Annotated in this window: 54 protein-coding genes and 8 tRNA genes (2 of these 62 only partly in view); 19 read left to right on the top strand and 43 right to left on the bottom strand. The window is 35.2% G+C overall.

All coding sequences use genetic code 11. The annotated features are described in order from the left end of the window. A protein-coding gene (locus AC5YC8_RS04940) for a bifunctional 3-(3-hydroxy-phenyl)propionate/3-hydroxycinnamic acid hydroxylase (RefSeq protein WP_496163911.1) crosses the window boundary here: on the top strand, positions 1-1,245 show its 3' portion. The gene continues 381 nt to the left of window position 1, outside the view; 1,245 of the gene's 1,626 nt are visible here — the last part of the coding sequence; the start codon falls outside the window, past its left edge; its stop codon occupies positions 1,243-1,245. Between the two features lie 44 nt (positions 1,246-1,289). On the opposite strand, the gene AC5YC8_RS04945 is transcribed toward AC5YC8_RS04940, so the two are convergent. From AC5YC8_RS04945 to AC5YC8_RS04985, 9 genes are all read right to left on the bottom strand, one after another. Further along, the gene (locus AC5YC8_RS04945) at positions 1,290-2,003 is read right to left on the bottom strand and encodes a hypothetical protein (RefSeq protein WP_496163765.1); all 714 of its coding nucleotides are present in this window, start codon (positions 2,001-2,003) and stop codon (positions 1,290-1,292) included. A 50-nt stretch (positions 2,004-2,053) separates the two neighbouring features. Then, entirely contained in the window at positions 2,054-2,944 is an 891-nt protein-coding gene (locus AC5YC8_RS04950; RefSeq protein WP_496163766.1) for a LysR substrate-binding domain-containing protein, read from the bottom strand. Between the two features lie 9 nt (positions 2,945-2,953). Then, positions 2,954-4,147 carry an MFS transporter gene (locus tag AC5YC8_RS04955; RefSeq protein WP_496163767.1) on the bottom strand — a complete coding sequence of 398 codons (1,194 nt, stop codon included), beginning with the start codon at positions 4,145-4,147 and terminating at the stop codon, positions 2,954-2,956. A 13-nt stretch (positions 4,148-4,160) separates the two neighbouring features. Then, the gene (locus AC5YC8_RS04960; RefSeq protein WP_496163768.1) at positions 4,161-4,733 is read right to left on the bottom strand and encodes a TetR/AcrR family transcriptional regulator; all 573 of its coding nucleotides are present in this window, start codon (positions 4,731-4,733) and stop codon (positions 4,161-4,163) included. A gap of 130 nt (positions 4,734-4,863) precedes the next feature. Next, positions 4,864-5,379: an acyl-CoA thioesterase gene (locus tag AC5YC8_RS04965; protein WP_496163769.1), complete on the bottom strand. Its 516-nt coding sequence runs from the start codon at positions 5,377-5,379 to the stop codon at positions 4,864-4,866. 307 nt (positions 5,380-5,686) lie between these two features. After that, the gene (locus AC5YC8_RS04970) at positions 5,687-5,872 is read right to left on the bottom strand and encodes a hypothetical protein (RefSeq protein WP_496116459.1); all 186 of its coding nucleotides are present in this window, start codon (positions 5,870-5,872) and stop codon (positions 5,687-5,689) included. A gap of 279 nt (positions 5,873-6,151) precedes the next feature. After that, positions 6,152-7,135, bottom strand: coding sequence for a patatin-like phospholipase family protein (locus AC5YC8_RS04975; RefSeq protein ID WP_496163770.1), 984 nt, complete (start codon positions 7,133-7,135; stop codon positions 6,152-6,154). A 165-nt stretch (positions 7,136-7,300) separates the two neighbouring features. Then, on the bottom strand, positions 7,301-8,776 hold the full coding sequence (locus AC5YC8_RS04980) for an alanine/glycine:cation symporter family protein (RefSeq protein ID WP_496163771.1): 1,476 nt from the start codon (positions 8,774-8,776) through the stop codon (positions 7,301-7,303). Positions 8,777-8,989: 213 nt separating this feature from the next. Beyond that, positions 8,990-10,297: a DcaP family trimeric outer membrane transporter gene (locus tag AC5YC8_RS04985; RefSeq protein ID WP_496163772.1), complete on the bottom strand. Its 1,308-nt coding sequence runs from the start codon at positions 10,295-10,297 to the stop codon at positions 8,990-8,992. Positions 10,298-10,957: 660 nt separating this feature from the next. On the opposite strand from AC5YC8_RS04985, the gene yccS reads away from it, so the two are divergent. The 4 genes from yccS to AC5YC8_RS05005 all read left to right on the top strand — a co-directional run bounded on the left by yccS (position 10,958) and on the right by AC5YC8_RS05005 (position 16,926). After that, the gene (gene yccS, locus AC5YC8_RS04990; protein WP_496116464.1) at positions 10,958-13,132 is read left to right on the top strand and encodes a YccS family putative transporter; all 2,175 of its coding nucleotides are present in this window, start codon (positions 10,958-10,960) and stop codon (positions 13,130-13,132) included. A gap of 84 nt (positions 13,133-13,216) precedes the next feature. After that, positions 13,217-13,777 (top strand): hypothetical protein, encoded by a 561-nt coding sequence (locus tag AC5YC8_RS04995; RefSeq protein ID WP_496163773.1) that lies wholly within the window; start codon positions 13,217-13,219, stop codon positions 13,775-13,777. A gap of 146 nt (positions 13,778-13,923) precedes the next feature. Beyond that, entirely contained in the window at positions 13,924-16,521 is a 2,598-nt protein-coding gene (locus tag AC5YC8_RS05000; protein WP_496163774.1) for a PepSY domain-containing protein, read from the top strand. Between the two features lie 264 nt (positions 16,522-16,785). Beyond that, entirely contained in the window at positions 16,786-16,926 is a 141-nt protein-coding gene (locus AC5YC8_RS05005) for a hypothetical protein (RefSeq protein WP_496163775.1), read from the top strand. Positions 16,927-17,026: 100 nt separating this feature from the next. Here AC5YC8_RS05005 and AC5YC8_RS05010 read toward each other — a convergent pair. The 10 genes from AC5YC8_RS05010 to AC5YC8_RS05055 all read right to left on the bottom strand — a co-directional run bounded on the left by AC5YC8_RS05010 (position 17,027) and on the right by AC5YC8_RS05055 (position 19,043). Next, positions 17,027-17,102, bottom strand: a tRNA-Val gene (locus AC5YC8_RS05010). A 98-nt stretch (positions 17,103-17,200) separates the two neighbouring features. Beyond that, positions 17,201-17,277, bottom strand: a tRNA-Asp gene (locus tag AC5YC8_RS05015). 43 nt (positions 17,278-17,320) lie between these two features. Then, positions 17,321-17,396: transfer RNA gene (locus AC5YC8_RS05020), tRNA-Val, on the bottom strand. 29 nt (positions 17,397-17,425) lie between these two features. Next, a tRNA-Asp gene (locus tag AC5YC8_RS05025) sits at positions 17,426-17,502 on the bottom strand. Positions 17,503-17,513: 11 nt separating this feature from the next. Continuing rightward, positions 17,514-17,589: transfer RNA gene (locus AC5YC8_RS05030), tRNA-Val, on the bottom strand. A gap of 22 nt (positions 17,590-17,611) precedes the next feature. Then, a tRNA-Asp gene (locus tag AC5YC8_RS05035) sits at positions 17,612-17,688 on the bottom strand. A gap of 51 nt (positions 17,689-17,739) precedes the next feature. After that, a tRNA-Asp gene (locus AC5YC8_RS05040) sits at positions 17,740-17,816 on the bottom strand. 30 nt (positions 17,817-17,846) lie between these two features. Further along, positions 17,847-17,922: transfer RNA gene (locus AC5YC8_RS05045), tRNA-Val, on the bottom strand. A gap of 234 nt (positions 17,923-18,156) precedes the next feature. After that, a complete protein-coding gene (elsL, locus tag AC5YC8_RS05050; RefSeq protein ID WP_496163776.1) occupies positions 18,157-18,663 on the bottom strand; it encodes a cell wall-recycling L,D-carboxypeptidase ElsL in 507 nt (168 codons plus the stop codon). After that, positions 18,660-19,043 carry a YbaN family protein gene (locus tag AC5YC8_RS05055; protein ID WP_496163777.1) on the bottom strand — a complete coding sequence of 128 codons (384 nt, stop codon included), beginning with the start codon at positions 19,041-19,043 and terminating at the stop codon, positions 18,660-18,662. Before AC5YC8_RS05055 ends, elsL begins: the two co-directional genes overlap by 4 nt. Before the next feature lie 89 nt (positions 19,044-19,132). Between AC5YC8_RS05055 and AC5YC8_RS05060 the strand changes: the two genes are divergently transcribed. The 3 genes from AC5YC8_RS05060 to dapE all read left to right on the top strand — a co-directional run bounded on the left by AC5YC8_RS05060 (position 19,133) and on the right by dapE (position 21,511). Further along, positions 19,133-20,002: a DUF1853 family protein gene (locus tag AC5YC8_RS05060; protein ID WP_496163778.1), complete on the top strand. Its 870-nt coding sequence runs from the start codon at positions 19,133-19,135 to the stop codon at positions 20,000-20,002. 106 nt (positions 20,003-20,108) lie between these two features. After that, the gene (locus tag AC5YC8_RS05065) at positions 20,109-20,258 is read left to right on the top strand and encodes an entericidin A/B family lipoprotein (protein WP_496116471.1); all 150 of its coding nucleotides are present in this window, start codon (positions 20,109-20,111) and stop codon (positions 20,256-20,258) included. A 116-nt stretch (positions 20,259-20,374) separates the two neighbouring features. After that, positions 20,375-21,511, top strand: a complete 1,137-nt coding sequence (dapE, locus tag AC5YC8_RS05070; RefSeq protein WP_496163912.1) for a succinyl-diaminopimelate desuccinylase — start codon at positions 20,375-20,377, stop codon at positions 21,509-21,511. 108 nt (positions 21,512-21,619) lie between these two features. Here dapE and AC5YC8_RS05075 read toward each other — a convergent pair whose 3' ends face one another. The 6 genes from AC5YC8_RS05075 to pilG all read right to left on the bottom strand — a co-directional run bounded on the left by AC5YC8_RS05075 (position 21,620) and on the right by pilG (position 30,466). Then, positions 21,620-22,084: a hypothetical protein gene (locus AC5YC8_RS05075; RefSeq protein ID WP_496163779.1), complete on the bottom strand. Its 465-nt coding sequence runs from the start codon at positions 22,082-22,084 to the stop codon at positions 21,620-21,622. Between the two features lie 4 nt (positions 22,085-22,088). Continuing rightward, the gene (locus AC5YC8_RS05080) at positions 22,089-26,867 is read right to left on the bottom strand and encodes a hybrid sensor histidine kinase/response regulator (protein ID WP_496163780.1); all 4,779 of its coding nucleotides are present in this window, start codon (positions 26,865-26,867) and stop codon (positions 22,089-22,091) included. 154 nt (positions 26,868-27,021) lie between these two features. Continuing rightward, positions 27,022-29,091: a methyl-accepting chemotaxis protein gene (locus AC5YC8_RS05085; protein ID WP_496163781.1), complete on the bottom strand. Its 2,070-nt coding sequence runs from the start codon at positions 29,089-29,091 to the stop codon at positions 27,022-27,024. 61 nt (positions 29,092-29,152) lie between these two features. Next, entirely contained in the window at positions 29,153-29,683 is a 531-nt protein-coding gene (locus AC5YC8_RS05090; RefSeq protein WP_496116477.1) for a chemotaxis protein CheW, read from the bottom strand. A gap of 3 nt (positions 29,684-29,686) precedes the next feature. After that, entirely contained in the window at positions 29,687-30,055 is a 369-nt protein-coding gene (locus tag AC5YC8_RS05095; protein WP_496116478.1) for a response regulator, read from the bottom strand. Positions 30,056-30,082: 27 nt separating this feature from the next. Continuing rightward, entirely contained in the window at positions 30,083-30,466 is a 384-nt protein-coding gene (pilG, locus tag AC5YC8_RS05100; RefSeq protein WP_154772849.1) for a twitching motility response regulator PilG, read from the bottom strand. A gap of 272 nt (positions 30,467-30,738) precedes the next feature. Here pilG and AC5YC8_RS05105 point away from each other — a divergent pair, with 272 nt between their 5' ends. From AC5YC8_RS05105 to AC5YC8_RS05120, 4 genes are all read left to right on the top strand, one after another. Further along, positions 30,739-31,383 carry a hypothetical protein gene (locus AC5YC8_RS05105; protein ID WP_496163913.1) on the top strand — a complete coding sequence of 215 codons (645 nt, stop codon included), beginning with the start codon at positions 30,739-30,741 and terminating at the stop codon, positions 31,381-31,383. A gap of 38 nt (positions 31,384-31,421) precedes the next feature. Further along, on the top strand, positions 31,422-32,540 hold the full coding sequence (locus tag AC5YC8_RS05110; protein WP_496163782.1) for an efflux RND transporter periplasmic adaptor subunit: 1,119 nt from the start codon (positions 31,422-31,424) through the stop codon (positions 32,538-32,540). A 19-nt stretch (positions 32,541-32,559) separates the two neighbouring features. Next, positions 32,560-35,664, top strand: a complete 3,105-nt coding sequence (locus tag AC5YC8_RS05115) for an efflux RND transporter permease subunit (protein WP_496163783.1) — start codon at positions 32,560-32,562, stop codon at positions 35,662-35,664. Positions 35,665-35,773: 109 nt separating this feature from the next. Continuing rightward, entirely contained in the window at positions 35,774-37,489 is a 1,716-nt protein-coding gene (locus AC5YC8_RS05120) for a proline--tRNA ligase (RefSeq protein ID WP_496163784.1), read from the top strand. Between the two features lie 134 nt (positions 37,490-37,623). Here the strand turns inward: AC5YC8_RS05120 and dcd are convergent, their stop codons facing one another. The 5 genes from dcd to AC5YC8_RS05145 all read right to left on the bottom strand — a co-directional run bounded on the left by dcd (position 37,624) and on the right by AC5YC8_RS05145 (position 41,459). Next, entirely contained in the window at positions 37,624-38,193 is a 570-nt protein-coding gene (gene dcd / locus AC5YC8_RS05125; RefSeq protein WP_152875746.1) for a dCTP deaminase, read from the bottom strand. A gap of 125 nt (positions 38,194-38,318) precedes the next feature. Next, positions 38,319-38,912, bottom strand: coding sequence for a LysE family translocator (locus AC5YC8_RS05130; RefSeq protein ID WP_496116484.1), 594 nt, complete (start codon positions 38,910-38,912; stop codon positions 38,319-38,321). Between the two features lie 330 nt (positions 38,913-39,242). Further along, positions 39,243-39,422, bottom strand: a complete 180-nt coding sequence (locus AC5YC8_RS05135) for a hypothetical protein (RefSeq protein WP_496116485.1) — start codon at positions 39,420-39,422, stop codon at positions 39,243-39,245. Positions 39,423-39,596: 174 nt separating this feature from the next. After that, the gene (gene apbC / locus AC5YC8_RS05140; protein WP_496116486.1) at positions 39,597-40,838 is read right to left on the bottom strand and encodes an iron-sulfur cluster carrier protein ApbC; all 1,242 of its coding nucleotides are present in this window, start codon (positions 40,836-40,838) and stop codon (positions 39,597-39,599) included. Between the two features lie 234 nt (positions 40,839-41,072). After that, complete coding sequence (locus AC5YC8_RS05145; RefSeq protein WP_496163785.1) at positions 41,073-41,459, bottom strand: hypothetical protein; 387 nt, start codon at positions 41,457-41,459, stop codon at positions 41,073-41,075. A 152-nt stretch (positions 41,460-41,611) separates the two neighbouring features. On the opposite strand from AC5YC8_RS05145, the gene AC5YC8_RS05150 reads away from it, so the two are divergent. Next, a complete protein-coding gene (locus tag AC5YC8_RS05150; protein WP_496116488.1) occupies positions 41,612-41,833 on the top strand; it encodes a DUF6500 family protein in 222 nt (73 codons plus the stop codon). Between the two features lie 28 nt (positions 41,834-41,861). Here AC5YC8_RS05150 and AC5YC8_RS05155 read toward each other — a convergent pair whose 3' ends face one another. Next, complete coding sequence (locus tag AC5YC8_RS05155; protein WP_496163786.1) at positions 41,862-42,659, bottom strand: hypothetical protein; 798 nt, start codon at positions 42,657-42,659, stop codon at positions 41,862-41,864. Positions 42,660-42,832: 173 nt separating this feature from the next. On the opposite strand from AC5YC8_RS05155, the gene metG reads away from it, so the two are divergent. Then, positions 42,833-44,893 carry a methionine--tRNA ligase gene (gene metG / locus AC5YC8_RS05160; RefSeq protein WP_496163787.1) on the top strand — a complete coding sequence of 687 codons (2,061 nt, stop codon included), beginning with the start codon at positions 42,833-42,835 and terminating at the stop codon, positions 44,891-44,893. A 68-nt stretch (positions 44,894-44,961) separates the two neighbouring features. On the opposite strand, the gene drt5 is transcribed toward metG, so the two are convergent. The 4 genes from drt5 to AC5YC8_RS05180 form a co-directional block, all read right to left on the bottom strand. Next, a complete protein-coding gene (gene drt5 / locus AC5YC8_RS05165; protein WP_496163788.1) occupies positions 44,962-46,449 on the bottom strand; it encodes an antiviral reverse transcriptase Drt5 in 1,488 nt (495 codons plus the stop codon). A gap of 306 nt (positions 46,450-46,755) precedes the next feature. Then, positions 46,756-47,406, bottom strand: coding sequence for a DUF799 domain-containing protein (locus AC5YC8_RS05170; protein WP_496163789.1), 651 nt, complete (start codon positions 47,404-47,406; stop codon positions 46,756-46,758). Then, positions 47,403-47,777: a DUF4810 domain-containing protein gene (locus tag AC5YC8_RS05175; RefSeq protein ID WP_496116496.1), complete on the bottom strand. Its 375-nt coding sequence runs from the start codon at positions 47,775-47,777 to the stop codon at positions 47,403-47,405. The genes AC5YC8_RS05170 and AC5YC8_RS05175 overlap by 4 nt, the downstream gene beginning before the upstream one ends. A 13-nt stretch (positions 47,778-47,790) precedes the next feature. Further along, positions 47,791-48,465 carry a CsgG/HfaB family protein gene (locus AC5YC8_RS05180; protein ID WP_496163790.1) on the bottom strand — a complete coding sequence of 225 codons (675 nt, stop codon included), beginning with the start codon at positions 48,463-48,465 and terminating at the stop codon, positions 47,791-47,793. A gap of 496 nt (positions 48,466-48,961) precedes the next feature. On the opposite strand from AC5YC8_RS05180, the gene AC5YC8_RS05185 reads away from it, so the two are divergent. Further along, positions 48,962-50,152, top strand: a complete 1,191-nt coding sequence (locus AC5YC8_RS05185; RefSeq protein WP_496163791.1) for an ammonium transporter — start codon at positions 48,962-48,964, stop codon at positions 50,150-50,152. A 47-nt stretch (positions 50,153-50,199) separates the two neighbouring features. Here the strand turns inward: AC5YC8_RS05185 and AC5YC8_RS05190 are convergent, their stop codons facing one another. Together AC5YC8_RS05190 and AC5YC8_RS05195 are read right to left on the bottom strand one after the other, a co-directional pair. Beyond that, positions 50,200-50,823 (bottom strand): LysE family translocator, encoded by a 624-nt coding sequence (locus AC5YC8_RS05190; protein ID WP_496116499.1) that lies wholly within the window; start codon positions 50,821-50,823, stop codon positions 50,200-50,202. Positions 50,824-51,099: 276 nt separating this feature from the next. Next, positions 51,100-51,282 carry an NF038215 family lipoprotein gene (locus AC5YC8_RS05195; RefSeq protein WP_496163792.1) on the bottom strand — a complete coding sequence of 61 codons (183 nt, stop codon included), beginning with the start codon at positions 51,280-51,282 and terminating at the stop codon, positions 51,100-51,102. A 157-nt stretch (positions 51,283-51,439) separates the two neighbouring features. On the opposite strand from AC5YC8_RS05195, the gene AC5YC8_RS05200 reads away from it, so the two are divergent. Then, a complete protein-coding gene (locus tag AC5YC8_RS05200; protein WP_496163793.1) occupies positions 51,440-52,309 on the top strand; it encodes a 1-aminocyclopropane-1-carboxylate deaminase/D-cysteine desulfhydrase in 870 nt (289 codons plus the stop codon). Positions 52,310-52,369: 60 nt separating this feature from the next. After that, on the top strand, positions 52,370-53,569 hold the full coding sequence (locus AC5YC8_RS05205) for a BaiN/RdsA family NAD(P)/FAD-dependent oxidoreductase (protein ID WP_496116502.1): 1,200 nt from the start codon (positions 52,370-52,372) through the stop codon (positions 53,567-53,569). 22 nt (positions 53,570-53,591) lie between these two features. On the opposite strand, the gene AC5YC8_RS05210 is transcribed toward AC5YC8_RS05205, so the two are convergent. Continuing rightward, on the bottom strand, positions 53,592-53,738 hold the full coding sequence (locus AC5YC8_RS05210) for a hypothetical protein (RefSeq protein WP_496116503.1): 147 nt from the start codon (positions 53,736-53,738) through the stop codon (positions 53,592-53,594). Between the two features lie 125 nt (positions 53,739-53,863). Then, positions 53,864-54,025 (bottom strand): hypothetical protein, encoded by a 162-nt coding sequence (locus tag AC5YC8_RS05215; protein ID WP_496116504.1) that lies wholly within the window; start codon positions 54,023-54,025, stop codon positions 53,864-53,866. Between the two features lie 198 nt (positions 54,026-54,223). Between AC5YC8_RS05215 and AC5YC8_RS05220 the strand changes: the two genes are divergently transcribed. Further along, a complete protein-coding gene (locus AC5YC8_RS05220) occupies positions 54,224-54,646 on the top strand; it encodes a hypothetical protein (RefSeq protein WP_496116598.1) in 423 nt (140 codons plus the stop codon). 156 nt (positions 54,647-54,802) lie between these two features. Here AC5YC8_RS05220 and AC5YC8_RS05225 read toward each other — a convergent pair whose 3' ends face one another. Beyond that, positions 54,803-55,564, bottom strand: a complete 762-nt coding sequence (locus AC5YC8_RS05225) for a ferredoxin--NADP reductase (RefSeq protein WP_496116505.1) — start codon at positions 55,562-55,564, stop codon at positions 54,803-54,805. Between the two features lie 84 nt (positions 55,565-55,648). Between AC5YC8_RS05225 and gigC the strand changes: the two genes are divergently transcribed. Then, positions 55,649-56,527, top strand: a complete 879-nt coding sequence (gene gigC, locus AC5YC8_RS05230) for a LysR family transcriptional regulator GigC (protein WP_496116506.1) — start codon at positions 55,649-55,651, stop codon at positions 56,525-56,527. A gap of 68 nt (positions 56,528-56,595) precedes the next feature. Here gigC and AC5YC8_RS05235 read toward each other — a convergent pair whose 3' ends face one another. From AC5YC8_RS05235 to upp, 3 genes are all read right to left on the bottom strand, one after another. Next, the gene (locus tag AC5YC8_RS05235) at positions 56,596-57,180 is read right to left on the bottom strand and encodes a cold shock domain-containing protein (RefSeq protein WP_496163794.1); all 585 of its coding nucleotides are present in this window, start codon (positions 57,178-57,180) and stop codon (positions 56,596-56,598) included. 105 nt (positions 57,181-57,285) lie between these two features. After that, positions 57,286-57,573, bottom strand: coding sequence for a cold shock domain-containing protein (locus AC5YC8_RS05240; protein ID WP_496116508.1), 288 nt, complete (start codon positions 57,571-57,573; stop codon positions 57,286-57,288). Positions 57,574-57,655: 82 nt separating this feature from the next. Further along, a protein-coding gene (gene upp / locus AC5YC8_RS05245; protein ID WP_496116509.1) for a uracil phosphoribosyltransferase crosses the window boundary here: on the bottom strand, positions 57,656-57,671 show its end. 620 nt of this gene lie beyond the right edge of the window; 16 of the gene's 636 nt are visible here — the last part of the coding sequence; the start codon falls outside the window, past its right edge — the gene reads right to left on this strand; the stop codon is at positions 57,656-57,658.

Raw genomic sequence — 57,671 nt, forward strand, 5'->3', positions numbered from 1 at the left:
CAATACGAAAAAACTGAAGTTTTATTTTCACGTAACTTAACTGAGTTCACTCAAGATGCTCAAGGCGTGACTTTAAACATTCAAACTAAAGATCAACAAGAAGAAATCATTCGTGCAAAATATTTAATTGCATGTGATGGCGGCAACTCGATTGTACGTCGTACTTTAGACATTGGTTTCGATGGTAAAACTGCACCAAACCAATGGATTGTTATTGATATTGAAAATGATCCTCTGGCAACACCACATATTTATTTGTGTTGTGACCCTGTTCGTCCATACGTTTCGGCTGCACTACCACACGGTATCCGTCGTTTCGAATTTATGGTGATGCCAGGTGAAACTCAAGAAGAGTTAAGCAAACCAGAAAACATTGCAAAATTGCTTTCTAAAGTATTGCCAGATTCTGATGGTATTGAAGTGATTCGACAACGTGTTTACACACACAACGCGCGTATTGCAGACAAATTCCGTGTAGATCGTATTTTACTTGCAGGCGATGCCGCACACATTATGCCTGTATGGCAAGGTCAAGGTTATAACAGTGGTATGCGTGATGCCTTTAACCTTGCTTGGAAAATGGCACTCGTTGTTCAAGGTAAAGCGAGCCCTGATTTATTAGACAGCTATCAGGTTGAACGTAAAGATCATGCTAAAGCCATGATTGATCTTTCAGTGATGGCAGGTCATGTACTTGCGCCACCTAAAAAATGGCATGGTGTTGTACGTGATGGCATTGCATACGCCTTGAACTACATTAAACCAATTAAACAGTATTTATTGGAAATGCGTTTTAAACCAATGCCTCAATACAACGATGGTGCTTTACTTCCTCAAGCGAAGAAAACATCTCCTGTAGGCAAAATGTTTATTCAACCTGAAGTTAAGTTAGAGTCTGGTCAAACAGTATTGCTTGATGAAGTGATTGGTAATGATTTTGCGATTGTAGCTTGGGGTGTAGATCCGAAATGGGGTCTTTCAGAAAGCACGATGAAACAATGGCAAAAACTGGGTGTGAAATTCATTCAAGTGATTCCTGCTGTTCAATTGGGCAATGATAAACGCCAAAAGTTTGAAAATGTGATTACGATTGGTGACATAGGTACAGATATTCGTACTTGGTTTGGTAAAACTGAAGAATCTGTGGTTATTTTACGCCCTGACCGTTTCGTTGCTGCGCTTGCGATTCCGCAAACACTGGAACGTACAAGCCAAGCTTTGTTCTCTAAAATGCATGTAAGCTAAGTTAGGCTTCATCATAAAAAACCACGCAAATGCGTGGTTTTTTTTTAATTAGTAGAAATCAGCTCAATATCTTTATATTCAACTAATTTATATTTTTCAGCATTTGAGTCTAATTTCAATAATGCTTTATCACCAATCATTTCAATTAAATACCATTTTTCTTTATTGTCTTTCATCTGAACAATAGAGAAAAATAAATCAGGTCTTTTTATTATCTTATCTTTCTCAAATTTTGAAATTAATGAAGGTATTGTAAAAAAACCTATCACGCAAATGATATACCCTATAGGAATATTATTTTTAATTTTCGAGGAAGTCTTTTCATTGTATAAAATATTTTGTTCAGCAAGGTTTTGGTGAATTTTAAAATTCAGAGCATAAAAAGTTGTCATCAATAAGACTAATAAATTTATAAGATGGTCTTTATACGTTCCAAAGAATTGAGCCAAATCAAAGTAAAAAAAATATAAGACTACGCTATAAACAAAAGCTAAAAGTAAGGTGAAAAAACTAGCCCCAAATGCGCTTGTATTAGGTATAAAAGAAGCAACTATTCCACCTAAAGTTACAGATACTAAAATTTGAACTGAAAAAACTATAATATAAATTGGTGATAAATTACCGACGACCCATGCTAAATTAAGTTCTTGAAAAACTAAAATTTTTATCCAGTATGCAAATGCTAAACAAATGAAATAAAGTACTGTAACAAACTCAAACAGAGTCAAATTAAAATTTTCTGATATTTTTATATTCATAAAAAAAGGAACAACAATTATGCTATTCCTTTAATTTACAACAACTTTCATTAAAAACCTAAATAAAACTGATCTTTTAGCACTTTTAAAATCAAATCAATCGCAGCATTTTTTTGCCCTTTCGGATAACTCGCATACAGCTCAATCATCGGCAAAGGCTCAATGGTATTTTTCACCACAATTTTATCGCCCAAAAGTGGAATCACATAAGCAGGCACCAAACTCCAACCAACCCCCATTCCAACTAAATTTACATTCAATAAAATATTCGTTGAATGCTGAACCACATTTACATTCAATTTAGACTTTTTGAAAAAGTCCTGAATAATTTTATGTAATTGAGGCGATGCACCTTCATCACTAATCACAAATTTTTGCTGGTTAAAACTCTTAATACTTACGCTTTTTTGTGCAGCAACAGGTGAATCTTTAGGAACAATTAAAGCCAAAGGCTCTCTAAATATTTCCACAAATTCTAAATCTTCGGAATCATCCACATAGCGAGTAAAGGCAATATCTAAATTCCCTTTTTTTAAGGCTTTAAACTGATCTGCATCGGTTTGACTATGAAAATGAATATTCAAATCAGGGAACTGAGCACGAATATTCGGCATAATATAAGGAAACACCTTCATTTCCGCTACGGGCACAAAGCCGATATTCAGCTGTAAATCATTCTTTTTCGCCACTTTACGTGCATCTTCAATGGCTTGCTCTGCATGTTCAAGTGAAAGTAAAGCTTGCTTTAAAAAAGCTTGCCCTTCTGCTGTTAGCTCCACTTTTCTATTAGTACGAACTAACAATTGCACACCAACTTCATGCTCTAAATCTTTAATTTGCTGACTTAATGAAGGTTGTACAGTACACATACGTTGTGCAGCTTTAGTAAAGTTCAACTCTTCTGCAACAGCAACAAAATATCGTAAGTGTCGTAATTCCATGTATATCTCCTATGCACTTTGTTTTTGACGGAGTGCAGGTGCAACGGTAGCTCTGTAAACCAATAACGTTAAAACAATAATCACGCTACAGAGTAAAAATGTATTTTGAAAACCCATCCAAGAAATGAAGATTCCCATAATGACTGAACCAACAGCCAAGCCAATATCAAATAAAGTGAAGAATGTAGAAATTGCATGTCCCATTCGCATTTTAGGAACACTTTGAATAGCAACTGTCTGTAAACATGGAAACAATGTCCCATAACCTATTCCAATAAATACCGCAGATAACCAAAGTGTCCATTGATTATTCACAAAACTGACAATAACCATGCCTATCGCAAAAAAAATGAATGACGGGTACATCACTGCACTTGGCCCTTTACGGTCAAACATCTTGCCTACAAATGGACGAACAACAATCATAGAAACTGCAAAAACAATGAAGAAAATACTCGCGTATTCAAAGAGATTTTTACTTTCACTGTAAGCTGTAATAAAGCTTAAAATACTTGAATAAGTTAAGGCTGTAAGTAAAGCCACTAATCCAACAGGAATAACTTTCGTTTCTACAATGTCATGCAAGTTAAGCTTTTGCTTTACTTGAATATCTTTAACTTCATAAGGCTGTTCAGGTATTTTTAGCATTAAACAAAAAATAAAACCTACCGCCATTAAAATGGACAACAATGCGAATAAGGTATTAAAACTTGCATATTGAATAACAGTTAAGGCAATTAATGGTCCAATCACAACACCAAGGTTGGTCGACATTACAAAATATCCCATACCCTCACCTTTACGGTGCTCAGGAATGAAGTCATTTGCAATAGGAACAGTAACTGTCGTTAATATACTGAACCAAAACCCATGTAAAAAACGCACAAGTAATAAAGACCACATACTATCAATCCAGATATAACTCAAAGCGAATAATACAAAGAGCAACTCCGAACCTCTAAATGTGAGTTTTTTCCCTAGTTTTTGGCTAATTAACCCTGAAAATGGTCGAATAGATATAGATGAAACAAGAAATAATGTAAGTGCTAAACCTGCTTGCTCAATTGTTCCACCCAAATCTTTCATAATATAAATGGGTAAAACAGCAAGTAATGCAAAATAATAGGTAAATAGAAATAGATTATTAAATACACATAAGATAAATGATTTATTCCACAACTGTTGCTGAGTAGTATCGTTCATTATTTTTATCCCATTACTCAGCAGCGTTTTTAATCAATATTGGACTTAACACAAAATCGACTAATTCTGAAATATAGACTTCATCTGGAATTTTATTAAAAAAGATAATTTGATAATGCAAAGGTGCATACAAACTATCGAGCATCAGTTCAAATGAATAATCCGCAATAATTTCATTACGCGCTATCGAATGTTGAAGCAGTTTCCTCACTTGTTCACGGCGTGGCAATAAATATTGTTGGAAAAACTTCCCGGCAGATTTTCGATGTTCTGCCATAACCACCAATAAGGCACGACCAACCCCTTGGCTTAATGCGTGGCTCAATTTAAGAAGTTGTTGCTGCAAATTAAATGTTAAAGACTGATCAAAATCTAAATCAAAAACTGATTCTGTTTTATAACCAAATGCTGAAAAAACTAAATCAGATTTGTGCTTCCACCAACGGTATATTGTTGATTTACCTACCCCTGCTCGGGCTGCAACATCTTCAATAGTCAGCTTTGTATATTCCATTTCTTCTAGCGCTTCAATAACAGCATTCAAAATTTCATGCTGTTTACGCGAACACTTTTCTTCCATGTGCATCACCACAAAACGATACGTATCGTTTTATTTTATAGTATTCAAACTATATGCCTCTATACAACTTAAGGTGTATACATATTTTCCCATAAAAAAAGACTCCTTTAAGGAGCCTTTTCTTACCACGTAAAACTTAACGTGCTTTTTTATAAATACTGCAAGAAGGATGATGACTTTCTTGAAGACGAGCAACCTTACGATGCTCTGCCGACTCAAAACGGCAACGTTTCCAATCATTATCTAAATTTAGTGCAGGAATTTGTTTTGGTTTTCCTACTTCATCTACAGCAACCATTGTGAAATAGCAGCTGTTTGTATGACGTACTGTACGCTTTTGAATATTTTGCGCTTCTACACGAATACCAATTTCCATAGAAGTACGACCAACATGATTGACACTTGCAAGGAATGTCACCATTTCACCCACATGAATAGGTTCTTTAAACGTTACTTTATCTACAGAAAGCGTAACAACATAACTACCCGAATAACGGCTTGCACATGCGTACGCTACCTGATCGAGTAATTTTAAAATTGTTCCACCATGAACATTACCTGAAAAGTTTGCCATGTCTGGTGTCATTAAAACTGACATTGTAAGCTCAGACTGATCTTCTAATATTGGGGCAATTTGATCTAATGGGGACATTACGTTCTCTAGACTCTTTTAAAGACAATAAGATATGTGAATAATATTATATCGCTTTTTTTAATCATTTTTCCGTTTGCTTATCTAAAAATGTCATCATTATTTTTTATAATGATTAGTACATCATTCACAAAAATGTATAATAATTTACTCGCCTATCGTTTTAATTTATTGTTTCCGTAATTTTTTTTATTGAATAAAACAAAAAAACATAATATTCAATAGTTTTTAAAATACAAAAAAGAAACATTTAGCAATGCATTCGGTAAATTATCCTATCTACCGAATTCATTGGATAAATTTAAAACTACTTGATTGCTCTAGGTACAAGTCTCAACATCTCCTGTGCAATGTTTCCATATTTAATTATATTTTTTCCATCCAAAATTGCTTCTATTTCAAATGAACCGTCAACATTTTTATTAATTACTGTAAACACAACATTTTCTATCGTTGCCATCATCACATCTGAACCAATACCAATTTTATTCATAAATCATCCTGTTATTGATTATCCAATATCTTTGAAATTAAAAATTATAAACATCCATTCAAACGATAAAATTATAATTAAATACAACCAAACGTTAAACATAAATTATTGAATTAATTGGTAGATTTTTAATAAAATTGCAACACTTATAGAAATTACATCTAACTTAAGATAAATAAAATAGATTTTTCAATATTTTATTTTCATATAAATTTTTCTTAAGTATTCTGTAATATAAAAAAAGACCTAATAAAAGTAGGTCTTTGAAATTCAGCCAATCTATTCTTCTGTAATAAAACGATCTGAATTCTTTACAACGGAATAATTATCTATAAGTTGTTTTAATTTAGGAATGATTTGATTAGTCGCATTTTGTCCTGCAAGCATCGTTTGTTCACGACCACTCACATCAAAAATATGCACTTTTTCACGCAAATCAGGTTGAATAATGATATCTGCTTCTTTTAATTCTTCATGTGCTAACTGCTTCTGCATAATATTAATATTCTGATTAAACAATCCCCAAACATTCGAGGTCTCTGTATGAACAGGTTGTGCCAATATATCTACAGCAATAATAATATCTGCACCTAACTCCTTTGCAATTTCAACAGGTACAGGGCTAACTAAACCACCATCTACATATTCATCATCGCCAATTTTTGTGGGTATAAACATACTAGGAATTGCAACCGAAGCCCTTACAGCTTGTCCTGTATTGCCATAATTAAAAACAACTTTTTTCCCTTCTTTAAGCTCCGTTGCAACAACATACATTGGCGTTTTTAAAGCTTGTAATGGCGTATTATTCACTTGCTCATTCATAAAATTTTCAACTTTTTGTCCTTCAAAAAAGCCTTTTCTATCAATAGTTACATCACGAACATCATTTGCTTTTAAATTTAATGCAACTTCTCTTAACTCTGCTGCATTCTTACCACTGGCATACAGTGAACCCACAATACTTCCTGCGCTTGTACCCACAATAAAATCTGGGTAAATATGATTTTTTTCCAAAACTTCAATAGCACCAATATGAGCATAACCTCTTGCTCCACCACTTCCTAAAACCAATGCAACAACTGGCTGTGTTGAATCTTTCTTATTCTTTCTAAAATCTATTCGATTAGATACTTCTCGAGCATCTTCCACAGTATTATTCGCCATTAATTTTGACTTATTATTTTGCTGAACTGAAGAAAGACTTTGACAGCCCGTAAGTAATACAACGGTACATGCAAATATAAGATTTAACTTCAACATCTTGCCTTTCATTTTTAAATTGATCGCTTATACCATACTATTAATTTATGGATAAATTTAAGATTTCTAATTTAACTTTGTTTCAATTTTTCTAAATCATTCACTACTTAATTATTTAATCAAAAAAAAAGCCTCTATAAAAGAGGCTGTTTAGACGTTAAAAAATTACCAAATATCTGAATTTACTTTGTCTTTAAATTGAGGATGTTCATCCAACTTAAACACAGGCTCTTTAATTCCTCTTTTCAACTGTGCTCTGTAGTCTTTCAACAACATCATAAAGAATGGCGTTAACAATACAATCGCTAATAAGTTAATGCATGCCATACTTCCCATAAATAAGTCAGCCATAGACCAAATTAATGGAACACTTGTAATCGCGCCAAAATAAACCATAACCAATACAAAAACACGGAAAATAAACATCAAATGCTTATTATTATTAATAAATTGGATGTTTCCTTCGGCATAAGCATAGTTACCAATGATAGAAGAAAATGCAAACATAAATAAAATGATTGCTAAGAAATCTCCACCCCACATACCAATCTGACTTTCCAATGCCATTTGAGTTAAAGTCACACCCTCAAAGCCAGCATCATGATACATACCCGAAACTAAAATAATAATTGCGGTACATGTACAAACGACAAAAGTATCTACAAACACACCCAACATCTGCACCAAACCTTGGTTTACAGGATGTTTTACATCAGATGCTGCCGCGGCATTAGGTGCAGACCCCATACCTGCTTCATTTGAGAATAATCCACGCTTAATCCCTTGCATCATTGCCATTGAGACCATAGCACCAAAGAAACCACCTGCTGCCGCATCAAACTCAAAAGCTTTGCTCAAAATTAAGTGAAAGACATCTGGTAAAATATTGTAGTTACTGACTGCAATATACAGTGCGACAGCCAAATACAATAAAGCCATTAATGGCACAACACTTTCGGCAACTTTTGCAATACGCTTAATACCGCCAAAAATAACCAATGCTGTTAAGAAAACAAGTGCTAAACCAACCCACGAAACTTCTAAATGTAGGTTACCCAATGATAAAACTGGGTTTGTTTTATTCCATCCCCAAGCATGCGAGGTTGCACCAATAATTGCATTGGCTTGTACTGCATTAAAAACAAAGCCATAAGTGAAAATTAAAGAAACGGCAAAAACAACACCCAACCACTTTTTCTTTAAACCCTGAGTAATATAATATGCAGGACCACCACGAAATTGTTGATTTTGTTTATCACGAATTTTAAACAACTGAGCCAGTGATGACTCTACAACAGCAGAACTCATACCAAGTAATGCTGTTACCCACATCCAAAATACTGCCCCAGGACCACCAATTGCGATAGCAATAGCAACGCCCGCAACATTTCCCACACCTACACGACTCGCCAGCCCTGTCACAAATGCCTGAAATGGTGTAATACCATGCGCATCATCGCCTTCTTTACGGCTGCTTTTCATTACCTTTAAACTATGAAATAGCATGCGTATCTGCACACCACCTGTAATCACTGTATAAAAGCCACCTACAGCTAAAAGAAAGATAACTAAAAAATCCCATAGTGGCGTATTTAGCGTATTCACCAAAGCCAATAAGCGTTCGTTCAAATGCTCATCCATATGCAGTCCTACAAGCTTAAAATTAAAATTATGATTAGAACCTGTTCATATTTATTAAAAATATATTCACGTCCTAAAATGTGGACGCATTATGCATTTTTATGAACAATTTTTTAATTATCTTTTACAATTTACTAATAAACTGCAGAATAAACAAACAAAAAAACAGGAGCAAATAGCTCCTGTTCTTCAATTTAAACTTAAATGCTTAAATTAGAAATTGTACTTAGCCATAAAGCCTACGCGATCATCATTGTATTTATCGCCTGCAAAGGTTTTACGATCACCTTTCACATATTCAACACCAAAATCAATTGGCTTAACAGGTGAATAAATAAAGTTGATCCAAGCTTGTGACAATGTTTTATTTTCAGTCGCATTTACAGCGGATTTAGCATAAGTAGTATCATCATCAGCAATGATTGCACCATAAGCCAAAGTTGTACGTAATTTTGGTGAAATTTGATAAGTGGCACCAATATTTGCAGCAATCGCTTCATTTTGATTAATTGAATTACCTTCAACTAAATATGATTTATTACTACCAATTAAATAATTAGTATTACCTTTAACATAAGACACATCAACACCAAGCTTTAAAGGTTCAATTGGTTTAAATGACACTCCACCAGCCACACCAAAACCAACTTTTTTATCATTCGCAGTATCATCTTTATACTGTTCAACAAATGCACGAGCAGATGCTTCACCACCAGTAAATCCTTGAACAACTTTAGCAGTCAATACAGGAACTGAATATTTCGTATTTGACGTAGTTGTATATGTTTCCTTTGCTGCATCGTAAGTCGCTGATGATATACCAGCACCTTTCCCTTGTTCAGCAGAGAAAATTAATTTTGTTTTAGGCGCAACATTAAAACCATAACGAACTTGTGGAAGACGTGCTGTCCCCGTACCAACGTTAGTTGAGAAATCAATCATTTCAGGTGAGTAACCACCTAAGAAGTTAGACGTTGTTTGACCTACTAACCAATTATTATACGTTAAGTATGCATGACGCACTCGTACAGCAGTACCTGTAGAATCTTCAGTTTTTCCAGCAAAGTCAATTTCAACTTTACCGCCTACATCTGCTCCTTCCACGTTTGTTTTAAAATCTAAACCTAAACGAGTTGTTTTAGCTGTAGAACGTAATTTATCTTTTGTAGCCCCTGTAGTAGAAGCTACACTACTAAAGTCACTATCTGCACCTTCAATGATATAGTTTGCATCTGCACGTACAAAACCATAAAGATTTACATTTGCACCAGCTTTAGACTTTAAACCAGCTAAACCTGATTGTGCTGGTGCAGCTTTTACTTGCTCAATTTGAGAAGCTTGCTGTAATTGCACTTGTTGCTGCTGCTGAATAAGTGTTTTTAGTGTTTCAACTTCTTGACGAAGCTGTTGAATTTGTTTTTGCTCTGCTGTTGCAGCATTTGCAACCGTGCTTAACATTAAAACTGATACAGTTGCCGCTAAGCTTTTTGCTACAAACTTAGTCGTTAGCAATTGACTCATGAAATTCTCCAAAATTTAAAATTGCGTCCGTGACTTTTTCTTTCAAGGTTATTTATATATTCCCAATAACCAAAAACTCAAAAGCTTTATAGATGAAACATCCGTATACAGAAGCTTAAAATATAATTATTACAACTTGTGTAATTTAGTTATTAATTCAATCCATGAATAAAACACTTCTCGAATTATGGATTTAATGTAACAAGTTCTTACCAATATTAAAATCAGTTTTACTGAATTACTTATAAAAAAAATATTAATATTTTTTATTAAAAATAACAAACCATTGTTTTTTAACAAAATTTAAAACAATGAAAATCCAGAAAAAATCTTAACTATACACTTATGTATTATATTTATTTTTTAAATACTAAGCTATTTAGTTGATATTTAATACACATTTAAAAATAAAATAAATTTCCGATAACTTTCTAACCTAAAATTAGAATTTAATATTTAAAAATTACATGAAAGTTATATGAAACAACATAAAGAAATGAAAATTTTTCCGAAAATCTATGTAATACCATTTTAAAATCTATAACTTTACTTAAAGACAAATTTAATATGTACATAGTATTATCTTAGTCATCGTTTCGGTTCACCCCAAAACAAACTTAAAACTTAAAATATTCACCATATATTATTCAAGGATCTGCTTTGAAATCTTGGCTTATACGTCTAAAACAAACAACTTACAACACGACGTTTATGTATAGCATTAGAATGATCATTGCATTCTCAGGTACGGCTTTTTTACCCTATTTTATGGGAAACCAACTTGCAACTATTCCCTTAACCTTAGGTGTTGTAGCGGCAGGTATCAGCGATATTGATGACAGATTTTCTGCGCGTATTCAAAACCAGCTTTATACCTACTTAGGTTTTTTCATTACCGCCACATCTATTCAATTACTGTTCCCTCATCCATTTTTATTTGCTTGTGGATTAATTATATCCTGCATTTGTTTAATATTATTAGGCTCTTTAGGTCGTAGATACGCCACCATTGCCTATGGTTGTTTAATTGTTTCTGTCTATTCCATGTTAGGCGTTCATATATTTGAAAGTTGGTATATGCAACCCTCTTTATTGGTAATTGGTGCCGCATGGTATGGACTCATTTCAACTATTAGCTTTTTACTTTTTCCTGTTCGAGAAGTACAAGATAAACTTTCTTTATGTTATTCATCATTAGGTGACTTTTTATTTGCGAAATCAAACCTTTTTGATGTCGATATGACACCAAAGAGTTATCAGCAAAGTATGATTGATCTTTCATTAGAAAATGGAACATTAGTCGGAATTTTTAACCAAATGAAGACTGCTTTACTCACACGTTTAAAGGGCGATCGTGGGCAAAAAGATACCCGTCGTAGCTTACAATACTATTTTGTTGCTCAAGATATTCATGAACGTGCAGACTCAGCACATATCGACTATCAAAAACTAGCTAAAATATTCGAACACAGCGATGTACTTTTTCGTTTTCAACGTATCTTATCTTTACAAGGCAAAGCCTGTAAGGATTTAAGTCAAAGTATTTTGAAACGTGAAGTTTACAATCATAACCAGCGTTTTAAGCATGCTTTTCAAAACCTAAAACACTCTCTTGAAAAGTTAAAAACAGATGATGCTTTTGATCAAATTTGGGTAAATTCACTTTATTCTTTATATCAAAACCTCAAATCGATCGATGCCCAGCTTAAAAATTTAGAAACAGAACGAACTATTTCGCTCGAAAAATCTAAACACATTGAAAATCAACTTAAAGATGATGATTTAAAAGGTTGGGATGATATTGTTGTTCGTATAAAACAAAATCTTACTCCTGAATCAGTTTTGTTCCGTCATGCTATTCGTATGTCTGTCGTACTTTTAGTTTCGTATATTTTTGTACAAATTACAGATATTCAATATGGATACTGGGTGCTTTTAACTGCATTATTTGTCATTCAACCTAACTTCAACGCAACCAAACGTCGCTTACGCCTAAGAATTGTAGGTACACTTATCGGTATTATTATTGGTTATGCAATTTTGTACTTTATTCCATCTGTAGAAGGACAATTACTTCTACTTATTATTAGTGGTGTTTTATTTTTTGAATTACGTAGTAAACAGTATGCTCAAGCAACTGCATTTATTACTATTTTAGCCCTTATTAACTTTAATTTAGATGGATTAGGTTTTGCAGCTGCCTTTCCTAGAATGCTTGATACCCTTATTGGCTGCGCACTCGCATGGCTTGGTGTCACTTTTATTTTTCCAGACTGGAAATTCCGACGTTTACCGCGCAATATTTCACGTTCACTCAATGCTCAAAGCAACTATTTGTCTGAAATTATTGAGCAATATAAAACAGGTCGAAATAACGGTTTAACTTATCGTATTGTTCGTCGCGCTGCTCACAACACAGATGCGGATGTTGCATCACTCATATCTACCTTGGCTACAGAACCAGATTTTGATCCAGATCAAAAAATTCTCGCCTTTGAATTTCTATGCTTAAACCATACTTTCTTAAGTTATATTGCAGCTTTGGGTGCACATAGAGAAAAAATTCAAGATCAAGAGATTTTGGCATTGCTAGATAAAGCACTCAATGATATTAATGGTGCATTACTTCGAGATGAAGTACCCGATTTAAGTGCTCAAAACATGCTACAAAAAATTCGTCAACGCTTAACGCTAAATACAGATGAAGATCAAAAATCTCTCATTATTTTACAGCAATTATCTTTGATGATGAGTATATTGAATCAACTTAGTCGCTTAAAGCAAAGTTTGAGTCATGATAGAGATGAACATTCCACAGAATTAGCATCTTTATAAATAGGATGAATATGCAACAATATACTCCTGAAATGTCTCAATTAATGCTACACTTTTTACAGTTCTAAATTTGTTAATTTCACTATGACCGCGAAAAATTTATACGCTTATACATTACACCCTGTAAACTACGAAATCTCTGAAGCTGAGCAACGTAATGCTCAACTTACAATTTGGCGTAGTACCAATAAAATTGGCATGAAAGCTTGGGCTATCATGGGGGTTGTTGCCTTACTTTCGATTCTAGGCATTGTTCTACTAAAAAACTATTCAACTATTTTCTGTTGGGTTGCTCTTATCAGTGTTGTTACATACTACCTAGTACGTCGCTTTGGTCTAGAATGGTATGTTAAACGCAAAATGAATGAGTTCCCTGTTCAAGAAATTGCAGGTATCCGTTTAGGCGTTCAACCTCATGGTATCGTAATGCGTCAGAAAATGGGGCTTCAAGAAGGCGTTGGTAGCGTTTCTTGGACAGACATTTATGAATGGTACAACACACCTGATTTCCTTTTAGTTAACTTCAAGGTTAAAGATCAACAAGGTGCATACATTCTTCCAAAACGCTTAGACTCTAAAAACTTTTCTTTTAATACAATTCGCAAACACTTAAAAGAAACAGTGGGTGAAGCTAAAAGCATTTAATTGCTAAAATAAAAATTGACCTCCTTTATAGGAGGTTTATTTTTATTAATCACATATTGAGAATAATTATTATTTAAATAATTCACTATTACTTCAAAATCTTGATATATAATTGAGAATAATTCTTCCTATCACTACAACGTCTCATGTTTAAGAAAACATTTTTTCAAATACATTGGTTCCTAGGAATTAGTGCTGGTCTTATCCTTTCTCTTATGGGGGTTACAGGTGCCATTTATTCATATGAACAACAAATTCTAAAAGCAATTAATCAAGACAGTTATGTTGTTCAAGTACAAAACACAGAAAAACTAACACCTGCTCAAATTTTTCAACAATTTAGCCAAGAAAACCCGACAACAAAAATTAATAGTATTACCATTTCTAAAGATCCTGAAGCATCATCAACGGTTAACATTGCAAAAGAAGGTGCACGTCGTGGCGTAAATATCATGATTAACCCCTATACAGCTGAAGTACTACCTGAAATCAAAGGACAAAAATTCTTTCAATTTATTCAGCAATTACACCGTAATTTAACTGTTGGCCCTATAGGTAAACAAATTACGGGTGCGTGTACACTTATCTTAATTTTCTTTGTATTAAGTGGACTATATTTACGCTGGCCAAAAAAACACTCGATTAAACAATGGTTTGCTATTAAGCCTAAACTTAAAGGTCGCAACTTCATTTGGGACTTACACGCAGTTGTAGGGACTTGGGTTGTCATTTTCTATCTTTTACTTGCATGTACTGGACTCTATTGGTCGTATGATTGGTGGCGTAATGGCATGTTTAAAGTACTTGGTGTAGAACGCCCTCAAGCTCAAATGCAGATGAATCAACCACGCCCGCAAGGTGCTAATGCAGAAAATCAAGCAACACGTGGTGAAAATCCTGAATCGAGAGAAAAGAAAGAAGTAAAAACACTACAACCTGAACAAATTAGTATAGCTTTAACACAAGCTTGGACAGGTTTTAATAGCCAAATTGGACGTGATTACTCTACTCTTACCTTAACCATTCCTAAAAAACCAAATGGTGAAATGGAGTTAAGTTTTGTCGATGCTGTTGCACAACACGAACGTGCTCGCAATAAAGCAACTTTTGACTACAAAACATCTCAACTCAAAGATATTGAACTTTATGAAGATAAAAAGTTAAATGAAAAAATCATGAGCAGCATGCTTCCTGTACATCGTGGTAGTTTCTTTGGCCCTATCTATCAATTCTTTGCAATGATTTCTGCATTATTAATGCCTTTATTCTTTGTCACAGGTTGGATGCTCTACCTTAAACGTCGCAAGCAAAAGAAACTCACCCTTGCTGCACGTAACACTCAATCAAGTTTCATCATAGATCCAAATGCAAAGCCATGGCTTATTGTTTATGCATCTCAAACAGGTGTTTCAGAACAACTTGCATGGAGTACTGCAACTAGCCTACAAGAAGCACACCAGCCTGTAACAGTTAAATCTGCACAACAAGTGAGCCTAGAAGATTTACAAAATGTAGAACAAGCTTTATTCGTTGCAAGCACCTATGGCACAGGTGATGCACCTGATTTAGCCTCTAGCTTTGAGAAAAAAGTAATGAGCTCTTCTGCAAATTTAAGTCATTTAAGCTTTGCGGTGCTTGCTTTAGGTTCAAAAGAATATGCGGAAACTTATTGTAGTTTTGGTCATGCGATTAACACATGGCTTAAAAACAATAATGCGCATTCACTTTTTGATGTTATCGAAGTAGATAATGCAAATAAAGATCATATTAAGCAATGGAATGAAGCACTTGCTCACTCAACTAAACTAGATTTACAACATGTTTCAATTGATAAAACATTCGATCAATGGACACTCAAAAATCGTACCCTATTAAATACAAATAGTTTAGGTGCACCTGCATTTAGTCTTGAACTAACCCCTTCTCATGATGCAATTTGGCAAGCGGGTGATATTGCTGAAATTCAACCTGGAAATAGTGCCGAAAGAATTCAACAATTCATGCAAAAGCATCACATTGCTGAAAGCTCAAAAGTAGACTCTTCTGGTATCCGTATTGAAACAGCACTCCTCTACAAAGATCTAACATGTGAAATTGAACCTTTTGCAAATCTAGATCACTTACTAGAGCAATTAACTGATTTAGCTACTCGTGAATATTCAATTGCAAGTATTCCATCTCAACAAGTTTTAAGGCTTGTTGTACGTCAACAATCGAATACTCTTGGGCAACTTGGTTTAGGTTCAGGCTGGTTAACGGAACACTCAAAATTGAATACCACTATTCGTTTGCGTATTCGTACCAATGAGTCATTTCATCTTATCGATGATAATAGACCAATTATCTGTATTGGTAACGGTACAGGCATTGCAGGTTTAATGAGCCTACTTCATGCTAGAGTTCGTCAAGATTACTCACAAAACTGGCTCATTTTTGGTGAACGTCAAATTCAACATGATTACTTCTTCCAAGAAACGATAGAGGCTTGGAAAAATATGGGAATGCTACAACATTTAGATTTAGCCTTCTCTAGAGACCAAGCTGAAAAAATCTATGTTCATCACAAATTATCGGAACATGCAGATGAGCTTAAAAAATGGATTAATGACGGTGCAGTGATTTATGTGTGCGGCAGCATTGAAGGTATGGCTTCCGATGTAGATCGTACATTAAATGAAATTTTAGGTGAAAATACTCTTGACCAATTACGCCAAGATGGACGTTATAAACGAGATGTTTATTAATCCATTTAATCTATGATTTAAGCACAATAATTCACTAAAAAACCGAGTTCGAGGGCTCGGTTTTTTTAATACTTTTATCAACATAACATTTAGATATATAATTTAGTAAATAACACAATTACTATGCTCTCTTATAACTCTAGAACAATTCTATTCTTCAATGATATCTATCTGATAAATTTATGAAATTCTTATTAAGCTATGATTCCCATATAAACCAATAGCATAATCTTTTAGGATTATTGTATCTAAAAAATGGGAATAATGAATAAACGTAATAAACGTAATAAACGTAATAAACGTAATAAACGTAATAAACGTAATAAACGTAATAAACGTAATAAACGTAATAAACGTAATAAACGTAATAAACGTAATAAACGTAATAAACGTAATAAACGATAGGTTCGAATTAAATTTGGTAATTTACTTGATAAAAATATGAATTGTATAAAAGATATGACTATAAAATTTAATAATATATTTCTAATTATATTTAAATATATGGTGGGCGCTGACGGGATCGAACCGCCGACATTCTGCTTGTAAGGCAGACGCTCTACCAACTGAGCTAAGCGCCCTGAGGAGTAAAAATAATATATTATTTTTACGATGCAAGATAAACGAATTACGTAGTCTTGGCATTTTGATCACATTTTTCACATCAGGGAATGAAAAATGGCGCAGCGGACGGGACTCGAACCCGCGACCCTCGGCGTGACAGGCCGATATTCTAACCAACTGAACTACCGCTGCATCGCTATACTTATTACTAAGTATTTATCTTATAAATAAGATATGGTGGGCGCTGACGGGATCGAACCGCCGACATTCTGCTTGTAAGGCAGACGCTCTACCAACTGAGCTAAGCGCCCTTAAAGGGTCAAACATTTAGACTTTAAAATGGCGCAGCGGACGGGACTCGAACCCGCGACCCTCGGCGTGACAGGCCGATATTCTAACCAACTGAACTACCGCTGCATCAAAAAATCTGGTGGGCGCTGACGGGATCGAACCGCCGACATTCTGCTTGTAAGGCAGACGCTCTACCAACTGAGCTAAGCGCCCTTTAAAAGGTCTATTACGTAAATGGCGCAGCGGACGGGACTCGAACCCGCGACCCTCGGCGTGACAGGCCGATATTCTAACCAACTGAACTACCGCTGCACTTACATAATATCTCTATTAAAGCACAAACAATGTATTAAGAACTTAAAATGGCGCAGCGGACGGGACTCGAACCCGCGACCCTCGGCGTGACAGGCCGATATTCTAACCAACTGAACTACCGCTGCACTATAAGTATCTTAACTTTGAAAGAAGCTTGGTGGGCGCTGACGGGATCGAACCGCCGACATTCTGCTTGTAAGGCAGACGCTCTACCAACTGAGCTAAGCGCCCTTTCAAATCGACTTCATCGCTTGATGAGGTGCATTATAGAGAATCCTGACAGTCTGTCAAACGCTTTTGTAACTGTTTTCCACATTTTCAGCTTGAGTGATTAAAAAATAGGTTATTCGATTCAAAAACAAGCAAATTTCATGATTTTTTTAGAAAAAAATACTTGTTTCTATCCTTTTCACTCACATCTTGTTTTAACTTAAATACAAAAAATAGGATATTTTTAGGTGTTTTTTAAATATTGAGCAATTTTTTTTCAGAAATATAGACTAATGCTTTTTCTGAAATCAAATTAAATAGCTCAATCACATCTACATTTCTCATTCGAATACAACCATGAGACTTTGGAATGCCCATTGGTTCTGTATCTGGCGTTCCATGTATATAGATATAACGCTTAAATGTGTCACACCCTTCACCTAAATTAAATCCTTCCTCCAACCCACTTAACCAAAGTATGCGAGATAAAATCCAGTCTTTTTCAGGAAATGCTTCCGCTAAATCTTGATTATAAATTTCGCCTGTTTCTTGACGTGCAATAAATACTGTATTTTCTGGTGAGTTTTCACCTACTTTTATAGCAATTTCATGCCATCCTCTTGGTGTTTTTCCTGAATTCTCTTTTTCACCAATACCATTTAGACCGCTAGAAATAACATAAAGTTTTTTATGTTTCGGTAAATATAAAATCTGCTCTTCTAAATCAATTAAAATATCTGCTTGTTCTAGAGTATATTTCATTTTTCTTTATGACCTCCCTCAAGCTCTGGTTCTGGTCTTAACCATAACCAAATTGCAACTATCAACATAGTAACGTCTGTGAAAACTTTAACAGCAAGCGGTGCACTGGTAAATAACATCAGAATACCGCTTGCAAGCATCATAATACTTGCAAACCATTTTGCTTTTCTTGGCACAGTTCCATTTGCACGCCATGCTTTTAATGTAGAACCGTATTTAGGATGATTCAATAACCATGCATCCATTTGTGGCCACCCCTTAGATGCCGCCCATGCTGCTAAAATAAGAAAAACCGTTGTTGGCATACCTGGCAACAATGCCCCAATGAAGCCAAGTATTACGAAGATGATAACCAAACTTCGCCAAAACAACATTTTCATAGATTTTTCCTACGTTAATCATTTTTGTAGTATAAGTTGTTTTAAATGATTATCTGTTGCATTTCTTCACTTTTTAGCTTGGATTTAACATGCCTCACGCTCCAACAGCATTAATGCTAGAACCTTGGCTAAAATATAAAACTCCAGCTGTCCGCCATCTTGCATTTGCACTTGCAAGTCCAAGTATTTTGTCTAACATCCCTTCTGACTTAACCATTCATCATTCCTTTGATTTACATTCAGATGAACATTGGCATTATCACTATAAAAACTATGAAAATCGTTTACATGAACTTGATTTAGACAGTACAGAACTTGATATATTTCTAGCAAAACTCAAAAGTACACGTTTAGGTTTACGCTTTGAAATGCTTTTTTGGTTTTGGTTACTTGATGCCAAATATCACCATTACACACTTTTAGATCACAGCATTCAAATTATTGATGGTCCAAGAACCATTGGTGAACTCGACTTTTTAATTTTTAACAATAAAGAAAATCGAATTGAACATTGGGAAGTTGCTCTTAAATATTATCTAGCAGAAAAAGATTTGTCCCTACCTTTTTGGTATGGCTTAAACAGAAGTGATACTTTTGCACGTAAACTCAATCACTTTACTCAAAAGCAATTTCAATTTAGTCATGCTTTAAATCATAAAATTTCACATAAATTTGCTGTGATGAAAGGTCAATTATTTTTACCAGATCAACCAATAAAAATTAAGCAACCTAGCTGGATTAATCAAAATAGACGTCTCGGCACTTGGGGGACAGCCATTAAAAATCCACTTCAAGAATATTATCGCTTAAGCCGACAAGAATGGATTTGTCCACATATCAATCCAAGTAGTCAAACTGCGATATGGTGGACGGATGGCTTATATTATCAACCCGAATTGCAAAATTATTACATGTATAGAAATTCAAATTTACTAAACCGTTGGCCGACTAAAAAATAAGCTACAATTACTTACGTAAGCACCATAAAAAATCAACAATACTTTTCAGTTTATTTTTTAATCTAAAAAGGTAATAAAAATTTAACCTGAACGTATGGAACTCATTATGAAAAAAATTATTGTTGCATCAATTGCACTTGCTTTTGTATTAACTGGTTGTAATACCGTAAAAGGTGTTGGTGAAGATGTTTCTAAAGTCGGTGGTGCTGTTACTAATACGGCTGAAAAGACTTCAGAAAGTATTAGTAGAAAATAATTCCTTATTTTTAGTTATAGAGCCCTATCTTTGATAGGGTTTTTTATTTTTTAAAACTCCCTTTATGCTCAACTTTCGCCTATTATAGGGTGACTTTTTTGATGTGTTTTTATGGTATGACTCAGTCTGAAACTCTTGATCTTAGCTTACAATTATTACGCCAACCTTCGGTAACTCCCATTGATCATACTTGCCAAGACATTATGGCAAAACGCTTAGAAAAAATTGGTTTCAATATTGAAAACATGCGTTTTGATGATGTAGATAACCTTTGGGCACGTAAAGGCACTGAATCACCTGTATTTTGTTTTGCTGGTCATACCGATGTTGTTCCTACAGGTAGCTTAGATGTATGGAATTCAGATCCTTTTGCACCTGAAATCCGCGATGGAAAATTATATGGTCGTGGTAGTGCAGATATGAAAACTGCACTTGCTGCAATGGTCGTAGCATCTGAGCGCTTTGTCAAAAAACATCCTAATCACAAAGGTTCAATTGCATTTTTAATTACTTCTGATGAGGAAGGTCCTTCAATTAACGGAACTGTTAAAGTTATTGAAACCTTAGAAGCACGTAATGAAAAAATGACATGGTGCTTAGTGGGCGAGCCTTCAAGCACAAATAAGCTTGGCGATATTGTTAAAAATGGTCGTCGTGGTTCTTTAAATGCCAATGTAACGGTAAAAGGAAAACAAGGTCACGTTGCTTACCCTCACCTTGCGATTAACCCAATTCACACTGCATCTAAAGCTATTTCAGAGTTGTGCGAAACAGTTTGGGACAATGGCAATGAATATTTCCCTGCAACAACGTTCCAAATTTCGAATATTAATGCTGGTACGGGCGCAACTAATGTTGTACCCGGCACAATGGACATGTTGATTAACTGGCGCTATTCAACTGAAGTTACTGCTGAAGAATTACAAGCACGCACTTTAGAAATTTTAGACCGTAATAATGTTGACTACGATATTTCTTGGACACTTTCAGGTTTACCATTCTTGACGCCTGTTGGTGAACTCGTAAATGCTGCCAAAACTGCTATTTTAAATGTAACTGGTGTAGAAACTGAGCTTTCTACAAGTGGTGGTACTTCTGATGGTCGCTTTATTGCTCCCACAGGCGCACAAGTGCTCGAATTAGGCGTTTTGAATGCAACTATTCATCAGATTAACGAACATGTTAATGTTGACGATTTAGAGCCTCTTGCTGAGATTTACGAACAAATTTTAGAGAACTTACTGGCTTCATGATTTATTGCAGATAAGATAAATTAAAAGTCTAAAATAAAAAAGGAACTCTCTAGAGTTCCTTTTTTTTAAATTGCATCAAACTTGTTATATTTGAGATTTAGCAAAAAGTTACTTAATACCCAATGCATTTTGAATATTTGCCATATTGGGAATATGGTAAATTTCATCTCCCTTTTTCACATATTGGAAAATCGTAGCATCTAAATTCTCATGCTGTTCATCATCAACAACTTCAGAAATACGTAAACGAACTGTTTTTGGCATTTCATTACACATCAAGGCAAAGCGCTGATCAACATCATCACCCTCAATAATCAAAGCAACACCTAAAATCGTATCTGGATTACAAACAGAAAATACAGGTAAGTTAAGCTCATGCCAATCCACAGTCTTTACTTTCGTTGGACTATCGAGTGCTGAAAGAACAATGTTTTGTGGAATCAACATTGGAGATTTATTGTGACACTGAACAATATAAGCATCAATAAAACCTGTTGAAACAGTAATTAAATGATGTAGCTCTTGCTGACTAATTTGATCAATCAGTGATGAGTTTTCTAAATTCTGACTCATTCAATCACCCCTGCTTTGCTGCCAATAAAGTTTCAATGTTCTCAAGTAGTTCTGCTTCTTGGAATGGTTTACCCATATAGTTTGATACACCTAAACTATATGCACGCTCACGGTGTTTTTCACCTGTACGTGATGTAATCATAATAATAGGCAAGGCTTGATGCAGATCATGATGTCGTACATGCGTAGTCACTTCAAAACCATCCATACGAGGCATTTCGATATCAAGTAACATTAAATCTGGTTTCACATTTTCAAGCTGCTCAACAGCATCTACACCGTCTTTTGCTGTTACAACATCGTAACCTTGACGCTCTAATAGACGTGTTGTTACTTTACGTACAGTTACGGAGTCATCAACAATCATAATTAAACGACGTTCATCATTACGCTGAATGTCACGCTGTTTCGTACTTACATGTTGACGCTTAGTTGCTTGTACCTGACGCGCAATGCTTTGACTATCTAAAATTAGACAAACATGACCATCACCCATAATGGTTGCACCTGCGATGGCACCCACTTTAGAGAACTGCTGACCAATTGGTTTCACTACAATTTGGTTACGAGAACCAATAAGTTGATCTACTAACAATCCAACCGTTTGCCCTGCACTACCTTTAATTAAAATAACAGGAAGTGAATGACCAACATTATTTAAACGTGGTACAGGCTGATTACTAATAAACTCTGAAATATAACGTAACTTATAGCTTTCATTGTCAATTTTGAAGTAATCATCTTTACTATTGAAGTAGGTTTCAAGCGCTGCTGGTGCAATTCGAACAATACGTTCAATTTGTGCCAGTGGTAATGCAAATTGTTGATCACCCGCTTTCACCATTAGGGCATCACTTACTGCTACCGTGGTTGGTACACGAATACTGAATGACGTTCCTTTACCTAAAGTTGAGTCTACTGTGACATGACCACCAAGTGCTTTAATACCACTTTGCACAATGTCTAGACCAACCCCACGCCCTGAAATTTGTGTCACTTCTTTGGCTGTACTGAAACCTGGATGGAAAATAAACTGTAAAATTTCTTGTTTATCTAACTCTTGTTCTGGAGTAATCAAACCAAGTTTTAAAGCTTTTTCTTTAATGATTTGATCATCAATACCTTTACCATCATCGCTAAACGTCACAACCACATCAGTTCCCTGACGGCTAATGTTTAACTCCACTAAACCTATTTCAGGCTTTTTAGCAGCCAATCGCACTTCTGGACTTTCAATACCATGGTCAATGGCATTACGAAGCATATGCTCGAATGGTGTAACTAAGCGCTCTAGTGTCGTACGGTCTAATTCACCTTCAGTATTGTGAACCACAAGCTCTGTTGGACGGTTTAATGAAGATGCTGTTTGACGTACAAGACGTTGTAAACGTGGTAATAACCGTGAAAATGGTACCAACCGTGTACGCATCAAACTTTCTTGAATTTCAGATTGGATGCGAGATTGTTGTAATAACAAACCTTCTGCACCACGGATTTTATCTGACAAGGTATTTTTAAAATCGACCAAATCGGAAGTAGATTCGGCAAGAGATTTCGACAATTGGTTTAAAGATGAATATTGGTCCATCTCCAATGGGTCGAAATCTTCATAGCGAGAGTTCTCACTACCATGCTTGGCAAGAATTTGTGATTCAAGCTCACCTTCCATTCGACGCAACTGATCAGCTAAACGCTGAATTGCTTGCTCCATCTCATACAAAGTACCGTTGAATTGCCCCAATTCCATTTCAATACGTGAACGGTTAATCGAGTTTTCACCAGATAAATCAATCATCTTCTCAACTAAGTCAGCCGAGATACGAATCATTTCATTGCTGTTATCTACTTGATTAAGATCATCCCACTCACCTAGCATTGCAGGAGGCTCTGTACCATCACCTTGAATAAACTCAAAGTTTGCAGTGCTATCTACAATATCTAATTGAGCAACACTTTCAGGTAATTGTGCAGAGACATTTACATATTCAATTGCGGTTAAACTTGCATTTAAACCATCAAAATTTGTGTAATCTCGATGGAAAATTGCCTGTTTTAACCAAGTTACCGTTGTAAATAATAAGCTGTCGTATGCATTTGAGTTGAATTGATGGAAGGCAAATTGCTCAAATGTATTTTCAAGTTGATAAGTAATTGCAGCCACAGGCTCTAAATCAATCATACGTGCACCGCCTTTTAAGCTATGTGCTGCACGTTGTAATTGAAGTAAAACGCTACGACTACTTCGGTTTTCAATCCATTGATGAATCAAGCTTTCCGTAGTTTCTAAGAGCTCTTCTGCTTCTTCGAGGAAAGACTCCTCAGCAATTTCATGTAAGCTTTGCTCTTCTGTATTTACTTTCGTTTGTTCCGAATTTTCAAACTCTACATTCAAACTTTCATTTTGAGTTTCAGCAATAGGCTCGAAAGCTTCATTCATATCAAACGAAAGTGTATCGTCAGATTTGAATGTTAATGTATGGCTATCGACCTGACTCGTATCAGCTTCTGCAAATGCCGTTTCAACATAATCTTGAACAGATTCTACTTCAAGATTTGTAGGAACATGCGTTTCAACAACTTCTGCATGAACAATCTCTTGACCTTGTGTAATCGCCACAATATTTTGCAGAATATCGACTGTTTCTGTTGCTGGATAATCAATTGCTTCTTCACGAATCGCTTGAATACGGTCGGAAACGTCATCCTGAACTAAACGAATAACACTAATTAATGCAGCTGATGCTTCAAATTGTTTATTGATTAATCGTTCATAAATACTTTCTAAATTATGGGTAATTAAACCAATATTCTTTGCAGAAATCATATTTGCACCACCTTTCAAGGTATGCAAATAGCGCATTAAATTCGTTAAAGATGTTTTATTCTCATGATCTTTAGTCCAAGAATCGACTTCTTCATCAATAGATCCTAAAAGCTCATCTGCTTCTTCAAGGAAAATATCGAGCAGATCTAAATCAAAATCACGATTTGTCAGATCAGAATCAATAGCCAATCGATCGGATGCAATACGCTGTGATAATTGAGCTAAATTTAAAACTGAACCTTGCTCTGTACTTTGCCCTTTAGACGTTTCAACAACTGTTGTATCTAAATCTGCAAGTGTATTTGTGGATTCAAAATTAAGTATATGTGTTTCGTCAATATCTACTAATGGCTTCTCAGGTGATAAAACTTCCGCAGTTGAATCAACTAAACCAATCGAATTTTCACTAAACTCAAACTCAGTAGCTTTTTGCTCTTCAACAATAATTGGCTGAATATCTTGCTGAACAAATGCCGATAAATTTTGTAATGCATACAAATCATCTGCTGTTAGAACAACACGTTGACTTGATGCCAAACTATCGAATAAATAAATTAATTTTTGATGAATCGTATTAAATACATCATACGCATAATCTGAATTTAATAGTTGCGGCTTTTCTAGAAGTACATCATAAGCAGCTTTCAATTCTTTGGTTAAATGATGAATACTTTCAGCCGCTTTAGCTTGTGTTCCATCTACCAAAATTTGTGCTTGAGCACTTAATTCACGTAAATATTGCTCATCACTTGCCAATTGATCGAATTCAAATTCTGCATCAAGTAAACGATCAATATTCAAATCCATTAACTTAGTGACAATACCTTGTGTATTTTCACTTTCTTCAGCACGCTTTTCCTCAAATTCATACTGACTCCAGCTTTCTATAAAACTGTCAAATAGCGATTGTAATTCATTACAAGGTGCTGACTTTTTAAGTTGATCTAGATAGTTTTGAATAAAGTCTGAATATTGAATAAGTGCCGATATTTCTTGGTCTGTAACGTCTAAACCATCTTCTAGTAAAGACTTTATAAGGTGTTCTACTTTCGTACTAGCATCAAACACATGGTTTAAATTCACCATGGTTGAACTGCCGCGTAATGTATGTATTGCACGAATTAAATTGTTGTAATCTTTTTCAGTCGCATGTTCATTCGTTAAGAAACTATTGATAACGCCTAAATGCTCTCCAGCTTCTTCAATAAAAATTTCAACTGTTTCTTCAAGTAATTCTTTTTCTTCATTTTCCAAACTGAATGTGTCTGTACTTTCTAGAGCTTCGTCAACTTGAACTTGTGGTTTAATATCAAAATCCATAGCCTCTATTGTTTCTGAAACAAGGTTATTTTCAACCAAAGTTTCTTGAGAAACTGGCTCAACGATTTCAAAATTCTCAATTTCTAAAGCACTAGCCACAGCAACATCAGCTGTAAACTCAAGCCCTGTTACAGTATCTTCGGAATCTAGAGTTTTCGCCAATAACAATAGTTCTTCTAGCGCTGGCTCAAGACTTTGCTGTTGTTGCAAATATTGTCCCATTAATACAAATGGTCTTAAATCTATTTGAGTTGCTTGTACATTTTTAAATAATGGGTAAAGCTTGAATTTATAAATTTTATAAACAGTCGCAACAAATTGCTCTATTTGCGTTGTTGGTTCAATTGCACCTGCTAAAACACGATTTAAAAGATCTTCAACCGCCCATGCAACTTCACCAGCAGAGCGCGCCCCCACCATTCTCCCCGAACCTTTTAAGGTGTGGAAATGGCGACGAATTGTCTTTAGCACTTCATTATCTGCTGAATTAGCCAACCACAATTCAAGCAACGGATCTAATTCTTCGAAGATTTCTTCAATTTCTTCAACAAAAATTTCTAGAATTTCTTCATCTTGCTCAAGATAACTATCTTCAGGAAGCGTTGTAGATTCAACTAAATTTTTTAATATTTCTTTCATAGCTAAGGCTTCTTACGTTATCCGCACCGAAAGGCACTTAAACTGAATCTGGAATAAAGATGCAGCATCCTTTTAGATAAATGCATCGTTACAAATTTCTGAATGGGTGTATCCATTTCTAAAAATCGATACACCGTCCCCAAGCTGTTAAGCCTTATTCAGGTAATTTAAAGTCAGTTACAGATTCACGTAATGATTCTGCCATACCTGCAAGCTCAGATACCGAACGTGCTGTATCAAATGTAGCACCTGTTGTTTGCGATGTAATTTCCTGTACAACGTTCATCGTTGTTGCAATATGACTTGCAGACGCAGACTGAAGTTTTGCTGCATCGGAAATGCTTGCAATAAGTTTTGCCAAACTATTCGATACGGTTTGAATTTCATCCAAGGCAACACCCGCATCCTTAGATAAGTTCGCACCACGTACAACCTCCGAAGTCGTTTGTTCCATTGAAATAACGGCTTCGTTTGTATCTGTTTGAATGGTTTTAACAAGTGTTTCAATCTGTTTAGTCGCAGATGCTGAACGTTCAGCTAGACGCTGTACTTCGTCGGCAACCACGGCGAAACCACGACCAGCCTCACCTGCCATAGACGCTTGAATTGCTGCGTTCAATGCCAAGATGTTCGTTTGGTCGGCAATATCGTTAATCAGGGCAACAATGTTACCAATTTCTTGTGAAGACTCACCCAAACGCTTAATACGTTTAGACGTTTCTTGAATCTGTTCACGAATGATATCCATACCATCGATAGAACGGTTTACAACTTCCGCACCGTTAGATGCAATTTGTACTGAACGTTCTGCAACCAAAGCAGACTCTTCTGCGTTCGATGATACTTGGTCAATTGACAGTGCCATTTCGTTAATTGCGGCAGATGCACCTGCAATTTCTTGCGCCTGATGCTCAGAAGCTTCTGCTAACTGGTTCGTAATGCCCTGTGTGTTCGCAGTATATTGTGCAATTTCTTGTGATGTGTCGTTAATACGCGATACAAGGTCACGTAATTGGTCAATCGCGAAGTTAATGGAATCGGCAATTGCACCTGTAAAATCTTCAGATACTGTTGCATATGAACGTAAATCACCATCTGCCAAATCGGCAATCTCATCAAGTAAACGTAAAATTGCGTTTTGGTTACGATCATATTCGTCTTGTAGGCGTGTAACGCGTTGTTTATCTGAATCACCACGAAGTGTCAATAATTTATAAACAACAACTAAGAATGCAACAAGTGCCAAAATCAATACAATTGCAGGAACAACAATATATAAGCCTGAACCACTTGAAATTTGATTTAAATTTTTCAATAGCTCATCTGATTTAGCAAAAATTTCAGAAGATGCTTTACGAACTTGTACAATTTGGTTTGAGTTTTTTAATACAACAGCTGCAGCAGACTTCAATACATTATTATAGTCTGCTTCAATACTTTCTAATGATGCACGTAAATCAGGTTCTGAAATACGTTGTACACCTAGCTCTGCACTACCATTTAACTGTGCTTTTAAATATGAACCGAATGTTTCTGTATCCACACTAAAGTCATCGGCAGTTTCACGAGAGTTTTCGACACCAACCAATACCGAACTAATAGAACGTAAAATACGTTCTGCAAGAAATACCTGGTTCTTCGCAATAATAACCTGACTACTTGGTAAGTTTTGACGTGCCATTTGGTCAACCATCAAGTTATATTCCGCCTGAATACCCGGAATAGCTTCACCAATAGCAATGTTTGTGTCGTATAAGGTGTTAATGAATTTTTGTTGTGAAACAATTAAGTCAATGTTTCTTGAAATTTTAGCCCAATCAGTTTCTACAGCTTCAAGTTCTGCAGAATATGAATGACCACTTTTTACAACTTCTAAATTACGATTAAACTCAGACTGTAAGGTTTTTAATTTATCAATAGATTCTTTTGTACCAGATGCTGTTGCTTCTGTTGCCTGACGAGATACTGTTTGAGATAACAAACGTAAATCACCCAAACTTTGAGTTAAGTTATTTGAATGAGGTACTGTATAGAACAGGGATAAAAGACTAAGTGTTGCAATAACGAGAGCAATAGCCGCAGCTAAAAGTAACGGTTTAGATTTATCTGTATCACCAAATACACGTGCATACTGATCAATTTGCGGTTGAAGTTTTTTTGCCAATGCCGATTCTTTTTTTGGATTGACTTCGCCCGTTTTTTTCTTTTTAAACTTAAAGCCCATTCAGCTTTCCCCCAAATTACAAACTTTAGCCCTATACAATAAGGTTACGATTATTCATTTTTTAAAAATTCATTGCTGCATTCAAATATTTAGGATTCTTCAACAATTGACTAAATAAGAAAACATTCCACTGCTGATTATGCTGTTGGAAATAACCCTGACAGTATTCTTGTAAATTTTTTTCTAAATTTTGATGTTTAGAGAAAAAACTTTTCTTATTAAAGTGTTGTATTCCTAAAACCTGATCTACAACTAAACCGACATAATGATCGTTATGGCTAATACACATAACCTTTTGAGTACGTGTATTTTGACTTTTATTACCTGAAATATAATGCGCTAAGTCAGAAATTGACAGTAAGCGTCCACGAATATTTGCAAGACCAACTACCCAAGGTTGAGTGTTTGGAACAAGTGTATATTTGGGTGGATAAATAACTTCAGATACTTCCCCTAATGGAGCAACAAAATATTGCCCCATTATTTCAAAAGCAATGCCAGACCATCGGTTTACTTCATTTTCAGTTGAAGCGTAGGTTTTATTACCACGCTTAGACAACCGAAGTAATTCGATAAATCCATTCGATGCCATATTTTACCCTGCATTGAGTTGTTGTTTAATCACTTCAATTAACTGGTTTTCATCTACTGGTTTTGTTAAATAGTCACTTGCACCTTGGCGCTTGCCCCAAACTCGGTCAGTCGCCTGATCCTTGGTACTCACAATTACAATTGGGATATGCTTTGTTGTATCACCACGAGCAATTTGACGTGTAGCTTGGAAACCATTCACGCCCGGCATGACCACATCCATAAGAACTAAATCTGGTAACTCAGCTTGTGCAACAGTAACACCATCAGCACCGTTTGTAGCCTCTAGAACTTCAAATCCATGCTTAGTTAATATTTCTTTAAAACGAAATGTTTCTGTTGGTGAGTCATCTACAATTAGAATACGAGCCATAATTTTCCCCAATAACAACCATTTATATTATGCAGAAACGTGATTACGAATCGCGTTTAACAATTCATCCTTGCTAAATGGTTTAGTTAAATACTCATCAGAACCTACAACACGACCTTTCGCTTGGTCAAATAAGCCATCTTTACTAGATAGCATAATGACTGGAGTATTTTGGTAGTTTTGAGAGTTTTTGATGAGAGCACAAGTTTGATACCCGTCTAAGCGTGGCATCATGATATCAACAAATACAATATCCGGATTCGCATCAGCAATTTTAGACAACGCTTCAAAACCATCTACTGCAGTGACAACTTCATAACCTTCGCGTTGCAATAAAGTTTCTGCAGTACGTCGAATAGTTTTTGAGTCATCAATCACCATAACTTTAAGATTTTGGTGTTTATCGTCCATTTAACTGACCCTTCTCATTTTTGGATAAGCGATTTATTTGTAATTCAATACAGATTGTAGGTATTTTTAACATATCTTCACTTGTACTTTCAATGAACATATTTATTACAAATTTACACTTTTACTAGTAATACACAAACAGCTTCACACTTTATAAGATTCACCGATTTTTTTTTGAGTGATATAAAGTTAATATGGGTGAAACTATACTAAAATTAATTCATTATTACTTTAAAATAAGTAATTTAGTCAACTTTATATTGGGGAAAAAGATGAACTGGTATGAGCATAACTTGAATTGGGTAGTTAATCTACACAATCATAAAATCAAAAAAATTATTCTACTAACCGTTCTTAGCTTGTATCCAACTGTAATTTTTGCAAACAATTCAGCAAATGCTGTTTGGTACCGTTATTATGATAATCGTGGGATTGCAAACATAAGTTCAAGTGTTACTCCAGCACACATTCGTCAAGGTTATGAAGCTTTAGATAAAAACATGCAAGTGATCAGAAAAAATCGAGCGTATAATGTCGAGGCAGATTTAAAACAAGCACCTCAACGAGCCGCCCAAGCAAAGCAATTAGAAAATGATCAAAAATTAAAGAAAGCATATAACAACAGCAAAGTAGCCACACAAAAGCGTAATATCGCTCTACAATCCATTAAAAAACAAATTAGCTTTCAACAATCACAACTCAAACAATTACAAAATGACCGTGTTCAATTTAAACGTGATGAAATGGAATATACCCGTAAAGGAAAAGCTGTTCCTGAACAACTTAAAAATAACCTTACCTACAATCTTAATAACTTAAGCTCGTTAAAAGAAAATATTCAATCATTACAAGTAAGTTACTTAAACACACAGGCTGAGTACGACAAAGTTATTGCACGTCTTAAAGCAATTGAATAAATTGAACTTTCAGGTACATATAGAACAAGGGTTAGTGAATGCAACTTAAAGCAATATGTCTAAAAAAAAATTTATGTACACCTATTCGCATGACCACACTATGTCTATGTCTTGCTTTAAGTGCTTGCAGTAAAAATACACCAACCACAAAAGCCGAAGAAAACAATAAAATTGAATTGATTCAAGCAGATTTAATTCAATTTAAAAATGGCAGTGCCATAGAAAAAACCGCGTTCACAGGTACTATTCGTGCTGTAAATCAAAGTAGCATTCAAGCCCAAGTAACAGCTATGGCAACATCTGTAAATGCGGAAGTTGGTCAAAGTGTGTCAAAAGGACAAATACTGGCTCGCTTAAACAATCAAGACAATGCAGCCCGACTTGCTCAAGCTCAGGCAAACTTCAATTCTGCACAGGCACAAGCCAATCAAGCCCAAAGCATGATGCAACGCAAAAAGCGTTTATTAGATCAGGGGTTTATTTCCAAAGTCGAATATGAACAAAGTGAACTTGATTATAAAAGCCAATTAGAAAATGCACGTGCTCAACAAGCCAATGTCAATATTGCACAAAAAGCCAATCAAGATGGTGTAATCACCAGCCCCATTGACGGCGTCATTACAAAACGTCAAATTGAACCCGGTCAAACTGTTGCAACGGGACAAACTCTTTTTGAAATTGTTGATATCAACAAATTAGAATTGCAAGCTAACGTTCCAAGTGATGCTCAATCAGCATTAAAAATTGGACAAGAGGTTGAATTTAATATTCAAGGTAATGCAAAAAAATTCTCTGCCATAATTTCTCGAATATCCCCTATTGCCAATTTAAATAGCCGCCAAATCGAGTTTTTTGCCAAACCGACTACAGAGATAAACTCTTTAAGTATTGGTGCATTTGTGGATGGAAATATTTTATCCTCTCAACACATTTCAGGACAAATTATTCCTCTTGATAGTATTGTAAATATTACGACTCAACCCTATGTATGGGTGATCCGTCAAAATAAAATTACCAAAGCAAATATTCAGGTTTTAGAACAACGCTACAGCGATAATTCTGCAATTATTTCTGGCTTAGAAGCCAACGATGTCATTAGCCGAATTAAATTTACAGATCAAGACATTCACAAAGAAGTGATCATCAATAAAAACTAAAAATTAGGATACTTAATTTATGTGGTTAACACGAATCAGTGTGAAATATCCCGTTTTTACGATCATGATGATGTTTTGTTTGATGGTATTAGGTCTATCTTCTTGGCAACGCATGGGGGTTGAAGAATTTCCCGATGTCGACTTCCCTTTTGTTGTGGTTTATACCAATTATCCAGGAGCATCACCTGAAACAGTAGAATCTGAAATTACAAAAAAAATGGAAGACCAGATCAATACAATTTCAGGTCTAAAACAAGTCATATCGCAATCTAGCGAAGGCTTATCTATGATTATTGCAGAGTTTAATTTAGATATTTCCTCGTCTGTTGCCGCACAAGATGTCCGAGATAAAATTGCACCTGTAACAGCAGAATTTCGTGATGAAATTCAAGATCCTATAGTAGAACGATACGACCCAACCACTAGCCCAGTTATGTCTATTGTGTTTGAGTCGAATAATATGTCGCTTCGCGATTTAAGTTCTTATTTAAATCAACGTATTATTCCTCAACTAAAAACTGTTGCAGGCGTAGGTACAGTTAACTTATTGGGCGATGCACAACGTCAAATCCGCATACAGGTCAATCCTCAACAACTACAAAGCTTTGGTATTGGTATAGACCAAGTCATGAATACCCTAAAAGCAGAAAATGTTGATATTCCTGGTGGTGCACTAAAACAGAAAAACTCTGAACTTGTTGTTGAAATTAAGTCTAAAGTTATTCATCCATTTGCATTTGGTGATTTAATTATTGCCAATAAAAATGGTGTGCCTATTTATTTAAAACAAGTCGCAACTATTGAAGACAGCCAAGCAGAAATGGAGTCTAGTGCTTATTTAAATGGTCAATCTGCTGTGGCTGTAGACATTTTAAGAAGCTCAGATTCCAATGTTATTGATGTTGTCGATAACATGTATAAAACTTTAGATACGATTAGAGAACAGCTTCCTAAAGGCACAACAGCAAAAGTTGTAGTAGACAGTTCCAAAGGTATTCGAGGAAGTATTAAAGATGTTGCACGAACGATTATTGAAGGTGCTATTTTAGCCATTTTAATTGTTCTGCTTTTTCTTGGTTCTTTCAGATCTACCGTCATTACGGGTTTAACCCTACCTATTTCTTTATTGGGCACGCTTGCCTTTATTTGGGCATTTGGTTTCACCATTAACATGATGACGCTCCTTGCTCTATCTTTAAGTATTGGTTTACTTATTGATGATGCCATTGTGGTACGGGAAAATATTGTACGTCATGCAGACATGGGGAAAGATCATGTGACGGCTGCATTAGATGGCACGAAAGAAATTGGTTTAGCCGTATTGGCGACCACGCTAACCATTGTTGCAGTTTTCTTACCTGTTGCCTTTATGGGTGGTATTATTGGACGCTTTTTCTATCAATTTGGTGTAACTGTAAGTATTGCTGTTCTTATTTCAATGTTTGTAAGTTTTACGCTTGATCCTATGCTTTCCGCACATTGGGCAGAAAAGCATAATCCAAATAAAAAACCCAACCGTATAGAGCGTTTTTTTAGTTGGATTTCAGGCAAAATTGATCGACTGAACATCTATTATGAACAGCTTTTAAAACTTGCACTTAAATTCCGCTTGCTCACTTTACTTATTGCTGTGGCTTCACTATTTGGCGCTTTAGGATTATCTAAATTTGTAGGTACAGAGTTCGTTCCTATTCCAGACAAAGGTGAAATTCGCATTAAATTTGAAACACCTGTAAACGCATCTTTAGAATATTCACAAGCTAAATTACAACAAGTCGATGCTATTATTCGTCAACATCCTGAAGTAAAAGTCACTTACGGATCTATTAACAGCGCAACAGATCGCGGTAGAAACCATGTCAGTATTCGTGTTTCTGTCACGCCTCGTTCTGAACGAACTCAAACTTTATCTGACTTAAACAATGAGTTTCGTGACCGCTTAAAATCGGTTGCAGGTATTACCGTTACATCTATTGCTTCGGCAGATGAAGTGGTTTCAGGTGGTAAAAAACCTGTAATGATTTCTATTAAAGGTCCTGACTTAAATGAACTTCAAAAAATTTCAGACCGTTTTATGGCTGAAATTTCAAAAGTCGATGGTATTGTCGATTTAGAAAGCTCATTTAAAGAACCCAAACCAACTTTAAATGTACAAATTAATCGTGTATTAGCCAGTGATTTAGGACTTTCAGTTAATCAAATTGCCAATGTGGTTCGCCCCTTAATTGCGGGTGATGATGTCACCACTTGGCAAGATGAAAATGGTGAAACTTACGATGTAAATTTACGTCTAACGGAAGATCAACGTCGCCTACCAAGTGACGTACAAAACATGTATTTAAGCTCGCAAAAAACCGATGCAAATAACAATCCAATTCTTGTTCCTTTGGCATCTGTTGCGAAATTTGAAGAAACCTTAGGTGCATCTCAAATTAACCGTCGTGATTTATCTCGTGAAATTTTAATTGAAGCAAATACCTCGGGTCGCCCTACGGGAGATATTGGCAGTGACATTGCTAAAATTCAGCAAAATTTCAAACTACCTGTTGGTTATAGCTTCGACACGCAAGGTTCAAATAAAGATATGGCAGAATCGGCAGGTTATGCCCTAACTGCAATTACGCTATCTATTGTGTTTATTTATATTGTGCTAGGTTCACAGTTCAATAGCTTTATTCATCCTGCTGCAATTATGGCATCTTTGCCTTTATCACTTATTGGCGTATTCCTTGCCTTATTCTTGTTTAATTCGACCATGAACTTATTTTCCATTATTGGTATTATTATGCTTATGGGATTGGTCACTAAAAATGCCATCTTGCTCATCGACTTTATTAAAAAAGCAATGGATAAAGGCACAAGTCGCTATGACGCCATTATTGAGGCAGGAAAAACACGTTTGCGTCCAATATTAATGACCACAAGCGCAATGGTGATGGGTATGGTACCGCTAGCACTTGGTTTAGGTGAAGGTGGCGAACAAAGCGCACCTATGGCACATGCAGTAATTGGTGGTGTAATTACCTCTACACTGCTCACCTTAGTTGTTGTTCCTGTGATTTTTACCTATTTAGACGATTTTAAAAACTTTATGATGCGTCAAACTAAAAAATTCATGTCATAATTTCCCTAGACCATATTTTCCAAAATATTGGGGTGAGATACACAAATTCTCACCTCATTTTTTATTGTATACTCTTTGCTTTCACGCAAAATTGATTAGGACAGTTTCCATGCGCGCGAGTCGCTTTTTATTTGCAACGTTAAGAGAAACCCCAAATGATGCTGAAGTTATTTCGCATCAGCTTATGTTACGCGCGGGGATGATTCGTAAATTGGCTTCAGGTTTATATACTTGGTTACCAATGGGCGTTCGCGTATTAAATAAAGTTGAAGCGATTGTTCGCGAAGAAATGGATCGTGCAGGTTCTCTTCAAGTCCTTATGCCTGTGACTCAACCTGCTTCTTTGTGGGAAGAATCAGGTCGTTATGTTCAATACGGTCCAGAATTATTACGTTTTAAAGACCGCCATACAAACGACTTTGTACTTGGACCTACACACGAAGAAGTCATTACAGATTTAGCACGTAACGAATTAAAAAGTTATAAGCAACTTCCTGCAAACTTCTACCAAGTTCAAACAAAATTCCGTGACGAAATTCGTCCACGTTTTGGCGTAATGCGTTCACGCGAATTCATTATGAAAGATGCGTACTCTTTCCATGTAGACCAAGCATCATTACAAGAAACGTATGACGTAATGTACGATGCATACTGCAAAATCTTCACACGTTTGGGCTTAAACTTCCGCCCTGTTCAAGCAGACACAGGTTCTATTGGTGGTTCAGGTTCTCACGAATTCCACGTATTGGCTTCAAGTGGCGAAGACGATATCGCATTCTCTACAGAATCTGACTACGCTGCTAACGTGGAAATGGCAGAAGCTATTTTAGTTGGCGAACGCGCTGCACCAACACAAGAGTTAACAATTGTTGATACACCAAATCAAAAAACAATTGCAGACGTATCTGCATTCTTAAATTCAGATCCTGCTCAATCTGTTAAAGCATTACTTGTACAAGGTGTTGCAGAAGAAGGCAAAGAAACTCCTGTTGTTGTATTGTTTATTCGCGGTGACCACGAACTCAATGAAATTAAAGCAGAAAAACATCCTTTAATTGCATCTCCTCTTACTTTTGCTACTGAAGAACAAATTGCAAAATTTGGCTTAACACCAGGTTTCTGTGGTCCACAAGGTCTAAAAGAAAAAGGCTTAACGGTAATTATTGACCGTGCAGCTTCTGTTCTTTCTGACTTTGTTGCAGGTGCAAATGAAGCAGACAAACATGCAACAGGCGTAAACTGGGAACGTGATGCTCAATTCACAGAAGTTTATGACTTACGTAATGTTGTTGAAGGCGATCCATCTCCAGATGGCAAAGGCACAATTCAAATTAAACGTGGTATTGAAGTCGGTCACATCTTCCAATTGGGTCAAAAATACTCAGAAGCTTTAGGCTGTAAAGTATTGGGTGATGATGGTAAACCTTTAGTTGTGACTATGGGTTGTTACGGCATTGGTGTTACACGTGTTGTTGCTTCTGCAATTGAACAAAACTACGATGACAAAGGCATTATTTGGCCTGCTGCCATTGCACCTTTTGACGTTGCTATTGTTCCAATGAATGCACACAAATCTCCACGTACAGTAGAAGCGGCTGAAGCACTCTATGCTGAACTTACTGCGGCAGGCTACGATGTATTACTTGATGACCGTAACGAACGTCCGGGTGTTAAATTCTCAGACATCGAATTAACAGGTATTCCACACCGTATCGTCATTGGCGAAAAAGGTTTGGATGCAGGTACATTCGAATATAAAGGTCGTAGAGATGCAGAATCTACAAACTTAAGCAAAGAAGAGTTACTTGCTAAAGTTGCAAACTAATTCTTAAATAAAAATATTTAACTTCGTTTTTTCTTTTCATTTCTTTTTAGAAGGAAATGAAAAGAAACTAAAAACTTAGACTAAATACAAAAAATCCCGCTAACTAGCGGGATTTTTTTACTTTATTTAAAACATTAAGCTTTAGGTAAAGTTACGCCTGTTTGACCTTGGTATTTACCACCACGATCTTTATAAGATGTTTCACATACTTCATCAGATTCGAAGAACAACATCTGAGCAACACCCTCACCCGCATAAATATAAGCAGGAAGATTTGTTGTGTTTGAGAATTCTAAAGTAACGTGACCTTCCCACTCAGGTTCAAGTGGTGTTACGTTTACAATAATACCGCAACGAGCGTATGTCGATTTACCCAAACAAACAGTCAATACATTACGTGGAATACGGAAATATTCTACTGTACGTGCTAAAGCAAATGAGTTTGGTGGAATAATACAAACATCTGCTTCAATATCGACAAAACATTTATCATCAAAGTTTTTTGGATCTACAATTGCAGAATGTACGTTTGTGAATACTTTAAATTCACGTGCACAACGTACATCATAACCATAACTAGAAACGCCATAAGAAATTAGTTTTTGACCATTTTCATCTAAGCGCACTTGGTTTTCTGCATACGGTTCAATCATGCCGTGTTTTTCGCTCATTTCGCGAATCCAGCGATCCGATTTAATTGCCATTGAGTTCTATCCAAATAATGCTAAATAATTCACTGCGATGTACTTTAACTGAAATCTGACTTAATGCAAATAAGTCTATTCACCTTAACTTCAACTCAATTCACGAAATAAGAAAAATGTCCCAATTAGAGACTTAAAATTGCAGAATAACTTAAAGGGATTGAAAAACTCAGTAAAACCAAAGATGCTGTTTTTTGAAGATTCGTTTGGTTTAACCAGCGAATTTTATTCGATGCTAAGACTGAACCAATATAAGTCCAAAAAAATGCAATAGGTACAATAAGTATTAAGAATGCCAGCATATGTGCGACATAATAATTCATATTTACCCATGCCAATGCAGGGAAAATTGCAGTTGCAAATAAAAGTGCTTTCGGGTTTAACAACGTTGCCAAAAATAATTCTTTTGCAGCAATAACAGGCTGAGCGTAACTCACTTCAATATTGGCAGTACGCCAAAGCTTGATTGCCAAATACACAATGTAACTTGCACTAAATAATTTCAAAATTACTGGTAGCAAAGGTAAATACGTGGAAACTTTACCAATTAAAAAACCCCATGCTGTAATTGAAATAAGATAGCCAAATGCTTCAGATGGAATTAATCGGAAAGATTTTCTAACACCAACTTGTATACCTGACGATGCAAGCAACGTATTTGTTGGTCCTGGTGTCAAAAGAATAGTCACCACTAAACCGATAAATAACCATGAAATCATGCAAAGACCTCACCCAAAGAATCCTCGAAGAATAGATCAGATTAGAAAGCTTAGCAAAAATTTAATTGTAAGAAGGAATTATCATTTTTATTTAAAAATTAAATATTTAGATCTATTTCAATAACTTGATCTAATTTTATCAAAATTCAATAGACTAGAACTGCAAAGTCACGTCGTTTTCTTTTTAAGCAAATATATAAAAAGCTCTCAATTTTTTTGGTTTTTTTGAACTTAAAATATTAATATTTAACTCAACGCATCAACTTAAAGCATATTATTTGATATTAAAAAAGAGGGCTATTGCCCTCTTAAATGTTTCATAAATAAATATTATTTATTTACTTCCGCTGTAGATGCGATAACTTGCTCTTGATTAACCGAAGCAGCTTTTTCTTTTGCTTGAACAAATTCAGCAGGAAAATCTACATTGTTGATCATTGCAGCAGAAGCATTAAAAGAAACAAAACCTAAAGAGATGACTACAGCCGCTAAAATTTTAGAAGAACGCATTGTAAATACCATTCTGTTGTTACAGGGAGAACTCTATTTTAAAAATTTAAAATAGAGTAAATAATCCTAAATTAAGACGTTTTTCAACCGCCCATCGGATTTTGAATGCTTCACTGATTCGTTAGGCATAAAAAAACTCATCTTTCGATGAGTTTTTTTATTTAAACAATAGACTTAAAAGATACGACTTTGATCTTTCTCAACTTTTGGTAATTTATCTGCAATTTTCTTTGCAATTTCCATATAGTTCTCTGCTGCTGCATCTTGAGCAATCACAGATGGTTTGCCTGCATCGGCATTTTCACGAATTTGAGCATTTAATGGTAGGCGACCAAGAAGTGGAATTTGATATTGCTCAGCAAGTTTATCGCCACCACCTGTACCAAAAATTTGCTCTTCATGACCGCAATTCGAGCAAACATGTGTAGACATATTTTCAACAACACCCATCACAGGAATTTGCACACGATTAAATAACTCTATCCCTTTTGTTGCATCAAGCAACGCAACATTTTGCGGAGTAGTCACAATCACTGCGCCTGTTACTGGAATACGCTGTGCCAATGTTAATTGAATATCACCTGTGCCTGGTGGCATATCAATCACAAGTACATCTAAATCAGGCCATAAAGTTTGATTAAACAACTGCATCAATGCACCCGTTGCTTTAGGACCACGCCATGCAACAGGAGTATTGTTATCCCCTGTTAAATGACCAATCGAAAGTACAGCCATACCATAAGCTTCAATTGGCACAAATTGTTCTGCTTCAATCATGGGTGTACGACCAGCATTACCTAACATTGTAGGAATACTTGGACCATAAATATCTGCATCTAACACACCTACTTTTAAGCCAAGCTTTTGTAGTGCAAGTGCAATATTTACTGTAGTCGTTGACTTACCAACACCACCTTTACCTGAAGACACCAAAATCACGTTTTGAATACGTGGATGTTTTGGCACATCACGCTGTTGCGGTGCAGCTTTTTGAATAGGCGGATTATTCGGATCTTCTTCAGGTGTTTGTGCAGAACCAGAAGCATCAACTACAGGAGGTAGATTTGTTTTTGTTGTTTCTGCTTTTGGTGTAGAACAGCTTTCACCTTCTTTATGGTCATGACCACAACTTCCAGTTTTTTGTTGAATCACATGCATATTCAATTCTGTAATGCCACACTTTTCTAAAGCATCGGCTAAATCATCATGAATTTTTTGTAGGTCATCTGCTTCTGCAGGCACTGTATTAATTGTAATTTGTAAGATATTTCCTTCTACATTCACCTGAGTAATTCGATCTTTTAATGCATTTGTCGAATTTGGCAAAACATAGTTTTGAAGCACATTTTGGATTTCTTCTTCGTTTACCCCTTTTGCAGGCGAAAAGACAGATTTAAGTGAAGAAAGCCACGACATACAATTACTCCAAGTCTGGAAATACAGCAGAATGTTATAGTTTAACGATTATTGAGAAGAAGGTTAAGTAAAGTTCGCCACTGTTTTTATAATTCTGACAAAAATAGTTGGTTTTTGGTTTTTCATTCTCTATTTTCTAAATATTCTCCATAAAAAATGCCACAGAAATTTGAAATCCTGTGGCATATTCTTTTGCTATAAATATAGCAATTCAGCGAACCGTAAATTCAACTATCAACCTTTAAACTTATTAAATAAATCGGATGCTTTTTTCTGAAGCTCATCTAATTTTTCCGTTGCTTGAACTTTTAAATCATCTAGTTTTTCAGAAGCATCTTGCTTTAGTTCATTGGCTTTTAACTTTGCTTCATCTAACTTTTGACCCGCTTCAGTTTTGAAATGATCTAATTTATCTTTTAAATCACCCTGCTGTTCCGTTGCATCTTTTTTTAAATCATTTAAAGCTTTTTCGCCTCCAAGCTTTGCTTCTTTTGCAGAATGCTTTACATCATCTACGAGTTTCTCACCTTCTAACTGGACTTCTTTAGCTTTTAGCTTTACATCTTCACCAAGTTCAGCGGCCTTGTTTTTTAAATCATCTAAATTATTTGTATTCGACATTTTTAAATCCTCATTGTTATTAAGTTAATTTAACTATTATTTATACATATAAAAGTGTAAAAAACATCCTAAATCATCAAATCATAACAAACGAGATACATAAATTTGCGTATATTGTTTTTTCACCTTTCATTTCATAAAAAAGAAATAGCATGCTGAATTGTTTAATCAAAGAAAAAATACTTAGAATTTGTGATGAGAAAATAGCAAAGAAAGGTGAAACAGTTGGCTTATCTTTTTATGCTTTTTTTGCCAATAAAAATGATGACCCTGAAACTTTAATGCACGTTGCAACGTGGTGGATTCAAACACATAAACTTGATCATTTTGAAAAAGCGACAAAAATAAAGCAGCTTATTTCACAAGAAAAATAAACTGCTTTATTTCAATTGAAATTATTTGTTAAGCGCGAACCGTACTCATAAAACTTACCGCAGAGAACAACCAAATGAACAAAATAAAGCTTCGTTCTTGGTTAAAATGTTCAACATCCGTGCCATGTAAAATATTATGACGCGTTGCCGTGACTACAGAACTACTATCCATTTTATAAGCATTAATTTCTGCAAAATAACGGTTCAATTCAACAGCAATTTTGGACTTATGCCATAAGCTTTTAATTTCATTACCTTTTAAACCAGGTACAATTTTATAAACATCGACAAACTTGGTGCCGTTTTGCTTTAAGAAACCTGTTTGTAAAAGCACTTCAGTTAAAATACCTTCCAACTGCGAATATAAAACAGGAATACAGCCTGCATAAAAACCTAATTTATAAAGCTTTAATGCTTCAAGAATTACTAATCTACGCTGTGCCTTGGTTTCACCAATTTCAAGTGCATCAAAGGCTTTTAACATTTCAGTCTGAAAATGCTCACCGTTAATCACATCTAATAATTTAAATTCAGCTGCATTTTCAAAGTTTTGGTTTTCACGCCAAAAGTACAGTAAATTTAAAGCATCATTGGCAACTTTTTCACCTAAAGGTTGGTCTAGCTGTTCTGCCAAAACAGTAAAGTATTCTTCATTCGCTACCAATTCTTCTAGCGACTGAATTAGATGCTTATGTTCTTCTGCCGAAATGGCTTCTAAATATTGCTCTGCCTCTTTTAAAATATGATTACCCAGCTGTTTATTACGCTGTTCATTTTGCGGAATACGCGTTACAGGTTGGTCGAAATCAAAATCATCATCGATCATGGGTTTATCACTCTTTCGGCATTTCTTTAATAGGCTATTATCACTGTTATTGCCTTTGCAATATATAAATATTTACTTTATGAAAAGATTTCGCTGAAACCTTTGTGCATCTGCGCGCTATCTCATGTAAAATTACGCCCATTGCATAAAATACGAATGAGAGAGTTATATCCGTGCGTAATATTTTAGTTACTAACGCCCTTCCTTACGCCAATGGTCCAATCCATATGGGTCACTTACTCGGTTATATCCAAGCAGATATTTGGGTTCGTGCCATGCGTGCAATGGGTCATAACGTGACTTATGTATGTGCGGATGATGCTCACGGTACAGCAATTATGCTACGTGCCGAAGCAAATGGCATTTCACCAGAAGCGCAAATTGCCAATGTTCAAAAAGAGCATATTCGTGATTTTGATGGTTTTGGTGTTCACTTTGACCATTATGACTCTACAAATAGCGCAGAAAACAAAGCGCGTTCTGAAGAAATTTATATTAAAAACCGCGAAGCAGGCAATATTGCAGTTCGTCCTGTTTCTCAGTTATTTGACCCAGAAAAAGGCATGTTCTTGTCTGACCGTTTCATTAAAGGCACATGCCCTAAATGTAAAGCGGAAGATCAATACGGCGATTCATGTGAAGTTTGCGGAACAACATATAACGCAACTGAATTACTCAATCCAAAATCGACTTTAAGCGGTGCTGCTCCTGTAGAAAAATCTTCAGATCATTACTTCTTTAAACTTCCAAATTTTGCAGAATACTTACAAAAATGGACGCGTGACGAAGGTCGTTTACCTGTTTCTATTGCGAACAAGTTAGATGAATGGTTCGACAATGGCTTAAACGATTGGGATATTTCACGTGATGCGCCATATTTTGGTTTTGAAATTCCAGATGCACCAAACAAATATTTCTACGTTTGGGTAGATGCGCCAATTGGTTATATGTCTAGTTTTGAAAACTACATTAAAACTAAACGCCCTGAATTAAGCTTTGACGATTACTGGAAAAAAGATTCTAAAAATGAGGTGTATCACTTCATTGGTAAAGACATTGTTTATTTCCATGCATTGTTTTGGCCTGCAATGCTTGAAGGTGCAAACTACCGTACGCCATCTGGCTTATTCGTGAATGGTTTCTTGACTGTAAATGGTCAAAAAATGTCGAAGTCTCGTGGTACGTTCATTAAAGCAGAAACGTATTTAGAGCATTTAAACCCTGAATATTTACGTTACTACTTTGCGTCTAAACTTTCTGACAAAGTTGAAGATTCTGACTTAAACCTTGATGATTTTGTTCAAAAAGTGAATTCTGACTTGGTTGGTAAAGTTGTAAACATTGCGAGTCGTTGTGCAAAATTCATCAATACGAAATTTGACAATAAGTTAAGTGCAACTTGTGCTGAACCTGAATTGGTACAAAGCTTTATTGATGCAGGCGATTCTATTGCGAAAGCATATGAAGACCGTGAATTCTCTGCGGCTATTCGTGAAATTATGGGTCTTGCTGACAAAGCTAACCAATATATTGATGAGAAAAAGCCTTGGGCTTTAGCTAAAATTGAAGGTGAAGAACAACAAGTTCATGACGTTTGTTCTGTAGGTATTAACCTATTCCGCCAATTGGCAATTTACCTTGCGCCTGTATTGCCTACTTTGGCAGATCAAGTTCAAGCGTTCTTACAATTAGAAAGCTTCAATTTTGAATCTCGTAAGCAAGTTTTAGTTGCACACGAAATTGCATTGTTCCAACCGTTAATGCAACGTGTAGACCCAAAAGCAGTTGCTGCAATGGTAGATGCATCTAAAGACTCTTTAGCTGCGCCTGCTGAAGCGCCAAAAGTTGAAAAGAAAAAAGAAAAGAAAGTCGCTGAGAAAAAGCCTGAACCTAAAGTAAGCGAAGCTGAAATTATCGGTATCGAAGACTTTATGAAAATTGATTTGCGTGTAGCGGAAGTATTGGAAGCTGCAACCGTTGAAGGTTCTGACAAGCTTCTTCAATTGACTTTAAATGTCGGTGAAGCTGAGCCACGTAACGTATTTAGTGGTATTCGTGAGTTTTACCAACCTGAAGATTTAAAAGGCAAATTGGTGGTGATGGTTGCTAACCTTGCACCACGTAAAATGCGTTTTGGTATTTCGAATGGTATGGTTTTAGCTGCGGGTAATGGCAAAGGTGTTTGGGTGATTTCACCTGAATCTGGTGCTAAAGCTGGCGATAAAGTGTCTTAATTTTTAGATTAAGATAAGAAAAGCCTCTACGTTGTAGGGGCTTTTTTTATTTCATTATGACTTCAAAATTATAATTTTTTAACACACGAAGCTATTAAAAAATTAATAGGTGATGCTTTAGAGAAATAATCTAAATTATAATTTCTTTCAGCTGGTTGTAGATCCCTCAAACCAATAGCTGATGACCAAGCCAACCAATCTGATTGCCCTGTTTTTAAAAAATCTAATCTTATCTCTTTTAAACCAAAATTATTGACAGGAATCTCTAATATTTTAGCTTGAGCTATCTTATAATTACTTGAAAGCTTATAAATTTTCATTAATAATTTTCCAATTAAACTGACTTCAAGTAAGCAGTCTTCAACTAATTTTCCTAACCAAAATAGTTCATATTCTAAAAACAAGTGTTCACTTTCTAAATGTTCTAATAATACATTTGCTAGAAGTTCTTTATCTGTAATTCTTAGCGATACTGAGTAAACTTGTTTAATTAAATTTGGAAACTTTTTTAAAATATCTGGTAATACAATAAGAAGATTATCACTATAGTCTTTTAAAAAAGATAAAATTAATTCAGCATCTTCTTCCTCAATTTCATTGTCTTTTAATAAATTTAATAGTTGTTCAATTTGTGCTTCATTTAGAGAAAGAGCTGTTTGCTCTAACTGTTCTTGATCACTTACTTCAACACCTGAAACTAAATCATCTAGTCCATCAGTAGGTATAACAGCCTTTAGTGCTTGCTTTACAGTAGATAATGTACAACTAACTTCTTGATGTTCATAATTTAAAAATGTTTTTGTTGGATTAATATTTAATCCTTTACTGCCTAATAGCTTTTGAATTTTAATAAAATCTTTCTTTAATATATTTTGATCATTATCAAAAAGAATAAAATCGTCCATGAAACGAATAATTTTTGATGATTTCAATTCATGATTTAAATCAATATATTTCAAAAATTCATTACCTATCATTTTTGATGGATAGATCCCATGAGGCATAAAATCAATACTTCTACCCGAATTTATTTCTCGAAAAAATTGTCCAAAGAATATACTATCTGTCTCACTAATATCCTTAGATGCAAACCAATGACAAACATCATGATGGTATAAACTGTTGAAATATGAAGCGATATCAAATTTGAAATAACATGAAAATTCTTCCTTTAGTAAGTTCAAATCTGATTTAAAATTAGCATAGGCTTCGTGAACTTTTATAGCTTGTCCATCTTTAAACTTATAGCCAAAACATTTTCTTTCTTCACTTACAGCACCTCTAAATTTTGTACGATTACGATAAATTACATCGTAAATAAAAAATTCAGCAATAGGGTCTAATTTGATAGTCCTTCTTAAATGATTCTTAGGCTTAGTTGCATATACCTTTTGTTGTGATAAAAAGCTATATTCAGTCATTTCCGAGTTTAAAATTTTCTCGTAAACATATTTACTAATTTCCTCTAAATGATTTTCAATCAGAATCAAGTTTGTATTTAAAGGAAATAGGGTTGAAGGAAAATCTTGTTTATAAAATTCTATTACATTGCTCATTTGACACTTTGATTATTTAAACTAGATAATATAATGCCAATACTATACATAAAATATTGATAAAAAATAATATATTAAAAAATTTCCTATTCAATTTAACCCTAAGTGTTGTGATGATAGTCGGTTCAACGGCTTGAGTCGTGATGGCTGTAACACCTAAGCAAATAGCAGGCTACTACCATCACCAAATTGGCAATACCCAAATCACAGCCCTACTCGATGGTACAAAGTAATTTATTTTTATCATTTGCTCTTACAGTAATTGATGAATTAAAAAAAATCCCCTTCATTTAGGGGATTTTTATTTTAATTTCTCACCGATTTCACAGATCTAGGTCCATACATCAACCCTTTCTTTCGCTCATCAACCCTAAATAAATGAGAACTCACAACACGAGAAACATCATAACCCGCATCACTCATTTGATTCGAAACCTGATTCACCAAAGCAGAAACTAACATACCCGCTAAAGAATTATTACCATCACTACTACCTTGGCGTTGCTTATTCTGCCCTTCCCACAACAAAGCTCCTGTATTTAAATCAACCAATTTTGCTTCAACCTCAACAGTTACAACAGAATCAATCAACTGATACTTAGAACCATATTGCTTCACTTTTAAATACATTACAGCATCGGCACCAAAAATTTCTTTCAGCTTTTTTAAAGGAATGCTTTGTGCATCAAAACCATTGGTCACACCATTTTCTTTCAACATAGTGTCTACAACAGTTACAGGAAAAACATAATATCCTGCTTCTGCAAGTGGTGGCGTTACTGTAGACCAAAAGCCATTGGTTGCACGTGTATCTGGCGACTCATTAATGGGTGGTAAAACCACAATAGACGCAGGTATATTCGACAAATAAGCTGTACGATCTTCAATTTGATCGGCAAATGAATAAGTAGAAACCAAACTTAAGATGATAGAAGTGAAAAAACCTAACTTTTTCATTTTTTCACTCCACTCGAATTTGTTGCACCCATACGCTGTAACAAACGATTCATTAATACCGTAGATTCAGGATAAACCTGTTTCTCTAATTCAAAATACATGGCAGCACGTTGTGAGTTTTGAATATCTAAATTCAATAGACCCAAATGTGCATATAACCCAGGTGGTACTGCTCTATTTTCTGCTTTAGATATTTCTACATCTTTTTCAAGACGTGTAATTTGTTCTAAAGGTGAAGTCTTCTCTTTGCCACTCATATAATTATAAGTTTGTTGAGGAAATTCTCCCCAACGGTACAAAGAAGGATTGCCACCACCACATCCAACAAGAAAAAGACTCAATGCAATAAGAGCTAAAACTGTTTTTTTCATCAGTTAAAACCTATTAACGAGTAGACCACTTGCCAGTTTGAATATCTAAAACAAGATTATTTACAGCTTCACGAACAGCTAAATCTAAAACCTTACCATTCAATGTAGAATCGTAAGATGCATTAGATCCAAAACCTAAAATTTCACGTTCACTCAGTGCATATTCACCCGCACCTTGTACCGAATGAATCACTTCAGCCGTTTTTACATCTACAACATTTAAATTTACTTTTGCATAAGCAATTTGTGTTTTACCACGACCTAAAATACCAAAAAGTTGATGATCGCCCACTTCTTTACGACCAAACTCAGATACATCACCCGTTAACACATAACGTGCACCTTTAATGGCTTGGTTTGATTTTGAAAAACCTGCTTCTTGCTGTAATGCAGACAAATTGTCACGGTTTAAAACCGAGAAATAACCTGTTTGCTGTAAATGTGTTTCTAAAATTGTTTTTGCTTGACCACCTAAACGGTCAGTATTGTCTGAAAAAATACCGCGCATGTAGTTTGAACGGTTATCAAACTTACCAATTGAAACGGGTATTTTCACTCCGTTATAACGTACAGCAGAAGTTGCCGATGTTACTTGAGGCGATTGAATAGTTTTTGAAGTTTCTACTGTTGAACATGCCGTAAGAGATAGACAAGCTAGTGCTGTTACAAATAATGTTTTTTGAGTCATAATATTTATCCAAAAGTTGAGTAATTTTTTCGTAATCTAGCCAAAAAATATTTTATTACTGTTTATTTTGTGTACTTCATCACATTTAAATTGATGAGCTAGACTATATCAATCATGCATGGGCTTTCTTCTTCTAGAAGCAAAATGTTCTTTGTTAACTTAAGAAAACCAAATAAGTACTACATACAAAATATTTTAATGAAGAATTAATTCCTAATTTCTACTGTACATCATATTGCACCATTTATTAGCATTAAACTATTTCTGAATAAATGTTCAAATTAAATATATAAAAATTAAAATCTATTCCCTTTCTTTTAATAGAAATAATGCACCATTTTAGAACTAGACTTTATATTATTGCCTTATATCGAGTCTTCTTAATTCCATGTAATTTATCATCATAATTTCCCTTATTAATCACTCTTTTACTCTCAAATTTGCTCTATATACTGACTCTCAATTTGTGAAATCACGCACAAAATTGAGATATCCCATGCAAAATATAGATTTATTTTTTCTCCTACTTGGTTCAATTTTAGTCCTTTCCATGCACGCAGGATTTGCATTTTTAGAGCTTGGTACTGTTCGACATAAAAACCAAGTCAATGCCTTAAGTAAAATTTTAGCGGACTTTGCTATTTCAGCCACTGCATACTTTTTAGTCGGCTACTATCTTGCCTACGGTCAACACTTTTTCCACAGTGCAACAACCTTAGCCGCAGATCATGGCTATAACTTAATGCGTTGCTTCTTTTTACTCACTTTTGCTGCTGCCATACCTGCCATTATTTCAGGCGGTATTGCGGAACGTGCAAATATGAAAGCCCAAGCCATCGCAACATTATTCTTAGTCGCTTTAGTTTATCCATTTTTTGAAGGGATGATGTGGAACGGTAATTTTGGTGTCCAAAAATGGTTGGAAAATAATTTTGGTGCAAGTTTCCATGATTTTGCAGGTTCTATTATTGTGCATGCAATGGGTGGTTGGATTGCTTTGGCAGCTGTGATTTTACTTGGTGCCCGTCATGGACGTTATAAAAATGATGGTCGTGTTGTTGCCCACCCACCATCATCTATACCATTTTTAGCTCTAGGTTCTTGGGTTTTAATTATCGGTTGGTTTGGTTTTAATGTAATGAGTGCCCAACGTGTAGATGCCATTTCTGGTCTTGTTGCTATTAACTCGTTAATGGCAATGATTGGCGGAACACTGGCAGCCAAAATTGCAGGTAAAGATGACCCAGGCTTCTTATACAATGGACCACTAGCAGGTTTAGTTGCCATTTGTGCAGGGTCTGATGTTGTTCATCCTTTTGGGGCATTTATGATTGGTGCACTAGCAGGTCTTATATTTGTTAAATTATTTACTTACACACAAAACAAATTAAAAATTGATGATGTATTGGGCGTTTGGCCATTACACGGTGTATGTGGTGCTTTTGGTGGGCTTGCTGTTGGCTTATTTGGTCAACAATGGTTAGGCGGAATAGGTCATATTTCTATGATTTCTCAAATTATTGGCACCACAATTGCGATTACAGTTGCGTTAACAGGCGGGTTCTTGGTTTATGGTATGTTGAAGTTCACCATAGGTTTACGTTTAAGCCAAGAAGAAGAATATATAGGTGCAGACTTATCCATCCATAGAATTTCAGCCAATTCTGAAGACAATAGTTTTAGATAAATAAAAAGCCTCTTTTAAAGAGGCTTTTTTCATACTTTTTAATAAAACTACTTCATACCAAATATAAGTTTTAAACCAAGTACGGTCATTACAGCACCTGCTGCACGGTCAAAACCTGCTTTAAACTTTAAGTACACACGGCGCGGTTTCTCAGCAGATAATGCAACTGCCACCAATGAACACCACCCAGCATCAATAAAGAAACATAAAATAGGCAATGCAAAGTTGAAATAAAATGGGATTTCTTTAGGTAATAATGCAGTAAAAATACTTGCTAAAATAATGGCAGTTTTAGGATTTGATAATTGCGTAATTAAGCCCGTAGTATATGCACGACGTAAAGACATTTGCTTTGTCATATCGTCATTTGACTCAATAGGTTCTTTGGCATGTTTAATAATTTTAAATGCCATCCACAACAAATATAAACCACCGCAAATTTTTAATAATAAATATGCAGATGGAACAGCCAATAAAAATGCCTGTAAACCAAGCACAGCAAGTAAACCAAAAATTGCTGCACCTGTAGCAGTGCCCATAGCTGTAAATAAACCATGTTTACGTGAAATTGCAATTGCATTTTTTGCAACATAAATCGAAGTCGGTCCAGGACTCATTGCACCTAGCATTAAAGCAAAGGCAATTGAGCCCAAAATCCAAAATGATTCCACAGAAACACCTACATATTAAAATTCCGAAGCAATTTTACATATTACAATGTGAAATATCTCCCTGTTTTTAGCATTATTTTTGTAAAACTACAGAATTATTCACTACTTAATTGAACTTTCATGAAATAACAATACACTTAACTTGTTTAAGCCTATATTTCTAAAAAATAAGCTCATCTTCAAAAGAATACTTTCATGAATTTCATCATTTTTTTATTCTTGATAAAGCACTAACCCAAATACTCTACGTATAAAACACATTGCAACTTTAAATAACTATTTAAGCTTTTCGTTTAATGTCGTGGATGGTGAAAGTTTATAATCTTTATCATGTGCAGGAACACCACCAATAATCATGGTGCGTGCTTCTATTTGCTGCTGTTGTCCTGAAGTTTGCGTATCACATGCGGTCAAACTGAGTAAGGCAAACCATGTCAAAACTAGGGTTGTATATTTCATAGCAAATCCCTCTTTAATTCCTTTCTAATCAGCATAGCATTATTGATTAAAAAACAAACATTTTATTTTTATACTATTATTCTTCCGTCAAATACATTTCTTTATGCTGTGATTTATCGCTAATATTATTTGCCATACAACCAAAGCTTTTATTTTTATGTTTAATGAAATTGCAGAAAATATTCCAGAACAACATATTTCAATACACGGCATATCTATAACCATAAAACGTCTAGATTTGATTCATCCTGAAATTTCAGGCAATAAATTTTTTAAACTTAAATATAACTTTTTAGAAGCAAAAAACTTAGGCTACTCAGGTGTATTAACATTTGGTGGCGCATTTTCAAATCATATTGCTGCCACTGCTTTTGCAGCCCATCAGTTTGATTTTAAAAGTGTTGGAATTATTCGTGGCGAAGAGCTTGCACATAAAGTATTGAATCCTACTTTAATAACAGCACAAGATTTTGATATGCAATTAAAGTTCATTTCCCGTGAACAATATCGCTTAAAAGATTCCTCTAATTTCCTTGCTGAGCTGAAACAACAATATCCTGATTATTATATTATTCCTGAAGGCGGAACAAATGATCTTGCTATTCAAGGCTGTAAGGAAATTTTAACTGAAGCTGATCGTGAAAATTTTGACTTAATTTGTTGTGCTGTGGGTACAGGTGGCACAATTACAGGCATTATCGAATCAAGTGCTCAACATCAAACCGTACTTGGTTTTTCTGCATTAAAAGGTAATTTTTTAACTCAAGATGTTCAAACAAGAACTCAAAAAACCAATTGGCAAATCACCGATGAATTTTGCTGTGGTGGCTATGCAAAAACCACTCCTGAACTTTTAAGTTTTATACAAAACTTTGAAAATGAATTTTCAATTCCACTTGAACATATCTATACCGCAAAAATGTTATTGGGTCTTTCTAAAATGATTCAACAAAAACACATTGCTCCATCCACAAAAATTTTGGCAATTCATACAGGTGGCTTACAAGGTCGGCTTAAATCAGAATAAGTCTGAAAAACAGCGTAAAATTGTCTATAATGCCCTGCTTTTATCTCCTGTGAGTTTGTCATGTCTTCTAATCAGTATGATGTCTTAGTTTTAGGTGCGGGTGCATCTGGTTTAATGACGGCATATATGGCAGCTCAACGTGGGCGTAAAGTGGTTGTCGTTGAAAAAGCCAATAAAGTAGGTAAAAAAATTCTAATGTCAGGTGGGGGTAAATGTAACTTTACCAATCTATATGTAGAGCCATCTAACTTTATTTCGCATAATCCACATTTCGTAATTTCTGCCCTATCTCGATATACCAATTGGGATTTTATTGGCATGGTCTGCGAGTACGGCATTGAATATGAAGAGCGCAAACATGGGCAATTATTTACCCAAAATGGTGCAAAAGAAATTTTAGCTATGCTCTTGGCAGAATGTGACAAAACAGGTTTAGTCGACATTAAAACCAACTGCGAAGTAAAAGCAGTAAATGCTCTAGATGATCAAGGTTTTCAAGTTGCGACCAATATTGGTTATTTCCAAGCAGAGTCTGTTGTTGTCGCTTCAGGTGGTTTATCTATTCCAACGTTGGGCGGTTCCGCAATTGGTTATGATATTGCCAAACAATTTGGTCATCATGTTTATCCAACTCGAGCAGGACTTGTGCCATTTACCTTTACAGATGGTTTTAAGGAAGTCACCACTCGCCTCAGCGGTAATGCCGTTGAAGCAACGCTTTCAAATGACTTAAATAGCTTTACAGAAGCTTTATTATTCACGCACCGTGGTTTAAGTGGCCCTAGCTCACTACAACTTTCTAATTATTGGGATGCAGGTCAAAGTTTCAAAATTGACTTCTTACCTTCAATCGATCTAAAAGATTTTTTCAAAGCGAAAAAGCAAAGCCAACCCAAAGTTTTATTGCGTACACTACTTTCAGAATATTTCCCGAAAAGTGTTGTAGCAGAATTACAGCAACTGATTTGGGCTGAACAAGCAGAAATCTCAATTGCCAATATTAGCGATGAAAAACTTGAACACATTGCATCACGCTTGCATGCTTTTGAAGTAAAACCATCTGGAACTGAAGGCTACAGAACAGCAGAAGTGACTTTAGGTGGTGTAGATACAACTGAGGTTTCATCTAAAACAATGGAAAGTAAAAAGCAAAAAGGCTTGTATTTTGTAGGTGAAATTTTAGATGTAACAGGACATTTAGGTGGGTTTAACTTCCAATGGGCATGGTCTTCAGCACATGCCGCATCGGAATATGTTTAATTTTATGAAGTGTTAAATTAGATTACTCTAAATAATCTGTTCTAAATAAAGTTACATTTCTTGCATTCTTCACACGCTGAAGTGTGCAATCCATTTTTTCTACCGCTTTTACAATATGTAAAGGTGGTGAAGTGAATGTATGTGTCTTCTTAATTTGTATATTCATCATTTTTAAAATCCCCATTTTATAAATTCCTATTATTTTAAAATTTATATGTTTAATAAAAATACAGTACTAACATGTAAATATTATTAAATTCTCATTATTTACAATAAACAAAATAGACCATTTTTTTACTTTTCTTGCCCTTTATTTTCTCCTTTTTGACTTAGATCTTTTTCTATTTCTAGCTTTTCATTTGCAAAAATGAACTTATATGCACTTGCAAGAAGCCCTACTGTTAGCCCAGCGATCACAATTGGTGCAAACCAATTATTCGGTTTTTTCTTTGCCATATTCGGTCCTTATTGATCAAATGATTCTTATATTGTTTTGTATAATATTTAAACTAATATATTTTTCATTTCAATAACAATTATTATTTTCGAATCATCCTTAAAAGTGATCTATGCTCGTTCGATCAACAGATATGTGCGTGTTACCTTGAAATATGAGCTATACTATGTGCCCAATTTATGCACTTTAAGAGTTATATGGCGTATCGTCAGCAAAGTGTAACGCTTGATCTAGACACTGACGTCACACATCAATGTTCATTGCACTACACTCGTGACCAACACTTAATTGGTATTATCGAGTTTAATAAACCTTCTTATATTCTAAAATGGGGCGATCTTGAATATTTTCGTCGTCGTACAGAAGAGCTTTCTGTAATGCCATTCCCAGAATGTATTAATGCGATGGTTATCGATATTCGAAATATTGTGTCATTTTTAGATAATGAAGTTCCTATTATTCCGTGGCGTTTACTTGAAGAAGAATGTCCAATTCGTCTAGTTGTTCCACATGATCGTTTAGAACATTACATGGGGATATTTGAGCCTACATGGCTAACAACAGATGTAGAAACTGCTATTCACGAACTTCGCGAATTTATGGATATGTTTGTACATTAAAATGTATTCAACAAAAAACCTCCTTATTGGAGGTTTTTTTATTTTCATAACTCCTCCCTTTTTTAAAGGGAGGTTGGGAGGGACTCGATTCTGAATAAATATAGCCAATAGAATCCACCCAACCCCTCCTTTTTCAAAGGAGGGGGTTCAAAGGTATTACCAATAATTCTCTACTGCAATATTCCCTTCTCCACGACGGTTCATGGTCAGTCCACGCGCTTTTAATGCTTCTTTTGTGTCTTCAACCATTTGTGGGTTACCACAAAGCATAATATGCGTGGTTTCAGGATTAAGCCCTAAACCAACAGCTTTTTCTAAATCACCATTTGCAATAAGTACAGGTAAACGATCATGTAAAGGTGCTTCTGGGTCACGCGTAATAATTGGCGTAAACTTAAAACCTGTATGCCCTTCACCAAAAGTTTCAGCAATTTCTTGAATGCGTTCTGCATAAGCTAGTTCTGATGCCGTACGTACGCTATATACTAAATTAATATTTTTATAATTTTTCCATGTTTCAAAATCTTGAAGCATAGAAATAAATGGTGCTAAACCTGTACCTGTTCCCAATAGCCATAAATCTTGTGGCAAAGGCAGTTGATAACGTGCAAGGGTTAAATAACCATAAGGAATTTTTTCTAAATAAAGTTCATCGCCTACTTTTAAATGTTGTAAGTTCGATGTAAATGCACCATCAGGAACAACAATCGAGAAGAACTCCAATGTTTCATCAAAAGGTGATGAAACAACAGAATATGCACGAACCACCAATTCATCTCCAACTTTTAAACCAATACGAGCAAATTGACCTGCCGTAAATTTAAAATGAGATGGCCGTGTCATAGTGAAACTAAAGAGTGTATTGGTCCAACGATGTACAGATAAAACTTTTTCTAGACTAAATTTCTCAATTGACATGATTTGTACGTGGCATGAAAGACTATGCTCATGTTAGCATGGCGTTATAATTTGTGAATAACTTTATATGTTAAGGCTCAACCCATGCGCATGACATTACGCCAATTGGCTGTTTTTGTAGCAGTCGCTCAGGAAGGTACAGTCACTAAAGCTAGTGATGCCGTTAAGCTCACTCAAAGTGCTGCAAGTATGGCTTTAGCAGATCTAGAAGATGGCTTAGGTGCTCCACTGTTTGACCGCTTAGGTAAAAGATTACAACTCAATGATTTAGGTCGTTTTTTGCTTCCACAAGCTCTAGAAATTTTAGGTCGTTGTGATGCTTTTGAACAAGCAGCAAAAGGTGAGCTTCAAAGTATTGATTTAAGACTCGGTGCAACTCTCACCATTAGTGATTATTTAATGCCTGATCTTATGGCGAACTTCTTAAAAGTTCAGCCTCAAGCTCACCTACAACTTCAAGTAGGTAACACGCGTCAAATGATTGAAGCTGTAAATCAGTTCCAACTCGATTTAGCGCTTATTGAAGGTTCGTGCCACTTACCACAACTTCAATGTATTCATTGGCGTGATGATGAGCTAGCCGTATGTTGTTCACCAGATCATCCATTAGCAAAGTTAAATCGTGCTTTAACCATTAACGACTTTAAAGATGTTCAGTGGATTTTACGTGAAGAAGGTTCTGGTACACGTGAAGTGTTCGACAATGCCATATTAAAAGACCTACCCGATGCAAATATTCGTTTAACCTTAGGACATAACGAAGCCATTTTAAAAATTGTTGCGGGCGGTTTAGGTATGTCATGTATTTCTAAACTTGCGATTGAACCCTTACTTGAAAAGCAACAAATTGTCATTTTAGACACACCATTTTGGCAATTAACTCGTCCATTATTTATGCTTGTTCATCGTCAAAAATACCAAGGTCCTGGTCTAAAAGCATTTATGAAATATTGCGATCAATAACTAAATATCTACACATAAAAAGTGCCTCTAGAGGCACTTTTTTATGAAATATTCATTATGCTTTTTAATTAACGACCAAACTGTCTTTCACAAGGAATACCATCATGATTACCATCCATTTTTACATTAGGACAATTTCTTAAAAAATATACGGCTTCTTCATAAGAACGCATTTGTGAACAATGCTGACGACCATCACAGCTAAATTGATTTATAGAGTTTTTATTACTTGCCTGTTGATAAATAACAGTCTGAACCTGCTCTTGAGGGTTTTGTTCTAATTTATAATTTTGATATTTTTCATAAACAAAATACCCCAATACGCAAATTACCACTAATCCAAATGTAGTAAACAACGATCCTCCCTTTGAAGAATGATGTTTTATATCTGGCTGCTTTTCGAGAACAGATCGACTCTGAGGCGTATAGCGTTCGCTCTCAACTTTAATATCGATTCGATTAAGATGAATTGCCTTCAACTTTCCATTTTCTTCACTAATTTGGAAATAAACTGTCTCACCTATTTCAGGTTCAATTTTCTTATTCGGCATATCATTAATATGAAAAAAAATATCTTTTGTATTTCCTTTTACTTCTATAAAACCATATCCCTTTTCTGAATTATAGGTTTTAACGGTCCCCTCTTTAAGCATGCTTAACTCTTATTGGTTGAATTTTCTCATTATTCTAATAAAAAAAGAGGCTTTATGCCTCTTTTAATACTCATTATTTCCAAATTTTATTGAGTAAATATATGTCTATTTACGGAAATCTGATAATAATGCAGATGTAATTGATTTATTGTGTGTCGCTACTTTAGATTTCTTTGCCTTTTTTGACAAATCTTCCAAACGTTCAATTTTCACAGCTTTAAACTTATCACCATTCTTTACTGCTTCAAATTTTACCTTATCATTTCTTTTGGGTTCAGTTTCTGTCGGGAAATCTGAAATATGAAAAAAAATATCACCCTCAGAAGATGAAATAAATCCAAATCCTTTTTCAGGATCAAACTTTATTATTTTGCCTTTATATTGCTCAGACATCACTCACACCTTAAAACAAATCACACTTCTATCAGTATATAAAAAAAGAGGCTAAAAAGCCTCTTTTTGCTCATATTCAGAATTAATCTTTTTGTACT

The organism is Acinetobacter sp. FY731 (assembly GCF_059515905.1).

Bases quoted from the DNA above. Each gene is read 5' to 3' on its own strand.
- AC5YC8_RS04945 (WP_496163765.1), bottom strand. From the start codon at position 2,003: ATGAATATAAAAATATCAGAAAATTTTAATTTGACTCTGTTTGAGTTT.
- AC5YC8_RS04950 (WP_496163766.1), bottom strand. From the start codon at position 2,944: ATGGAATTACGACACTTACGATATTTTGTTGCTGTTGCAGAAGAGTTG.
- AC5YC8_RS04955 (WP_496163767.1), bottom strand. From the start codon at position 4,147: ATGAACGATACTACTCAGCAACAGTTGTGGAATAAATCATTTATCTTA.
- AC5YC8_RS04960 (WP_496163768.1), bottom strand. From the start codon at position 4,733: ATGCACATGGAAGAAAAGTGTTCGCGTAAACAGCATGAAATTTTGAAT.
- AC5YC8_RS04965 (WP_496163769.1), bottom strand. From the start codon at position 5,379: ATGTCCCCATTAGATCAAATTGCCCCAATATTAGAAGATCAGTCTGAG.
- AC5YC8_RS04970 (WP_496116459.1), bottom strand. From the start codon at position 5,872: ATGAATAAAATTGGTATTGGTTCAGATGTGATGATGGCAACGATAGAA.
- AC5YC8_RS04975 (WP_496163770.1), bottom strand. From the start codon at position 7,135: ATGTTGAAGTTAAATCTTATATTTGCATGTACCGTTGTATTACTTACG.
- AC5YC8_RS04980 (WP_496163771.1), bottom strand. From the start codon at position 8,776: ATGGATGAGCATTTGAACGAACGCTTATTGGCTTTGGTGAATACGCTA.
- AC5YC8_RS04985 (WP_496163772.1), bottom strand. From the start codon at position 10,297: ATGAGTCAATTGCTAACGACTAAGTTTGTAGCAAAAAGCTTAGCGGCA.
- AC5YC8_RS04995 (WP_496163773.1), top strand. From the start codon at position 13,217: ATGACCGCGAAAAATTTATACGCTTATACATTACACCCTGTAAACTAC.
- AC5YC8_RS05000 (WP_496163774.1), top strand. From the start codon at position 13,924: ATGTTTAAGAAAACATTTTTTCAAATACATTGGTTCCTAGGAATTAGT.
- AC5YC8_RS05005 (WP_496163775.1), top strand. From the start codon at position 16,786: ATGAATAAACGTAATAAACGTAATAAACGTAATAAACGTAATAAACGT.
- elsL (WP_496163776.1), bottom strand. From the start codon at position 18,663: ATGAAATATACTCTAGAACAAGCAGATATTTTAATTGATTTAGAAGAG.
- AC5YC8_RS05055 (WP_496163777.1), bottom strand. From the start codon at position 19,043: ATGAAAATGTTGTTTTGGCGAAGTTTGGTTATCATCTTCGTAATACTT.
- AC5YC8_RS05060 (WP_496163778.1), top strand. From the start codon at position 19,133: ATGCCTCACGCTCCAACAGCATTAATGCTAGAACCTTGGCTAAAATAT.
- AC5YC8_RS05065 (WP_496116471.1), top strand. From the start codon at position 20,109: ATGAAAAAAATTATTGTTGCATCAATTGCACTTGCTTTTGTATTAACT.
- dapE (WP_496163912.1), top strand. From the start codon at position 20,375: ATGACTCAGTCTGAAACTCTTGATCTTAGCTTACAATTATTACGCCAA.
- AC5YC8_RS05075 (WP_496163779.1), bottom strand. From the start codon at position 22,084: ATGAGTCAGAATTTAGAAAACTCATCACTGATTGATCAAATTAGTCAG.
- AC5YC8_RS05080 (WP_496163780.1), bottom strand. From the start codon at position 26,867: ATGAAAGAAATATTAAAAAATTTAGTTGAATCTACAACGCTTCCTGAA.
- AC5YC8_RS05085 (WP_496163781.1), bottom strand. From the start codon at position 29,091: ATGGGCTTTAAGTTTAAAAAGAAAAAAACGGGCGAAGTCAATCCAAAA.
- AC5YC8_RS05090 (WP_496116477.1), bottom strand. From the start codon at position 29,683: ATGGCATCGAATGGATTTATCGAATTACTTCGGTTGTCTAAGCGTGGT.
- AC5YC8_RS05095 (WP_496116478.1), bottom strand. From the start codon at position 30,055: ATGGCTCGTATTCTAATTGTAGATGACTCACCAACAGAAACATTTCGT.
- pilG (WP_154772849.1), bottom strand. From the start codon at position 30,466: ATGGACGATAAACACCAAAATCTTAAAGTTATGGTGATTGATGACTCA.
- AC5YC8_RS05105 (WP_496163913.1), top strand. From the start codon at position 30,739: ATGAACTGGTATGAGCATAACTTGAATTGGGTAGTTAATCTACACAAT.
- AC5YC8_RS05110 (WP_496163782.1), top strand. From the start codon at position 31,422: ATGCAACTTAAAGCAATATGTCTAAAAAAAAATTTATGTACACCTATT.
- AC5YC8_RS05115 (WP_496163783.1), top strand. From the start codon at position 32,560: ATGTGGTTAACACGAATCAGTGTGAAATATCCCGTTTTTACGATCATG.
- AC5YC8_RS05120 (WP_496163784.1), top strand. From the start codon at position 35,774: ATGCGCGCGAGTCGCTTTTTATTTGCAACGTTAAGAGAAACCCCAAAT.
- dcd (WP_152875746.1), bottom strand. From the start codon at position 38,193: ATGGCAATTAAATCGGATCGCTGGATTCGCGAAATGAGCGAAAAACAC.
- AC5YC8_RS05130 (WP_496116484.1), bottom strand. From the start codon at position 38,912: ATGATTTCATGGTTATTTATCGGTTTAGTGGTGACTATTCTTTTGACA.
- AC5YC8_RS05135 (WP_496116485.1), bottom strand. From the start codon at position 39,422: ATGCGTTCTTCTAAAATTTTAGCGGCTGTAGTCATCTCTTTAGGTTTT.
- apbC (WP_496116486.1), bottom strand. From the start codon at position 40,838: ATGTCGTGGCTTTCTTCACTTAAATCTGTCTTTTCGCCTGCAAAAGGG.
- AC5YC8_RS05145 (WP_496163785.1), bottom strand. From the start codon at position 41,459: ATGTCGAATACAAATAATTTAGATGATTTAAAAAACAAGGCCGCTGAA.
- AC5YC8_RS05150 (WP_496116488.1), top strand. From the start codon at position 41,612: ATGCTGAATTGTTTAATCAAAGAAAAAATACTTAGAATTTGTGATGAG.
- AC5YC8_RS05155 (WP_496163786.1), bottom strand. From the start codon at position 42,659: ATGATCGATGATGATTTTGATTTCGACCAACCTGTAACGCGTATTCCG.
- drt5 (WP_496163788.1), bottom strand. From the start codon at position 46,449: ATGAGCAATGTAATAGAATTTTATAAACAAGATTTTCCTTCAACCCTA.
- AC5YC8_RS05170 (WP_496163789.1), bottom strand. From the start codon at position 47,406: ATGAAAAAGTTAGGTTTTTTCACTTCTATCATCTTAAGTTTGGTTTCT.
- AC5YC8_RS05175 (WP_496116496.1), bottom strand. From the start codon at position 47,777: ATGAAAAAAACAGTTTTAGCTCTTATTGCATTGAGTCTTTTTCTTGTT.
- AC5YC8_RS05180 (WP_496163790.1), bottom strand. From the start codon at position 48,465: ATGACTCAAAAAACATTATTTGTAACAGCACTAGCTTGTCTATCTCTT.
- AC5YC8_RS05185 (WP_496163791.1), top strand. From the start codon at position 48,962: ATGCAAAATATAGATTTATTTTTTCTCCTACTTGGTTCAATTTTAGTC.
- AC5YC8_RS05195 (WP_496163792.1), bottom strand. From the start codon at position 51,282: ATGAAATATACAACCCTAGTTTTGACATGGTTTGCCTTACTCAGTTTG.
- AC5YC8_RS05200 (WP_496163793.1), top strand. From the start codon at position 51,440: ATGTTTAATGAAATTGCAGAAAATATTCCAGAACAACATATTTCAATA.
- AC5YC8_RS05205 (WP_496116502.1), top strand. From the start codon at position 52,370: ATGTCTTCTAATCAGTATGATGTCTTAGTTTTAGGTGCGGGTGCATCT.
- AC5YC8_RS05210 (WP_496116503.1), bottom strand. From the start codon at position 53,738: ATGATGAATATACAAATTAAGAAGACACATACATTCACTTCACCACCT.
- AC5YC8_RS05215 (WP_496116504.1), bottom strand. From the start codon at position 54,025: ATGGCAAAGAAAAAACCGAATAATTGGTTTGCACCAATTGTGATCGCT.
- AC5YC8_RS05220 (WP_496116598.1), top strand. From the start codon at position 54,224: ATGGCGTATCGTCAGCAAAGTGTAACGCTTGATCTAGACACTGACGTC.
- AC5YC8_RS05225 (WP_496116505.1), bottom strand. From the start codon at position 55,564: ATGTCAATTGAGAAATTTAGTCTAGAAAAAGTTTTATCTGTACATCGT.
- gigC (WP_496116506.1), top strand. From the start codon at position 55,649: ATGCGCATGACATTACGCCAATTGGCTGTTTTTGTAGCAGTCGCTCAG.
- AC5YC8_RS05235 (WP_496163794.1), bottom strand. From the start codon at position 57,180: ATGCTTAAAGAGGGGACCGTTAAAACCTATAATTCAGAAAAGGGATAT.
- AC5YC8_RS05240 (WP_496116508.1), bottom strand. From the start codon at position 57,573: ATGTCTGAGCAATATAAAGGCAAAATAATAAAGTTTGATCCTGAAAAA.